The following is a 57,230-nucleotide window of genomic DNA, read 5'->3' on the forward strand; positions in this document are numbered from 1 at the left end:
AAATTGGTAGTAATATTATTTATGAAATAAAGGATAGTAAGGGCAATATTCGCATCATTGCAAAGGATGTAAGTAGACAGCGCCAAAGAAAGATTTTAGTAACGTACATCGATAATCATGATGCAGAGCATGAAATACTTGTATGTGACGGAAAGTTATTGGATGCAAATTTCTTATTTACCTTTACATATAGGGCAGAAGAATATGTTGTTCATAAAACTTCATTTGGAATGGGAAAGTTATTACGAAAAGGCTATGTAATTGCAGATTGGAATATTCGTCTTGAGGAAGATATGTATTACATTGAGATGAATGTATATGATGAAGATTACATGCAGGATCAATACTTACTATTAGGCGTATTTCATGCGATTTTATATGGATAATCAATGAGAAATACCGTCATTCTTCTTGGAAAGAATGACGGTATTTTTTTATGTGATTCTTGTGACTGGACGCCTTTAATCAATCCTCAAAAATAAAAATCTCATCAATCTTACTATGTAGTGCCTTCGCTATATCGTGAGCAAGTTGTAAGGAAGGATTGTATTTACCTTTTTCGAGATGACTAATTGTTTCACGTCGCACACCAACGCTCTTTGCTAAATCTTCTTGTGTCATGTTCAATTTGGCGCGGTATTCTTTTATCCTCGTTACGAACGCCATGGTGCATCTTCCATTTCATCAACAGGTTTATCATAAAAGAACATAGAAAAACCGAACGTAAGAATGAGTGTGCCGAAAATAAGAGCGATATCAATTTCTTGTAGCGCCGGGTTTGGAAATAACATTTCAATGAACATAATGATAGCGGTAGTTAGTAACGTAAAGATAAAAGCATTACGGCACGATTTATTAACGATTTGTTCAAACAGTTCATCGTGTTGAACCGTTCTATACGATGTGAAAAAGGAGAAGAAACAGAACATAGTAAACAATCCTTTTTCATAAAAAAATCCGAGGAAACCGAAGAAACCGAGAAATCCTAAATATTTTATCCAAGTTGTTTTCATGATAGGTCCTCCTTGTGTTGTTAGAAATAAGTCACGTTATGTTATAAATATATCACAATTGGATAGGAATGGTAATAATAGTTTTCCAGTTTGCTTCATAATAATAGTAAAAAGAGGAAATATGCTGCGAAATAAAGAGGATAATATTGTAAAATGGTTGTAAGGAGGGGGAGGAAGAAATGCTAACTTGGATCATGATCGTTGTATTACTTGTAGTGATTACTGTCATTGCGACGGTTTTAATTGGGCGGAATGGTGATGCAAATTATAGCAAAGCGACAAAGGGGAATATTAAACGCTTAACAATGATTTATATTATACTAGCTGTCGTTTTAGTTGTTGGATTAGGGGTGTATATTTATTTTAAAGGTTAAATAAACTGAAAAATGTAAAAATCTTAAAATAGAAGTATGCTATAATATCAATATAGTTATTTGGTAATTAAGGAAAGGATTGGATGGAATGATTGAAATTACGAATGTGTCAAAAAGTTATAATGGGTCTACCTATGCAGTAAAAGACTTAAGTTTATCTGTGCCTAGCGGCGAAATCTTTGGATTTTTAGGACCGAATGGTGCGGGTAAATCAACGACAATTAAGATGATTACTGGTATTCACGGGGTAGACAAAGGGACTATTACGATTAACGGAAAAAATATTATGGAAGAGCCGATGGAAGCGAAGAAGACGTTTGGTTATGTACCAGATAGTCCAGATATGTTTTTACGTTTAAAAGGAATTGAATATTTAAACTTTATGGCTGATATGTATGAAGTGCCGAAAGAAGTACGACAAGAACGAATAGAGTCTTTAGCGAAGAAGTTTGATCTTTATAATGCATTATCTGATCAAATTCAAAGTTATTCGCACGGTATGAGACAAAAAATCGTTATTATTGGTGTGCTCGTACATGAGCCAGATGTATGGATTTTAGATGAACCATTAACTGGGCTTGATCCAAAATCTGCATATATTTTAAAAGAAATGATGAGAGAGCATGCGGATAAAGGAAAGATTGTATTTTTCTCTACACACGTATTAGAAGTAGCGGAAAAAATATGTGACCGGGTTGCTATTATTAATAAGGGGAATTTGCAGTTTAAAGGAAATTTAGATGAAATGAGAGATCATTTTAAATCCAATGAATCACTTGAAAAAATGTTCTTGGAGATGACGGGAAATGAGTAAAATTTGGACGTTAACGAAGGTACTATTAAAGTTAAATTATGCAGATTTTATAACAGATAAGAAGAAGCGATGGGCGTATTTATTTTCATTTGCAGCTATTTTATTTGTTGGCTTTTTAATATTTGGTTCGATGACGCACGGAATGTATGAAGGTCTGAAACAATTAGGGCAAGGGCCGGGAATGATTATTGCAATGGGACTTGCGATTGCTAGTATATGGGTATTTTTAATGAGTATCACGAACATTTTAACTGTATTTTACTATAGTAATGACATTGAAATGTTATTGCCGTTACCATTAAAACCAGCGCAAATTATTTCGGCAAAATTTTTAACGGTATTAATTACACAATACGTAATGAGTTCATTCATTTTATTACCAATCTTCATTACGTACGGTTTAAAAAGTGGCGCATTTATTACATATTACATATATATGATTTTTATTTACTTACTCTTCCCAATCGTGCCGTTAGTATTAGCTTCGTTACTGATGACAATTATTATGAGGTATACAAATATAGCGAAAAATAAAGATCGAGGAAATATATTTATTGGAATCGTAAGTATATTATTTATTGTAGGAATTAACGTATTTATGCAGTGGAGAAATAAAAGTGCGTTTTCTGGAGACGGGGCTGCGGAATACCTTGTAAATAATCAATCTTCTCTTTTAGTACAAATGACAAATTATTTTCCAACTACATATTTTGGAGCAGTGGCATTAGTAGAAAATGCAAATTGGAAAGGTCCTTTATATGTAATAATCTTTGCAGTTATTTCATTTGTCTTCTTTGTGTTGTTTTATTACATTGCAGAGCGTACATATTTAAAAGGAGTTATTGGACTTTCAACGAGTACAGCAAAGAAACAAGTTATTTCGGCGGAAGGTTTACAGAAATCAACAGTGCAAAGTTCTCATTTAAAAGCGTATGTGAAAAAAGAATTTAAAACGTTATTCCGTACACCACAATTTTTCTTAAATTGCATTGTACAAACTCTCGTTATGCCAATTATGTTGTTCTTTATTTTATTTGTGCAAGATGGGAATTTAAAGTTTATTACAGAGTATATTAACAATCCAGAGACAACGGGATTTGCAATTGGTGTTGGCCTTTGTGCATCGTTATTTTTAATGGGTAGTAACGTCATTGCAACAACGTCATTTTCGCGAGATGGAAGCTCTTGGTTTGTGAATCGTTATTTACCAGTAAAGGCTTCGGATATCTTTTTTGCGAAAGCAATCACTGCTTGGTTAATTAATGTGATCATTTTAGCAGTATTCGGTATTACGATGGCAGTTGTAGCTGGGATTTCTCCAGTCTTTATGATACTGTGGTTTTTACTAAGTGCGAACGGGTTGTTATTAATTAATTTAATCGGAACACGCTGGGACGCACAAACTGCAGATATTCATTGGGATACAGAGCAGAAATTATTTAAAAGTCGATATACAACTTTGTGGAATTTTTTGGCTAATATTTTAATAGCTTTAATTATTGTGGGGGGAGTAAGTGTATTATACTTCTTCCTTCAAGTAGGACTTTGGATTATGTTTATCGTTTTATTTGTAATGTTTACAATTGTAAATTATATCTTTATTAAAATGTTAAAATTAGGTGCTGAACGTATACTGTCAAATATTCAATAAGAAGATAGATCCTCTGCATTCATGCAGGGGATCTGTGTATAGATGGAGGAGAAAAAGGTGAAGAAAATAGCAATTGTAACAGGGGCAACTCGTCTGAATGGAATTGGTGCAGCTGTATGCAAGGTGCTTGCTCAAAAGGGGATAGACATTTTTTTCACGTACTGGCCAAAGTATGATAAAGCGATGCCATGGGGAATGAGTGATCAAGAACCCTTTTTGCTGAAAAAGGAAATTGAAAGTTACGATGTTCGATGTGAAATGGCAGAAATAAATTTATCGCAGTCTTATTCGCCAAATCGTTTGTTTTATATGGTATCAGAACGGTTAGGTGATCCATCTATTCTAGTTAATAATGCAGTATATTCTACTCATACGAGGATTGAGGAATTAGATGTAGAGCAGTTGGATAAACATTATACAGTTAATGTTCGGGCTACTATGCTATTAAGTTCATTGTTTATAAAACATTATTCACTTAAAACGGGCGGGAGTATTATTAATCTTACTTCAGGACAGTCAGTAGGCCCAATGCCAGATGAACTAGCATATGCAGCAACGAAAGGGGCAATCGAAGCATTTACAAAGTCAGTAGCACCAGTTGCAATGGAGAAGGGGATTACAGTGAATGCTGTAGATCCAGGACCGACGAATACAGGATGGATTACAGAGGAGCTGAAGCATCATTTAGTATGGAAATTCCCGCAAGGTAAAGTAGGAGAACCGGTGGATGCTGCGCGCTTAATTTCTTTTTTAGTAAGTGAAGAAGCGAAATGGGTTACTGGGCAAGTCATTCACTCGAATGGTGGTTATTCATAAAAATATTATGTTAACAAATGTTGAGAAACAAAAAACGAAAGAAAATTTTATTTTTTTGTATAAATAAAATGTCAAGAAAGATAAAAATTTGATAGAAGAGTATATTGTCATATGAAGATAGTAATTCTTAATGTGACAATATACTCTTTTTCTTTTACTTGCGAGCAGAAAAATGAAGTAGAAGAAACTCGAATATTAAAATGAGTTTATCAGTTTTTGTACGTATTATTATGAAGATTACTGTCGGAAAGATGATAATTCGTATGAAAAGGGATTTTTTAAGGGGGAATCGAATCGTAAAGGGGAGGATAAATTATGTAAAACATAGGGGGATTTATATGAAAATGAAAAAGGTCGCTATCGCATCGATTACAATTGGTACAATGCTTACTATGGCAGCTTGTAGTCCTTCAGTAGATAAAGAAACGGAAAAGAAAGAGCAAGTAACTGCGCAAAATGATGGAGAAGCAAAAACGACAAGTGCAGATGAAGCGTCAAAAACAACGAAAGATACTGAAAAAGAAACAAATACTTCTTCAAATGAAAAAACAGATAAGGATGCAAAAAATACGAAAGAATCATCAGGAACAGAAAGTAACGGCAAAACGTCAACTCAAAACGAAAATGTAAAAACAAAAGAAAAAGAAACGACAGGAAAAACGAATGATCAAACGACTAGCGGGAAAACAGCAGATCCAAGCACAAGTACAAGCACAAACAATAACGGAAAGACAACGAAAGATCCGAAGAAAAGTGTTGCTGTGAAAACGAACGTTAAAGAAGTTGTAGCATTAATTGATAGCTTGGACAAGCAGTTAGCTGCTAATCCAAAATTGGAAACAGTGAATAAGCTTGGCAAACAAATTAATGAAAAGTGGGATGTGATTGAAAAAGAGCTAGAAGCATCACATCCGACGGATTCTAAAACAATCGGTCAAAGTATGTATCCGTTAATTGTAGGAGCGGAGAAAGAAAAAATCGATATTAATAAAATGAAATCATTAACGACGAAAACGAAAAAAGATTTAAATCAGTTATTGACGAAACTTTCATAGTTTCAAAAGCCTACTCGTGTGAGTAGGCTTTTTTTAGGTTGTTGTAATGTGCACAGTATAACTTATTTATTTTCATTTTCATTTTCAATTACGATGCGAAAGGAACTGAATGCTTGTTGACTGATATAATCTTCTTCGCTAACTTTAAAAGGAAATGGAAAAGCGACGAGTTGAAAATTACTTTCCTGATCCACTAAAGGCAATGTGAAATTAAAGATTTGTCTCGTTTCAGGTGCAAGCTTAGTATAAATAACTTTTCTATTGTTAAATATTTCAACTTGTTTCCAATCTTTAAAAGCCACGATTGCGTAAGTCATTTCATCATTTGTTTCATTACCGTTTGATAGAATTAATTGCTTGCCTTCCTTTTCAAAGAAGACAGTTTGTAAATTCTCTTCACGGTTCGTAACAAATAATGGTTCGTAAAGACCATCTTTTAAAATAGCATCTGGATCTATAAGGGAGAGTTTTATTTTTTCGCTTTCTTTCTGAAGAGGATGCATTGAATATCGCATACTTAGAATATCTTCTAAAATAGCTGCTTTATTTAAGTTATTATCTTTTAATTTGTATTCAGGTTTTTTTATTATTAAAAAGGTTAATTCACTTGCATTAGGAGAAGTGTGTAAAGAGATTTTCGTAGTAATTGAACTGTTTGGTTTCATATCAAAAAAATAGTGTAATATTTCATTAGTAGTATCTTCTATTTTAAAAGGTTTTTGTTCGTAATCTTCTAGAACAATTAATCCATATTTTCGGTTTTCATTAATAGTATGTACGAATGATAATGTTACATTAATTTTATTATCCTCACTAGTAATTGTACTACCATTGTTAATATGTTGGCCTTGATTATCCTTCAATCCGTAAGAAATAGTATTGGTTTGTTGCTCTCGTTTATTTTCTATGGAAGGTGGATGAGGTTGTATGATTGAAGTATTGAACAAAATATAAATTGTAAGTAATGAAATAAGTAAAACACCGCTAATAATATATATTTGTTTCATAAATAGCACCTCAATATATGTAAAATATTAGAGAAAAAAGATATGCAAGATGCATATCTTTTTTCTCTTTCTTACCAGAAAGCTTTTGTTTCGTGATTCACATCATTATAACCACTTAATTTATAGGTATGGTTACCGATAGCGTAATCATCTCCATAATAAATGCTTGTGTTGGCCGCTGTAGCACTTACAAAGGATGATTTTTTTGCACTATTACTTTTCGTATTTACTAATGAGCCATCGCCATTGAAAGTTCTTGCTTTTGCATAAACATAGTCTTCGGTCGTAGTTGATTTCGATTTAGCAACTGCATATGGGTTACCAAAAAAGGGAGTATATACGCTAATGTTAGAGTCATTCTTAGGTGCAGCTGCAACAGTCAAACTAGGAACACTAGATGTTTTTGTTGATTGAATTGTATCAAAGTCAACTAAAACGGGCTGCTTGTCTACAGCATCGACCTCTGAAGCACTTGCGTTATTAGTAAAACCAAAACCTAAAACCGCTAACCCTAAAGTTGTCACCGATAAAGATTTTTTCATATTCACTAATTTTCCCACCTTTTTAAATTTTTGAGTTCGAACTCAATTCATACAATATATGAAAATTTCGAAACTCTCAATGGTTTATCCCATACTTAACTTTTCTTTTACTTTCGATTCAACATGTCTTCATTTGCAAAAAAGCGAATATATCTTCTAATGCTTAGCCAGCAAGGGATACAGGTTTAACTTTATGAAATTCGTGTAAATTTAAATCTATTGATGTCAGAATCTCTGTTATTTTTAAGTTCATATGGGAACCTTATTAAGAAAAGGATGGTAACAAAAATGACAATCGATCGAATTTGTACAATTGGACCCGCAAGTAATAATAAAGAAACGTTAGCGCAGTTAATAAAGAATGGTATGAAAATTGTTCGACTGAATTTATCGCATGGCACGCATGAAAGTCATAAAGACATCATTCGTTTAGTGAAATCATTAGATGACTCTATTAAATTTTTGGGTGATGTACAAGGACCTAAAATAAGATTAGGTGAAGTGAAGGGAGGGCAAATTACACTTCAGGCAGGAGATTCTTTTATTTTACATACAGAACCAGTTACAGGGAGTAATACAGAAGCGAGTGTTGATTATGAAGGAATACCGAATGATGTGAAAGTAGGCAGTAGAATTTTAATTAATGATGGAGAAGTTGAATTAATTGTTGAAAAGATAAGTACGGACAAAATAGAAACGAAGGTAAAAACAGGTGGCAATATCTCATCTCATAAAGGAGTTAATTTACCAGATGCGGCTGTTCGTTTACCAGCTATTACAGAGAAAGATAAAAAAGATATTCAGTTTCTTTTAGAGGAGAATGTTGATTTTATCGCGTGTTCTTTCGTAAGAAAACCTAGTCATATAAAAGAAATACGAGAATTTATACAACAGTATAAAGAAACGTCACCTAATGTAATTGCAAAAATAGAAACGATGGAAGCAATCGAGAATTTTCAAGATATATGTAAAGAAGCAGATGGAATTATGATTGCAAGGGGCGATTTAGGAGTAGAGTTACCGTATCAATGCATTCCGCTTTTACAGAAAATGATGATTCAGGAATGTAATCGAACGAATACATATGTCATTACAGCAACACAAATGCTTCAATCTATGGTAGATCATTCTATTCCAACAAGGGCAGAGGTGACTGATGTGTTTCAAGCTGTACTGGACGGGACGAATGCAGTTATGCTTTCAGCTGAAAGTGCATCAGGAGAACATCCAATCGAAAGTGTGAGAACATTACGTCTCGTTTCAGAATTTGCGGAGCATGTTAAAAAAGATGGACCTTTTGCGATGAAAGATGTACTGGAGTTACTGCATAAATCACTGAATGAGTGATGAATAAAAACACGAGGGCGGATATGCATCCGCCCTCGTGTTTTTCATTCATACTATTCTTGCTCTTGCTCATCCAAAATCTTTTCAAACGCAGCAGATACTTTATCAAACTCTTCATCATTTTCAATGTATGAAAACTCATTATCTTCTTCTACTTTTAAAAAGAAAATATCAATGTCTTCCTCAGTTTCTGTTTGGATATCTTCAACAAAGGCAACTGCAATATATTCTGCACCTTCGACATCCATCGCTCCAAGTACTTCTACTTCTTGCTCTTCGTTATTCTCATCACTAAGAGTAAACACTTCGCCAACTTCAATATCAGACATATTCATTCTCCTCCTGTTCGACTCTAAAAATAGAGCACTCAAACTGTATACATACTAACATATCTTTCCATGAAAAACCAAATTCATACATAAGAAAAACGACTAATAGTTCTTTAGTATAAGTATCCAGCTATTAGGAGCATTATTTGTGTGTGCTATATTACTTAATCCATTCAACAATTGTATCCATAGTCTGTCTTGTTTTATCACGTTTTGGATCTTCTTTACGGTAACCAAAGGCAACCATAACTGATACTTCAAGATTATCGCCTTGTATAATGCCTTCTTGACGAAGTAAGGAGTCTACTTTCTCTTTATCGAATCCTTCTATCGGACAAGAATCAATGCCGATTTGAGCTGCGCTCGTCATCATATTACCTAAAGCAATATAAGTTTGTTTAGATGCCCAATCAAATACAGTACGATCGGATTGTAATAAGTTAAAATCTGTTTCCTGGAACTTTTTGAAGAATTCATATCTAATTTTTTGAGTGTCTTCAGGCAATCCAATAATATCGTTCATCATATATTTAATATACTCTGCATCATAATGCATATCTTTAATGTTTCTTGAAAGAACAATGACGAAATGGCTTGCTGTTGCAAGTTGCCCACCAGCGCCCCATGAATACGGTTGTAGTTTTTCTCTTAATTCTTTATTTTGTACGACAATAAATTTCCAAGGTTCATATCCAAAAGAAGAAGGAGATAATCTGCCTGTTTCTAAAATGAATTTAAAATCCTCTTCTGAAATTTTGTGCATAGGATCGAACTCTTTACATGCATGTCTGAAATGAAAAGCCTCCATAATTTTCTCTTTTGTAATTTCGTTTGTATTTGTCATAAAAGTTCCTCTTTTCGTTAATTTATTTTGTAAGTAAATTATATTTTTAAAGTAACATAGATACAAGTACGCACATTTATGTGGTATAGTATCAAAAAAGATACTAATGTTAAGGGAAGGGATTTATTATGGATTGTCCAAACGAAAATAATATAAATTACCCATTTTTAAATAAATATTCTTGTCCAGTTGAAGCGATGGTAGAGGTGATTGGTGGAAAATGGAAAGGTGTTATTTTGTATCATTTATTAGATGGGAAAAAGAGGTTTAATGAATTAAAAAGATTAAAACCTAATATCACACAAAGAATGTTAACACTTCAGCTGAGAGAACTTGAAGCTGATGGCATTATACATCGTGAAGTATACCGTGAAGTGCCACCTAAAGTTGAATATTCGTTAACTGAGCTTGGTGAATCACTACGTCCAGTGATTCTATTAATGATGGAATGGGCAACTCATAATATGGAGAAAGTTTTGGAGAGTAGGAACACGAAAAATAATAGTTAAGAGTTGAAATTGTTATAGAAGAAATAATTGTAGAAATAAAAGGTGTTTTCATACGTGAAAACACCTTTTATTTTTAAATTTTTTTACTTTTTAACTTCAACTGCTGAAGTTGGAAAATTATTTAAGTTTGCAATTTGACCATACCAATCAGCGTGTTTAAAAACAACACCTTTTCCATATCCGTCCGTTGAAGTACGTTCCCATAGCGTTGTTGAATAGCTAGCAGTGGGGGATGCTGTACGTACAGAAACAATTTGATTTTGCCAACTAGCAGACAAGTTTTTATAACCGCTACTTAGAGAAAAATACTCGCTACCTTGATTTGTGTGTTTATAGAAGTCTGTACTACCAGGTCCGCTTCCACCAACACCAAGGGGAGTGATTGAATTATTCAACCTTTGTTTATCTTTTTCAATAAAAGACTCTAAACTTTCTTTGCTCGAAAATCCATAAGATAACCAGTCTCCATTTTGATTTTGTTTCGGTAGAACTAATGTTATTTTTATGTCTTCCTTTGATGGAGCACTCAATTTGTTAAACGAATCAACAGTCTTTTCATCTACAGTTACATATTCGAAAGAGGAAATCGAATAATCCTTTTCGGTACTAGCTGATACTAATCCCACTCCTCCAGTTAACGACGAAACAGTTAATAATGCACCTGCTATCAACTTTTTAAGCATGGATTCATCTCCTTAAAACTTAGATTTTTTACATAACTAAAATGTATGTTAATTTGAATATTTTATAAATATTTAGAAATTTATAAAAATTAAACAGAATATTCTTTTATTATTCTGGAGTAAGGAAAGTAATTAAAAATGAAAAAAGGTTTACTTAAAAAGTAAATCCTTTTTGCTGACCTATTTCAAAACTCTATGGATTAAAGTTTCATTTCATCCATCTATGAATCATAAAATTCTTTTGCATTCATAGAAGCAGCATCTAATAAAAGGAAAATGGCTGCTATAATATGTAGAAGAATTTCTATATAAGGAAAGAAGGCAACTAGAGTAATGATAATACCTATATAATTAGCGTACGTATTCATGGCTCCCTTTTTAGCTAATAAAAAAGTAGTGATATGTAAAGCAATCAATAGTAGTAAAGGTATCTCATATAGGTTAACAAGTCCCCGAAATAAATAATAACAAGGAAGTAATAAAAGGTGAGAGGCCCCTGTGGTCCACTTTAGTTCTTGTATGTAGACTTTCAAAATAAATCCTCTTAAAATAATTAATATCTATATATCACCAAAAATAATAGGTAATTGGATATTATATATTTTTAGTTTTAAGTAGCTTGTAATTATTTTATGTAAACTAATTATTGATTATCTATAAAATAGAAAAACCACCCAAACGAGGGTGGTTCGTATTATAAATAACTACTTAAAGAAGAAAGGGTGACATTCACCTCACTACCTTCCTTCATATTTCTTAGCATAACGGTTTCTGTACTAAGTTCTTCTTCACCAATAATAAGCACATAAGGGATATTCTCTTTATTGGCATAATTAAGGGCGCGTTTTAATTTGCGTCCTGCTAGTTCAAGTTCGACTTTTAAGGAAGTGGTGGAACGTAATTGCTGGGCAATTTGTAAGCATTGTAATTCTGTCCCGAGCGGGATGATAAATAGATCCACTGTAGATGAGATTGTTTCTTTCTGCGATAGTGCTGTATAAATAACGTCTAAACCGAATGAAATACCGACTGTTGGATAGTTCATATTATCACCACGGAATGCTCCGATAATGTTATCGTAACGACCGCCGCTACCGATGCTGGATGTAATCGATCCATCTTTTAAAAAGATTTCATATACGGTGCCAGTATACATTGTGAGTCCTCTTGCTAAAAACGGATTGAATATCGTATTTTCATTTATTCCGAGAGCGATTAAATATTGCTGTAATTGTTGTAATTCGTTTACGCCATCGGCAACGAGTTGGTTATTGAAAGTTTCTTTAAAGTCAGCAATTGTAAGCTTTAGACAAGATAATACAGTATTACATATCGTATCAGCCATTTCTTCAGAAATTCCGCGCTCTAATACATCTTTTCGTACACCATCAATCCCAATCTTTTCAATTTTGTCTAATGATAAAATTACGTCACTTGTTAACTCAGTAGGGATGTTAATGGCCTGAAGAATACCATTTAACAATTTTCGGTTATTATATTGGATCGTTATCTCTAAGTTTAACGTTCGGAACAGCTCAAACGCCATGCTCATGAGTTCCGCTTCAGCCATGACTGATTCTACACCGACAATATCAACGTCGCATTGTATAAATTCACGAAATCTTCCTTGTTTAATTGGCCCATCTCGAAATACTTTCCCAATTTCATAACGTTTAAAAGGGAGGCGGATGTTCTGGTTCATTGCCACGACTTTTGCGAATGGAATAGTTAAATCGTATCGTAAGGCGAGCTCACGTTTTCCTTGATCCTCAAGTGTATATATTTCTTTTAATATTTCATCACCACCGCCGTACTTGTAAGACATAACCTCATACATATTTAACGTCGGCGTTTCTAAAGATTTGCATCCGTATCGTTCAAACGTATCTTCACAAGCTCTTTTAATTTTATTTCGCAGCACTTGCTCCTCTGGTAAATAGTCTTTCGTTCCTTTTACATTTCTCATTTCCATCATAATCACTCCTTTTTCAAATTAAAAAAAGCTATGCAGGTATAAAAATACCCACATAGCTTTATGAACGCTTCGTGGGTCAACAGGAAAAGCCCTGTACCCACGAAGAAAAATTTTTCTTCGGATACACGGCGTTACGTATGATGATGAAGTTGGAAAGAAGTATTAAAATTTCGCATTACAAATCTCTCCTTAACATAAGTTTTTCCAAATTATATCAGATGATTTTTGAATTATCAATATTTTTAGTTTTGAAAAATACGTGAAGTTATGTAGGAGAAATGGAAAAGGGTGTATAATAAAGGAAAACTTAATGATATGAAATAAAGTTTTAAGGAGAACGTTATGAAAAAAGATAAAACAAATGCGATGCGAATATTAGATAAAGAAAAAATTGAATATTCGATGATGTCATATGATCCAGACGATGGGAAAATTGATGGCGTATCAGTAGCCGAGAAAATTGGACGAGAAGTGAGAGAAGTATATAAAACGTTAATCGCTCAAGGGAATAGTAAAAATTATCATGTGTTTATTATTCCGGTAGATGAGGAACTAAATTTAAAAGCTGCCGCAAAAGCAGTAAGTGAAAAGAAAATTGAAATGATTCCCGTTAAAGATATTACGAAAGTGTCAGGATATATTCGCGGTGGGTGTTCGCCAGTCGGAATGAAAAAGCTATTTTCTACATGTATTGATGAAAGTGCTCAATCACTTAATACGATTATTGTAAGTGGAGGGAAAATCGGTATACAAATTGAGCTTAAAGTAGATGACTTGGCGAAAGTGACGAGAGCGCAGTTTGGTGAAATTACGAAATAATGATACATAGGAAAAGAAGTTCTAGTTTTATCCCGCTATTTGCCGGGCAGTAAGACCCTCACCTCAAAATTCAGCGGAAGCAAAGAAATTAGGTGGGGATCAACTGCCCGTAAAAGCCCGATTGGTGAGGGCTGATTAAAGTTTCACTTTATTGAATTTAGATAATAATTTATAGGATAGTTAGTCCATTATGGGGCTGATTGTCCTTTTTTATTTACAAACTGGATAAAGATTGAATGTTTAGTTTGATATAGGCATGTAATCTGAATTGTTTGTTTGGCTTTGGGAGAAGGTAAATCCTCGATGTAAGAACTTGAAATAAACAAGCAGAGTTTATTTCTTAAAGATAGACAAAAAACCGGAGAGTGTTTTAATAAGGGGTCAAGAAATATCCATAAGAAAGCACAAATTGGGGGATGCCAGTATTTTTGAAAAAACACGCTAATAGTATGCAAGATTTTATACAGTTTTTTGGCTAATCCAGTAACAAACAAGAGCACTAAAACCGCGTTAGGATAGGAATGTATAGATTCATAGAACTAAAAAAGAAGTTTCACTTGTGAAAGCAGGGTTCTCCTTTTTCATTGCTACTGATAATGAGACGTTATGTTAACTAATTTTGAATATCGTATACAGACTAAAAACAGAGAAAACTTCCTGTTGTGTAGGGTATTTTTTCTGTTTTTTTGATGATAGTTGTTAACTAATGTCTCACATTTCAAAAAAACAACTTTTTTGTTTGCTTGTCCACAACATTTCACCTCTTTGTGAATTTTATAGTGTTAAAGGAGGTGAAAAGAATGAATGAAGATATTATTTCAATTGGAGCAAATTGTATAGTGAGAATTAGAAACAGATTCTTTCTTTTAGTAGAAATTGAAGTGGAAGTTGGAAATGTAGCCATAGAGGAATTTGTTTTTATTCGAATATCTGAGCAAGAAGCTAGAACATTGTTAGCAGGGGGTATTCAACGTTGTACTATTTCCAATTGTATTCCTAGGTCTAATGATGATTTAGAAGTAGAATTCATTTGTGTTTTAATCGTAGGTGGGGAAGCATTTGCGGTTTTTGATGTAGAAGACGATGTTGATGAAGCTGTACTTGTTCCAATTTCATTAAGAGAAGCCGAGCGTTTAATCTGTAGAGGAGCAAGACGATGTACAGTTATTAATAGATAAGAGTAAGCCTTTTGGGTACTAAAGAGGTTTCATTTTGTGTGGCTTCTTGTAAGAATATGATTATGGAAATATGTATATCCTCCAGAGTACTTAACTGGAGGATGTTTTTTAGACTTCTAGATGTATTAACTACTGATAATAAGACGTTATATTAATTTGGTTTGGATATTGTATACATCGTCTTTTCTTCAACTAAGAGTGCAGATTCATACAGTAAAAATTACTTTTTTAACTATAAAATAAGAAGAAATGAACCTATATTACTACTGATAGAGCTATGTTATAATGAAAATAAGGGTTTTATCCTTATTTTCATTATATAGGAGAGTGTTTAACATGATTATCAAGTTCATTCGTTTACGTTAATTTTAAACACAATTCGTTATGCCTGACTATTTTTTTCAAAATGTGTGGGTTTATTTGGTTGTGTCTTTTTTTATTAACTAAATACGAATGAAATGAGGAGTTAATCATGACTGAACAGATTATTAAAATTAATAAAATTGATATATGTACAGAGAGCTTTGGTAATTCAGCAGATCCAGCAGTCTTACTAATTATGGGAGCCATGTGTTCAATGGTTTATTGGGATGAAGAATTTTGTCAACAATTAGCTGATACGGGCCGATATGTTATTCGTTATGATAATAGAGATGTCGGACGGTCAACTACTTATGAACCGGGGAGTTCCCACTATACTGTGGTAGATATGGCTGATGATGCGATTGGGGTACTCGATGCATATCATATTGACGAAGCACATATTGTTGGAATGTCATTAGGTGGAATGATTGCTCAAATTGTAGCCTTAAGGAACCCTGAGAGAGTTATAAGTATAACTTTGATTGCATCAGGTATTTTTGGTTCTGAAGATAACGACCGAAATTTGCCTCCGATCGATGAAAAGATACTCGCTTACCATACTAATGCGGCCAAACTAAATTGGTCGGATGAAGAATCTGTTGCAAATTACTTGGTTGCAGGATCAGCATTACTTTGTGGTTCAAAGCATAAATTCGATAAGAAGAGGGCTTATAAGCAGGTAGAAAACGAAATAAAACGGGCAAATAATCTACTCAGTATGTTTAATCATTCCCTTCTTAAAGGTGAGGATTCTTATGAGGGGAGATTAAAAGAAATCAATATACCTACTTTGGTTATCCATGGTACAGAAGATACAGTGCTTTCATACGAGCATGGTCTTGCTCTTGTTAATGAAATTCCGCATGCTGTGTTATTACCCTTAGAAGGATCGGGTCACGAGATTCACTGTGACGATTGGAATCATATAATCAATGCTATTTTGAATCATACTTCAGTCCTGTAATCATTATAGAAATCGTATAAAACAAAAAATATTTGGAAAAAGGGTTACAATCGAATCTGTAACCCTTTTTCTCTATTAAAAATCAATTTTAGAACTGTTACTCATTTAAAGAATAGTAATACGCTTATTTATTGGTGTTTACTTCCAATAACGAAAATTATGTAAATAAGCTGTTCACTGGATTCTCGTAGAAAACTGTGGTGATATAAAATTTTTGATTTTGTAGCACTTCAAAATCTTAGCTAGATGCCTTTTTATTAAGTTTAATATCTATGACCTAAATATAATAGAATTTGAAGCTTCTTTTTATTTTAAATAAATTGAGTAATTAGATTATAACGTTAATACGTATGAATGAATATCATAACAATATAATGGAGGTGATGTTATATGGCTCTTACTACAGGACCAATTGAAAACGTAGGAAATCAACCTGCTAACGCAAATAAAGTTAGGGTGAAGATCCTTAACCGTACTGCGGGCCCACTTACTGGAGTAGCTAGAGTTTTTAGACTTGACGGTTCATTAGTATTAATTGAACAGGTAAACTTCAATGTGAATTCTAATGCTTCTACTTTTGCAACTCTAAGTTTAGTTCATCCTACTTTTGGACAAGCATTTGAATATGAAGTTCAAATTGTTCCTAATCAACCTGGTGGACTATATAGTGTTTATGGACTAACAGCTGAAAATGTTATTATTACTGCACAACGTGTTGTGAACGCAGAATTGACACAGTTTCTTTAATTAAAATAGATTGGTGCCTACATGGTATCCAATCTATTTTTGTGCGTATTATTCAGAGAAAGAAAGGTTTTACACAAAAATAAAGACAGTTATGGAAAAGGGAAAAGTCGAGCTATCATCTTGATTTTTATTATTTCTGTCTTAGATTGTATCTGTTTTGTGGCACGGTTTTCTTTGAATGCATTTTATTCAAACTGTTTTTTAAAGTATTTATCAAATATGCATTATTGCATAAATAAATTTAAATTTATAAGTTAATATTAAACTACTTTTAAATTGTAAAGAATATTTTAATAATCTTTATAGGAGAAGGATATTTCTTGTTAAAAGTGAAATTGTTTGGAATGTGAATAAATAAAAAGTTTAGAAGTGATACAGACTGGATAGAGTCTTGTATTAAATAAACAGAAAAGGGGTATGGGTTTCTAAAAGGTTTCGGGAGTTAGAAAGCATTTTTTAGTGAATAGCTTCAAATTATATTTTAAAGGGGAAATGGGTATATGAAGTTTCGAAATACAAAGATTGCTATGATTACACTGTCTTCATTTTTTATTTTAGGTTCTGCATCTCTATCATTCACAGATACTATACACGGTGAAGTAGCTTCTGCATCAGCACAAGAGATTATTGTGAAAAATTATGACGATACATATTATAATAACGCAATAGGAAAAACGGGGTTAGAATTAAAGAAGGAACTGCATAATATTATTGATAATCATACAAAGTTATCATACAGTGCGGTTTGGGAAGCACTAAGAGATACTGATGAAGATCCAAATAATAAAAATAATGTGATACTCTTATATACTGGTCGTTCGCAAGGGAAACTTACGAATGGATCAGGAGTAAATAACTGGAACCGAGAGCATGTTTGGGCAAAATCTCACGGTGACTTTGGAACGACTGCAGGACCTGGAACAGATCTACATCATTTAAGAGCGACGGATGTATCTGTAAATAGTTCACGTGGAAATCTAGATTTTGATAATGGTGGTGTGAATCATTCTGAAGCGACAGAGTGTAAATATGATAGTGATTCTTGGGAACCTCGTGATAGTGTAAAAGGAGATATTGCTAGAATGCTGTTTTATATGGCTGTTCGTTACGAGGGAGACAACGGCGAAATAGATTTAGAACTGAATGAAAAAGTAAATAACAATAAAGATCCATACATGGGGAAACTATCTGTCTTATTAAAATGGAATGAACAAGACCCGGTCGATGATTTAGAGCGAAAGCGTAATGAAGTGATTTTTACAAAATATCAACATAACCGCAATCCTTTTATTGATCATCCTGAATGGGTAAATAAAATCTGGAACTAAGATCTTTAAAGGTATTATATTTTGATAAAAGGGATTGATCATTATGATCAATCCCTTCTTATATTTTTACTAGAATAAATGATTTTTATAGGACTAGTGAGGGAAATAGAATAGATATTTATATGGAACGATAGTACTTATTTATCAAGTTAAGTATTTAGTAAGGTCCCCACTCAATATTCACCCCAACAATAAGAAAAACAAGTCCTATGATAAACCAAATGAGTGCAAGTGGAGCCATGAAACGAATCCATTTTCCATAAGAAATCCCGCTTGCTGCGAGAACGCCCATTAAAACACCGGAAGTTGGATTAAGGCAGTTTACTACACCCTCGCCGAGCATAACAGCCTGTACTGTAACTTGGCGTGTAATGTGCATGAAATCAGCTAATGGAGCTAATATCGGAATAAAAATAACCGATTCTCCTGTCCCGGATGAAATAAGGAAATGTAATGCAGCACTACTTACGTACATACCGATAACGCCAAATACAGGGCTTTGTCCTTCAAGAGACTGTGCGAGCTGGTTAACGATTGTATCAAGTAATTTTCCTTGTTCTAAAATGACTGACATACAGCGAGCCATTCCGACGATTAAAGCACCATATATGAGATTTTGGCAGCCCGCTAGAAAAGTAGAAGCGATATCGTTTGCTTTCATGCCACCTATTATTCCGGCTGTAATTGCTATGAAAATAAAAGTAGCGGTCATTTCTGCGTCCGTCCAATGTAGACGAAAAGCGCCTATTAAAAATGCAATTAATGATAAAGCTGAAACGAGTAAAATTAATTTATGACGTATCGTCCAAGGAACTTCTTTTTTCTCTGCTTCTTTTTCGCTTGAAAGAGCGTTACTTGGAAACCAGTTGTCGCCAAGAATGCTTCCTTTATTCGATTTTTTCAAGCGCTTTACATACCAATTAATATAAAGGATAGTGGCAAGTAAAAAAGATATATAGATAGCTGTGCGTAAACCAATTCCCGAAAACATCGGAAGTTCTGCGATCTTTTGTGAAATGCCTAAAGGTGAGGGGGATAAAATAGTAGCGTTAAAACCAGCATAAGTGCCTAAATAAATAATTGCTACACCGACGATAGCGTCCCATTTTAATGTGCGTGCAACGATGATACCAATGGGGATAAAACCGATAACTGAATTAACGATAATGCCAGTCGTTCCAAGAATAGAAAAAAGTGCGGCGACAATACATATGAAAAGTAATTGCTGATTACGAAATTTGTTAATAACATGATAGATTAAACCGTCAAGAGCACCTGTCTTTTCAAGAATTGCAATGGCTCCACCTGTAAATAAAATTAGAAAGATAATAGGAGCAGCAAGTGTCATTCCTTTTTCAATAGCGGTAAAAAAAGAAACAAATCCTACAGGTGATTGTGGAACAGAATGATAGCTTCCCGGTATTGTCGTTGTAACGGTCCCATTTGTAACTCTTTTAAATTCTCCAGCGGGAACGAAATAAGTAGCAATGGCGCAAAGTAAGGCAATAAAAAATAGTAGTACGTACGCATCAGGCATTTTAAACTTTTGTTTACTAGGTTGTTTTTTTGCCTCAGTTTGTATTTGCATAAAATTCCTCCTTCTTCACCTCATTAATTTTAATATTCTGAATTTAATCCGTGAAATAGATTATAATAAAGGTAGCTTCTTAAGGCAATAGTTTTTGTATCCTTTTCCCGTACATACAAATTATTGCAATATTAGACAGGGAAACGATAATAAGCCAAGAATATGTTATGTAGAAAGAAAAAGGAAAAGAGGGAACAAGATGTGGAAAACTACAGATCTATGTGATGAATTTGAAAAGGAATTACAAATATGTCGCCAGTCTTTTCGGTCTTTTGGGAAGAAAGAACAATTCCACGGGAAAATTGCAACTGTAAAAGTGAAAGATGATAATGTACTAGTGAAGGAAGGATTGCAAACATTACCAGAAGGAACAGTATTAGTTGTTGATGGCGGGGCGTCTAGGAATTGTGCGTTACTTGGTGATAATTTGGCAGCTATTGCGGAAGAAAGAAAGCTAGCAGGAATTATTGTGAATGGGTATGTTCGTGATTCTAGTGAACTAAAGAATATTAATATTGGTATTTTAGCGTTAGGGACAATGCCAAATAGAAGTGTGAAAGAAGGAAAAGGAGAACGAAATATTTCATTGCATTTTGGACAAGTGGATTGGAATCCAAATGAATATGTTTATGCGGATGAAGATGGCGTCATTATTAGTGAAAAGAGTTTACATAGTTAAGAGTTAATAAGTTATTATTCTTAGAAAATAAATCCGATAAAGCATGGACAAAATTCTTTGTCAATAGTAAAATAATACAGAAATTTAAAATTTACAGAATGTATAGGTTTATCGTTTTACGATAACTTAAATGGAAGTAAGTTGTGCCAAGAAAAGTGAATGTTATCACAATGATACGTTCATAAACAAAATTATTTTTCCTATACAAATATAGCCGCGAATAATGCGGGTAGGAGGTGTTGTACATTTTTGTTCGACACTTACAAAAAGAGAGTGTCAATCGCACGCCCTTGAAGGGCCTTTTTTTGTGTAAATGGTAGTAAGGGAGGAAATTTTGGGATGGCAATGTTGAAAAAGTGGCTGCTTACGTCGTTAATGGCAGTGACACTTGTATTTGTTTCTTTTGCGAATACAGTACATATTACGTTTGCTGAAGAAAATACAGCAAAACTTGCAATTATTGGGGAATCACAAAAAGGCATTATGTTATGCCCGAAAGAAGAGCAAATTAAAGATGGGGAAACAGCTTTAAGTTTGCTGCAAAAGGTCATGGGGGACAAGGTAGAATCTGAAACGATGTCGTTTGGAACATATGTAAAAGGAATTGACGGTTTAATGGCCGGGGCTACAAGTGCTTGGCTGTATGATGTAAATGATAAGTCTGCAGAAGTCGGAGCAGATAGTTATAAATTAAAATCTGGAGATGTTGTTGTCTTTCGCTTTGTTTCAGACTGGAGCAATATAAGCCAGGAAACATTGAAAGAAACGTTAGATAAGTTCGGGACGTGTAAAACAGAAGAACCTAACGGTGGCAAAACAGAAGAACCAGAACCAGAAGGTAAAAATGGTAAACCGACAGTCGATCCAAAACCGGAAGATGAAAATGGTAAACCGACAGTCGATCCAAAACCAGAAGGTGAAAATGGTAAACCGACAGTTGATCCAAAACCGGAAGGTGAAAATGGTAAACCGACAGTTGATCCAAAACCAGAAGGTCAAGATGATAAAAAAACAGAACAACCACAGCAAGAGAACATTCAAGTTCCAAGTGCACAATTAAATGAAGCCATTTCTAAAACATCAGACAAGATGTTACAAGATGGAATTGAAAGTGATTGGGTAGCTGTAGCGCTTTCTCGTTCTGGAAAGAATGTGCCAATTGAGGCAAAATTAAATTATGTTAAGTCAGTAACTGAAAAAGTAGAAAAGCGTATTAACCGTTTTTCAGCGACAGATTTAGCTAGAACAATTATTATGATGAATGCAATGAGTGCAGACCCTAAAAATGTAGGTGGACATAATTTAGTTCAAAAATTGTATGAGTCAGATAAAGTGAATTCTGTTACAGGTTATGCATTTGCTTTACTTGCATTTGATACGAAGAAGTATGAGATTCCAGTTGAATCAAAATGGAACAGAGTTGCTCTAGTGGAAGCACTGTTAAATAATCAGCATACAGACGGTGGATGGACTTATAATAGTTCAGGTAGTAAAGATAGTGCTAGTAGCGTTGATGTAACAGGTATGGTTTTATCAGCATTAGCTCCTTATCAAGAGCGATCAGATGTGAAACCAGCTATACAAAAAGCTGTTGCGTATTTATATAACGAACAGCTGCAAAATGGCGGTTTTTCAGCTGATGGACAAGAAAATTCAAATAGTACTGCGCAAGCAATTATTGGATTATCGCTTGTTAAAGATGTAGATCAAAACCGTCTTCATAAGGCAATGCAAAACCTATTATCATATCAACTTTCAAATGGTGAATTTAAATGGTTACCAAGTGATCAAAATGGTAACGGAATGGCTACAGAACAGGCTCTTTTAGCATTACTTCAATTTAAGGAAATGGGAAAATCTATTTATGATTGGTCTAATGTAGACGCTGGTGATGTAATTAAGCCAAAACCGATTGAAGAGCCAGAAAAGGTCGTTGAACCAGAAAATAATGTAGTAGAAAAAGAAGTTACTGAAGAACCGAAAGAACAAAAACAAGTACAACAAGAAACAAAAGATGAAAATCTAAAAGTAGTTGTAGATAACGAACCGGTTAAGAATAAAAAAATCGGAAACGGTAACAGTCTACCAAAAACAGGAGCATCATCTCATAGTGCAGCAACAGAAGTAGGTATGGGGGTATTATGTATTGCTTCTGCATATGTATTATGGAGACGTAAAGCAGCTTAACAAAAAATTAGGAGCAATTATTTGCTCCTAATTTTCGTATGAAAGGTGAGAGATAGGATGAGTAAGGTGAAATGGTTCATTTCTTTACTGCTTTCGCTCGGGCTACTTGCCGGATGTGAAGAGGCAGCTGTAAAGCCTGAAAAGAAGGTAGAACCGAAGCAAGAAGAGGTAGCGAAACAAGAAGAACAAAAAGATGAAGCGAAGCCAGAAGAAAAAGCAGAAGAAAAGCAAGCTGAATCAGAGCAAAAGCAGCAAGAAGAACAGAAAGAGAAACAAGAACAAAAAGTAGAAGAGAAGCCGAAAGAGGAAAAGCCGCAGGCACAACCAGAGGTAAAGAAAGAAGAGAAACAACAGGAACAACCGAAAGAGCAACCTGCTGTAAATAAGCAACCAGAGCAGCAACAAGTACAAGAAGAGAAACAACAACCGAAAGCACCAGAAGTAAAAGAAGAAGCAAAGGTTGTGAATCAGCCGAAAGAAACACCGAAGCAGGAGCAAAAGAAAAAGCCAGAAGAGAACAATAGTGTACCAGCTCCACCAACACCGGTACCACCACCAAACCCAGTGCCACCACCAGTACCACCAGTACCGAAAGCAAAACAAGTAACAATCTCGGTAAAAGGAAATAACGGATATATAATGGGTGCGAAAAAGATGGATGTACAAGAAGGCGATACAGTGTATAAAGTATTGCAACGTACAGGATTAGATGTTGATGCAAGCGGATCTAGAGATAGTATTTATGTAAAAGGTATTAATGATTTATATGAAAAAGATATTGCGGATACTAGTGGATGGAAATATCGTGTGAACGGTGCTTTTCCAAACCATAGTGCTGGTGTAGCTACGGTAAAACCAGGAGATACAATTGAGTGGGTATACGTATTACAATAAGAAAGGCATTCGGTAAAGGGCTATGAAAATAAGTTTTTCTTCTTTACATCCTTTTGTGAATTTTTTCTATTATATCGGGGTGATGATACTATGTATGATGTGTCTTCATCCTCTTTTTTTAATTGGAGCAATAGTATTAATTATTATGTTAAATGTGATGCAAGGAAATAGCGAAAAGATAAGAAAGATGCTACCGAGCACAATTGTTTTCTTTTTTATGGTAATTTTATTTAATTCGTTATTAACGCATAGAGGTCGAACTACGTTATTTTGGTTAGGTGATGACCGTATTAAGCTTGAGGCGATTATGTTTGGAATAGTAATGGGGTTATTACTAGTTGCAGTTATGTTTACGTTTGCGTCATACAATGATATTATTTCCAGTCATAAATTTTTATATTTGTTTTCAAGAATTTCACCGAAAGTTGCATTGTTAACGATGATTACAGTGAGATTTGTTCCTTTGTTTATAAGGCGATTAAAGAAAATCACACTCGTTCAAAAGACGAAAGGTGTGCAGGTAGATTCAGGTTCGATAATTGAACGCGTCAAAAATGGTATGCAATTGCTGCAAGTATTATTAATTTGTTCATTAGAAGATGCACTGCAAACGGCAGATTCTATGCAAGCTCGTGGATTTGGTGTAACGAAGCGTACGACGTATATTCGCTATAGAATGGAAAGGCGCGATTGGTATACGCTCAGTTATTTAATCATTTTATTTATAGCGGCTATTATATGTAGTAATTATGGCGGGGGGAAATTGATTATTTATCCGAAAGTCGAATCGATTCTATTTCAGCAATACGATGGGATGATGTTTGTCGTATTTACGATGTTTATTAGTTTACCAATCATAATGGAAGGGAGAGAATGGATATGGTGGCGCATGCAGAAATAAACAATTTATCATTTGTATATGCTGATGAAAATGAAAAAGCGTTACAGCATATTTCTCTTTCTGTTCAAAAAGGTGAGTTTATTGCACTTGCTGGAGGATCGGGATCTGGGAAGACGACTTTATTAAAACATTTTAAAAAGGAGTTACTTCCAATTGGTACGCGTTCTGGAGAGATATTTTATGAGGGTGTTTTAATAGAGGAAGTAGCTGATTTGTTATCTGCCCAAGAAATTGGGATGGTATTTCAAAACCCAGAAAATCAGATCGTTATGGATACAGTGATTCAAGAATTAGCATTTTCTTTAGAAAATATCGGATTACCATCACATATTATTCAAAAAAGAATAGCAGAGCTTATTAGCTTTTTAGGATTTCAAGATTTATTGCATCAATCTGTTCACACGTTATCTGGTGGGCAAAAGCAACTTGTTAATTTAGCTGCGGTATTAGTTATGCAGCCGAAATTGCTATTATTAGATGAACCGACAGCGCAGTTAGATCCAATCGCTGCAAAAGAGTTTTTAGGATTATTAAAACGGATTAATGAAGAACTTGGAATTACGATTATTTTAAGTGAACATCGTTTAGATGAAGTTATCCCGCTTGCAACACGCGTTGTTTGTATGGATAATGGCCGTATTATGTATGATGGTAGTCCTAAAATTGTTATTACGGATATGTGGGGAGTAGAAACATTCCGTCCATTTATTCCGCAAATTCCAAGGCTATTTTTAGAGTGGAATGTGAGAGATATTCCGTTTACAGTGCGAGAGGCGCAAATGAAAATGAATGATTTTGCAGCGATATCATATGTAAATGAGCCAATAGCACAAAGTGAAAAGCAAGAGGTAATTTTAAGCGCAGAGCATATTTCGTTCCAATATGAAAAAAATAGTCCGCTTATTTTACGTGATTTATCAGTTTCGATTGAAAAAGGAAAATGGGTAGCACTCGTTGGGAAGAATGGTACAGGTAAGTCTACACTGTTAACGATTTTAGCAGGATTACAAAAAGCGAGAAGAGGGAAAGTAAAGTGGAACGGAAAAGTAATACATAAAATTGATTCGAAAGAACGTTTTAAAAGTATTGGGTATGTATCGCAGCATCCGTATTACCATTTTACATTTGATACAGTATGGGACGAGGTTTATGAACGTGCGCGTGAATTATATGGAGAACAAGGAAGAAAAATTGCAGAAGAGATGTTGAAAAAGTTTTGGTTACATGCGCTTAAAGAACGCCATCCGCATGATTGTAGCGGAGGAGAGCAACAATTACTTGCGCTATGTACAACGTTATTATCAAAGCCAACGCTATTATTACTGGATGAACCGACAAAGGGGTTAGATCCATGGAAGAAAGAAAGAGTAGGAGAGCTATTTAGGAAGCTACAAAAAGAAGGAACAACAATTGTAATGGCGACGCATGACATTGAATTTGCAGCGAAATACGTTGATCAATGTATGATGTTATTTGATGGAACAGTCATTATGAATGATGCACCGAAAGAATTTTTTAGCGGCAACTTCTTTTATACAACATCTATTAATCGATTCATTCGAAAAGAATTGCCATATGCATTAACGTGGGAGGATGTGTACGAAGCGTGTCCAAAAGATATGTTGCATTCATAATATGTATCTTTGCAGTAATAATCGGCACATTACTCTTTACGACACTTGTCATGGACGGTTATTACATGTTAAGTAGTTTGTTTATATTAGCGGTTATTATGTTACCTTTCTATATCCGTTTTGAAAGAAAGGCGTTTGTTTCACGTGAAATTGTTCTCGTTGCTGTATTAGCGGCAATTGCAGCAGTAAGCCGGGTGCCATTTTCTATTTTACCAAGTGTACAACCAACTTCTTTTGTCATTATCGTTTCTGCAATTGTCTTTGGAAGTGAAACTGGTTTTATGATTGGTGCTACAGCAGCAATCGTATCTAATATTTTTTTAGGACAAGGTCCGTGGACACCGTGGCAAATGTTTTCGTGGGGCATGATTGGTTTTATAGCAGGTCTACTTCGTAATACATTTTTTATGAAAAAGCTATGGGGAAGACTTCTTTACGGAGTAATTGTTGGTTTTTTATTTGGCTGGATTATGAATTTCTGGGGCCTTCTCGGTTTTATACGAGAAGCAACGTGGGAAACTGTCATTTCGTATTATATCGCAAGTTTTTACTTTGATTTGAGCCATGCGATTTCGAATGTTATTTTCTTATTACTATTTAGTACTTCATGGATTACGATTCTTACAAGATTTAAAAAGAAATACGGTATATTAGATGAGCATAACGTGACATAGAAAAGCATACTCATATAAGGTAGGGTCGCGACTTACATATTCGTTTGCCTCTTTCATGCTTCTTACATATTGTAAGGAGCATTTTTTTGTCAAAAAATCGATTTAATATACATCCGTTATTATATAAAATTATTTGTATAATGGTAGGTGAGAACTTTTTTCAAAAGGGAGGTGTATAGTTAATGAAGTTAGTTATTCCGAAGCAACATGGTGCATGGGCCATGCTTGTTATTCCTTTTTTATTAAGTGTCATACTTGGGAAACCTACTATTTATCATATTCCATTGTTTTTAGCGTGGTTCTTTATCTATTTAGCCACGTATCCATTTCTTACGTACATAAAGCAAAGACGAAAAAAAGAGTTTTTACAAGCTGCTATTGTTTATTTCAGCATTGCGTTCCTATTTGGGATGATTTCTTTATTATATGAGTGGCGAATTCTTTTATTCGTAATAGTAATGATTCCATTATTTATAGTGAATATGTATTACGCCCGTCAAAAAAATGAAAGAGCATTGCTAAATGATATTTGTGCAATCATTGTGTTTTGTATCGGTGGGTTAATTAGTTATTACTTTTCAATGAAGCAAATCGATCATACAGCTATATTCATTGCACTTATTTCATTTTTATACTTTTTAGGTAGTACGTTCTATGTGAAAACGATGATTCGTGAAAAAAATAACCCGAAGTATCGTCTTATATCTTGGGGATATCATATCGTATTAACGATAATCATATTTGTGATTAATCCGTGGTGTTCTCTTATTTTTATACCAAGTGTCATTCGAGCGATTATGTTGTATGGCAAAAAAATTTCTATTATAAAAGTAGGAATTTTAGAAATTGCTAATTCTGTATATTTTTTAATCATAACGGCAATAATTATGAAGTATGCCATTTGAAAAAACTTCCCATCAATTGATGGGAAGTTTTTAATCTTTTTCTAAAATATGAACGGTGTACTCGCAACGTTGAATAGCTTGTTCAACAGCATAAAGTGATTGTTCAATACGAGCGCGATTAAAATCTTTTTCAACTGTTTCGAGCGCTTCTTCTAAACAATTTTTAGCTTCTTGTAATGATTGAAAAGAATCTTGTACATATCCGCGAGCATTTTGATGCATTTCATAATCCTCCTTGCGTGTTCGTATATGGGTAGTATGAACAGTAAGGAAGAAAATATAATTTGTTATATTTATTTGACAATTAAAGTGGAATTACGTATAGTAAGAATTAAGTGAATATTTTCTTATCCAGAGAGGTGGAGGGACTGGCCCGATGAAACCCAGCAACCGCGATGCAGGTGCTAATTCCAGCAGAACATATTTGTTCTGGGAGATAAGACGAAGATATATACGTAACTTCTTCTTATCGGAGAGGTTTTTTTATTGCAAAAAAACCGATTACGAAAATTTATATTAAGAAGAAAGGGGTTGCGCATTACTGTGACACTCGAAAAATACGTAAAACTGCGTAGTACAGTTTATGAATATATGATAGAGCAAGATAAGCCGATATCATTGTTAGATATTCAAGAACATATCGTTTCGCATCATGAAGGAAAATTCACGAAAAAGATGTTGCATCAATTTTATTTATCAAGATTATTAGACGAACTAAAACTGGATGGGAAAATTACATTAGCTGATGAATATCTCTATGCTGAAAAAGGGGTATTGTATAAGGCGAGAAAAGGGAGCTAAGCTCTCTTTTTTTCTTAAAATAACGGAGTATGTAGAGTAAAAGACTGCTAAAGCAGCCTGATACAGGGAATGGTGTTGAGTGTGTAGTGTCAAAAATTGAATGTGCCTGAAAGAGGCAATTCATATCGGCTGCAAATGAAAAGAGACACCTTCGCCGAATAGGTGTCAGTCGTTTTGTCATATAGACTTGCTATTTGACAGTTATTAGAATAACATACAGGATTTTTGAAGTCAAAAGGGAATTAAAGGAAGGCGTACAATTATGTACGCTTACTTATTAGAAGATATAACGAAATGGATCCCAAAGTACATTGTAGATAAGGGATATGAATATTATGAAGATGGACATGTAGAAGATGTTGAAATACATGATAAAAAAGTGTTTGCTTTCGTTACTGGAAATGCAGGAAATTATGAAGTAGTTATCAATCTCGAAGATTTTTCAGAAAGTAGCTGCGAATGTCCATATGAGAATCTTTGTAAGCATATGGCGGCAGTTGTTTATGATATTCAAGGTGCTGGTGAGAGTGCAGTTAAAGAGAAACTGAAAGATTTAGAAAAAGAAGAATTACTTATATTATTGAATCGATTATTGCAAAGTTCGAAAAACGTACAAATTTTAGAGAAGTTATTAAAGAAGGGGAAACTTTAACGTATAGAGGGAGTTGTTATGTAGTGAACGTACTAATTGTATACGCTCATCCTAATCCTTCAAGTTTTAACGCGGCGATTTTAAATCATGTGCAAAAAGGACTACCGGAAACAAATCATTCAGTTACGCTGCTTGATTTATACAAAGAACAATTTGATCCAGTCCTCGTATTTAATGAAGAGAAGAAAAGACGTGATTTAGTAAATGAAGAAGAAACAGCTCGGTACAGAACGTTAGTAGAAGAAGCAGATACACTTCTATTCATCTATCCAATATGGTGGTGGGGGATGCCAGCAATTTTAAAAGGATTTATCGATCGTATTTTCGTAGCTGGATTTGCTTATAAATATGAAGGGGCTCTGCCGAAAGGCTTATTGAAAGGTAAGAAGGCGTGGGTGATTAATACGCTAGATTCACCGTTATGGTACGTCGCACTATTATATCGATCAGCAGATTGGATTATGATGAAGAGAGGTGTTTTACGTTTTTGTGGCATTCGCGATATAAAACGTTCAGTGTTTCAATCTGTGAAAACGAGTAAAGTATCAAAGCGTGAAAAATGGTTATTACAAATAGAAGAAAAGGCTCGTACATTATGAATGAAGTCGACCGTATTATAAACTGTGTTCAGTATGACGGCGAACTTTTTCGGAAGTATGTTACGTGTTTACTTCAATTGAAAAAATGTAGTAAAACATTTCAGCAAATTCAAATAGAGTTAAGAAATGACTACTTGATAAGAGGAATTTGTGAAAGAGAAGTTGATGAGGTAGTACGGGGAAGTAAAGAATATGAAATGCATTTTCTTCCTAAAGCGTTACAGTGGAATTTTTTGAGGGAAAATCCACATCTAATTGAAAAAGTGTGTGAAGATTTTTTTGCATTTGAGTCATTACATCTTACGGAGATAGAGTGGGAGAAGGTTATAAATTGCGTGGGAAATAAGTGATTTATTATGTAAAAAAGCTAGTATAAAACTAGCTTTTTGTTTAAATAAATAAGAAGCATAGACTAATGATAAAACCCGCATATAGTAAGTTCACAACACAAAATCCCATAATGTCACGAGCACCTAAACCAGCTATCGCTAATGCTGGTAATGCCCAGAAAGGTTGAATTAAATTCGTCCAAGCATCGCCCCATGCAATTGCCATTGCTGTTTTTGCAGCAGGTACACCAAGTTCAGCGCCAGCTGGAATCATAATTGGTGCTTGCACAGCCCATTGACCGCCGCCAGATGGAACGAAAATGTTAACAATGCCAGCACTTAAAAATGTAAAGAGCGGAAAAGTCGTTTCATTTGAAATGCTAATAAAGAAATTAGAAATAGCTCCTCCAAGTGAAAGTCCTTCACTATTTGCTCCAATCATCATGCCCATAATTCCTGCGTAAAACGGAAATTGAAGTAAAATGCCAGAAGCACTTTTCGTAGATTCTGAAAAAGCGCGAATATACTGAATCGGAGTACGGTGGAAAATAAGACCTGCAATTAATAACATAAAAATCACGATATCGAGAGTAAGGTTAAAACCTTTCGTATAAAAGTAATTGAAAATATAAATGAGACCTAACAATCCAACGCAAAGTGTAATAATAATGCTATTTTCCATCTTTTCAGCGAATGTATTTTTTTCTACTTCTTGAGCAGCGGCTTCTTCATGGAACACGCTAGGATCTACAGTTATCGTATGTTTTTCATCTGGATGCATCGCCTTATTAATGAGAGGCATCGTAATGAGAAAAATAATAACTGGAACGAGAGCGTATGGTGAGAATAACGTTTCTGTTATTGGAATCGCCTCTTTAATACTTCCAGCAGTCGTTTTAATTAACGTTTCACCGCCTGTTGCTAACGTAAGAGGGATAGAGGCAGAAAGACCCGCATGCCAAATGAGAAATCCAGAGTAAGAAGAGGCGATTGCTAGTCTATAATCTAATCCGTCCAGCTGCCTTGCCACTTCTTTTGCGTATAAAACAGATACAACAATTCCAAAGCCCCAGTTTATGTATGCACCAAGTAAACTTACAATTGAAATGGCAATAATGCCTTGTCCATTCGTTTTTGGTAGTCTGGCAGCTTTCGTTAATCCCTTTTTAATAAGAGGAGCATTTGCTAAAGCAGATCCAGTCACGAGTACAAGTGCCATTTGCATAGAAAAGGCGAGGAGTCCCCAAATTCCATTACCCCAGTGATTAATCATTTCTACAGGGGTTTGGTGAGTCGCAAACATACCAAAGAAGATAACAAAAACAGTTAGTAAACATGATAAAATAAACGGTTCTGGCAAGAAGCGTTGCACTAAGGCGACGCAACCATTTGTAAAGGAACGAAACAAAATAGATCACCCTCCTTATGTATATGTATTACAATTATTCGAGGTTGTTTAGGAGATAACCTCCAACATAAAGAAAATTCAGATATTTGTAGGGTGGTAATTTATTGATAGGTTGATATAGAGCCTTGTATCAGATTCTGCTTTTAATATACTAGAAGAAAACGGTTGGAAATGGGGTAGCACTTATAGGGATAGTATAGAGAAAGGTTACTAGCTGGCTTCAAAGCAACTGTTGCAAAGGGAGAGGAGATTCAATACAATAGTGTTGCATTACATGAGAAATATGTTTAAGCACAAACCTAGCTAAAAATGTTTATACAAATACACTTAAAATTGATGGGGGAATTATGATCAAAAGTTTTTATCTTTTAAAGCCTAAAATGTTTACGGCAGATATGTATTATAAAGTTTTTGTTACAGGTGACTGTATATATTTTATAAAGATTGGCGGACAGTTTCATAGTCGACATGCTTATAAAAAACAATTACCTGGTATTTGAGAGCTATTGTTTTTGTTTTGGTTCAAAAAAATTGAGAAAAAACAATTAAACTTAGAAACTGAAATAGATACAAAAATACATACTGGCAATATACATGAACTCTTGCAATTAAAGAATAACTTTTCAATTGAAATAAATACAATTGAAGAGGTACTATTAAATAAACGAGGAACGTTTCATACAGGTTTTAATGATAATGGAACAATTTCCTTTATGTTAAAAAATGGTCAAAAAATAAAGTTCATCATCCCGGAAGAAACTTTATTTTCATCTATAGAAGAAATTTTCGACCAATATGAACAGACAATCTTTGTAAGGGAAGTGTTTTAACGAATTCTCCAAAAGGTGTGGATGTATTAGTTAAACACTTAATTAAACATGTAAACTGCTTATATAAATTTTGATAGGCGTGTTATAAGCAGTTATTCTTTCAGCATCTTCTAATATGTAGGAGTATAAATAAAATATCCCATCATTTAGAAAAGCTTCCACTACTGTGGAAGCTTTTCTAAATGATGGGCAATATCAACATACATATTTGAGTAAGTCGAATGTATTTCATTACTTGGCGTTGCGTTAGAAGAGAAATGAACGATTACCATATTTGCTTTCGGATCGATGTAAAGTGTTTGTCCGTAACTACCTAACACTTCAAAAGCACCTTGTTCATTGTGCGGAATCCACCATTGATTATGATAAGAAATGGAAGCTCCAGGGCCAATTGCAAGTTCACCTTCTTGGACATTTTTTACACTTTCTGTAATAGAAGAAGGGAGAATTTGTTTTCCGTTATATTCTCCATTGTTTAATAGTAATTGCCCAAATCTCGCCATATCTCTAGCAGTTGCATTTAATCCAGCACTAGCTTGTTCTACTTTTGTTTCATCTGTAACGTAATACGCGTTTTCTCCCATACCAATTTGAGACCAAATTCGTTCACTTACATTTTCAGCTAGTGATTTACCAGTAATAGTTCTAATAATCCAAGCGAGCGTTTCTGTTGATCCGTTATTGTAAGAAAAGGAAGAACCAGGCGGTGCAGTTTCTTCGGCTTCTCGTAACATATCATAAATTTTCATCGGACCGTCGTAATTTTTGCCGCGGGGTAAAATATTGCTAGCTAAATATAATTGTGCATCTTGATTTTCTAGCCCAGGCTGCTCATATCCGTGGGTCGGGTATTCTGCTGAAACTTGCATGTCCATTAATTGCTGAAGTGTGGCATTACCGAACGGTGTGTTTTTTAATTCTTTTATGTAAGTGTCAGCTGTTTTTTCTAAGTCAATACGATTCTCTTCAGCGAGAGATTGTATAATTGCCCCGGTAAAGACTTTTGCTAATGATGCCATACCATGAGGTTCATTCTGTTTATACCCATTGAAATATCGTTCGTAAACAAGTTGTCCATTATGTACAACGACAAAAGCATCTGTTTTGTTATCGTCTAAAAGTTTTTTTAGAGGAGTTGTATTTCCGAATCTACGCTCCACAGCAAAATCGTCTAAGTTTTGCAATGCGGAAGGGAAGTGAGCAATTTGGTCAGGATTGTTTTTTACGTTATTAACTAAAGTGAATTCTTTCATATGGGTATATGACCAACGTAAGTAAGGGTCATTTAACCAGTTTTCTTTTGTCACATTATGTTTTGATGGGGTCGTTTTATTTTGTTTGAAGTAAGTAAACCCAAGCCCTGTAATTACAAATATGAATGTTAGTATAAGTAAGAGTAGGGGAGATTTTTTTAGTTTCATATATGGCCCTCCTTTTTATTTCTACTATAAGTATACGCTCGTCTTGAAAGAAATACAAAATAAGGAAAGTAAACGGGGAAGTTTACTTTCCTTATTAACGTTAAGCGGAAATTTTTCCGTCTGTAGGTTGTTTCTTGAATTTTTGTTTTCGTCCGTGTAATCCATAATATAAAAGTAAAGTGAACGCAACGATAATAGCTGCGATAAAATACATATTATGATAACTGGATTTCGCTGCGACAATACCTAAAATGAAAGAACCAAAGCCAATACCACTATCAAAGAATGAGAAATACGTAGCTGTCGCAGAACCACGTCTATGGTTTGGAGCGGCAGAAATCGCAATCGTTTGGAAACTCGGAATTAATGTTCCGTAACCTAAACCAATTAGCATACCTGCGCCAAGGAACCAAAATGAAGTTTGTGCTTGGCTTAATATGAACATTCCGATTGTGAAAATAATGATAGCAGGGTAAACGAGTACATTTTCACCGAAGCGATCAAAAATCTTTCCTGTAAATGGACGAGAAATGACAACAACAAGTGCGTATAAAATAAAGAAGTAACTTGCAATTTCACTTAAACCGAGTTCTTTCGCATAAATAGGAATAAAGGATAAAATACCACTATAAGAAAAGGCTAAAACAAATCCTGTAAGTGCAATTGGAATAGAAGATGGTTCGATTAAGTCTTTCCATTTCATTTTTTCACGTTTTTGTTTGCTAACAGGTGCTTCGTGTGGAATATCTACAAGTAGTCCTAATAAAAATGCAAGTAATGAAAATACGGAACAAACGATAAATAACACAGTAAACGAAAAATGAGAAATAATTGTTAAACCTAAAAAAGGACCAATTACCATCGGCAGACTCATAAATACGCCGAAATATGCAAGTGCTTCGCCTCGTCGATGAGCTGGCGCAACATCAGTTACGATCGTACCAGTAGCTGTCGTTGCCATCCCGAACCCAATACCGTGTAAGAAGCGAAGGGCAAGTAATAAGAATAAACTTTGCGCACCGAAATACATAACAGTAGCGGCTAAAAATAATGAAAGTGAAATAAATAATATTTTCTTTCTTCCTAAATCATCGAGCCATTTTCCTGTGAATGGTCTACATAAAACAGAAGAAATAAGAAACACAGTTGCAACTAAACCAATTTCCTCAGGTTTTCCTTTTAGGCCGTCTATTACATAGACAGGCAGAGTAGTCATAAGCATGTAAAATGTTAAGAAGAGAAATAGACTACTAAAACAAGTTCCGAGGAAATCCTTCGTCCAAAGTTTCTCACTTTGCATCGTCATCCCTCCAATTTAATCTAAATTTTTAATAATTTGTTGTAAAACTTGAAATGCTTGATGTAAATCATCTTCATTAATACCTTCTAGCGTTTTTTCTTCGAAAGTATCAACTTCTTCTTGCCATATTGGAATCATCTTTATCGCTGTTTCGGATAAAGAAATGAGCTTCTCACGGCGATCTTTACCTTCTGTACGAATAATCCATCCCATCGTTTCCATACGTGTTAATGTACGAGTCATCGTTGGTGATTCAACATTTAAATACTGGCACAATTCTGTTTGCGTACAAGAACCAGTTTGATTAATGCGGAAAATAACAGCCCATTGCGCACTAAATAACCCTGTTGGAGATACACGTTCATTAAATTTCTTCGTAAACTTTCGAGAAGTCTGGCTGACGATGTGAAAAAAATGTTGTTTTTCGTCCATGTATTTTGATCCTTTCAAATTAGTTACCTAGCTAACTATATACTTTTTTATAATAATTGTCTAGTAATAGACATGTTGATTTATGTAAAAAATTCTTATAGGTTTTATGTTGCGAACGTACATTCTACGTGCTATTCTTTAATTAAGTAAAGAATTTTCTTTCTATTAAATAGAATGGGGGAACTTGTGATGATTAAGCCTGCAACAATGGAGTTTGTTTCACTATCGAACGGAGAAACGATTGCATATCAGGAAGTTGGAAGGCGAAATACAGATATTCTTGTACTCATTCACGGGAACATGACATCGTCACAACATTGGGATTTAGTTATTGAAAAGTTGCAAGATCAATACCATATTTACGCTCTTGATTTAAGAGGATTTGGACAATCAACGTATAATCAATCGATAGATTCATTACAAGACTTTGCAGAAGATGTAAAATTATTTATCGACGAGTTAAAGCTAGAGAAATTCTCATTAATGGGCTGGTCAATGGGCGGTGGCGTTGCGATGCAATTTACAGCGAATCACCCAACTTTTGTAGAAAAGTTAATTTTAGTAGAATCAGTAGGAATGAAAGGTTACCCAATCTTTAAAAAAGATACGAATGGGCAGCCGATTGTATCAAGTTTAGTAAAGACGAAAGAAGAAATTGCACAAGATCCAGTACAAATCGCTCCAGTATTAGACGCGATAAAAAATATGAACAAACTATATTACCGTACAGTATGGAATCTATTAATATATACGCATAACCAACCTGAACCGGACCGTTATGAAAAGTATTTAGGTGATATGTTAACGCAACGTAATTTCGTAGATGTGAATTATGCGCTCATTACATTTAATATTTCAGATGAACATAATGGGGTTGTAGAGGGAAGTAAGCAAATTCATCGTATTAAAGCGCCAACACTCGTCATACAAGGCGATAGAGATTATGTCGTACCCCAAGTAGTCGGTGAGGAATTAGCGAAACATTTGCCAAATGCAGAGTTGAAGGTATTAGAAGATTGCGGACACTCGCCGTTTATTGATTGTTTAGATGTATTTATAAAACATGTAGAGAATTGGTTAGAACAGAAATAATCCCCGAAATGAAAGGTATTGCATATACTATAACATTGTAGGTAAAAGGGGAGATTATCAATGCATCAACCATTTTTCATCGCTTATTCGCCATATAATCATTACGCATATACAAAAATGATGATAAACCCGCTGTATATGCAAGTTTCGCCAGCTGTAGTTCCTTTACAAATGCAATATCCGCAGCCACCAATCGCTAACGCACAGCAATACTTATATGAAACTGCTTTTTATAAACATCCATACTTTAAGCAATTTCATAACAATGTGAAAGCGCAAGTTTGGGAAGGATAAGATAACAAGCTAAAAGGTTCATTCTTTTAGCTTGTTTTTTATTGTGAATATCCGTACACGCATTTGCAGAAACAGTTTATAATGAAAAGTGGAAGCGTGAGAAGGAGAGGGAAAGGGATGTCAATGCGTTTTACTTTTTGGATTATGGTTGGGATTGTAGCAATCTCAGGTTTATCACAAGGAATGCTCTTACCTGCCATTGCAATGATTTTTGAACAAGAAGGGGTTAGTTCAAGTATTAATGGTATTCATGCGACGGCATTGTACATTGGGATATTAGTCATTTCGCCGTTTCTTGAAAAACCGATGCAAAGGTTTGGAATGAAGCCGATTATTGTTATAGGTGGGTTTCTCGTTATTATTTCATTATTCTTTTTTACACAAACATTTTCGTTTTGGGTATGGTTTATCCTTAGATTTCTAGTTGGAGTCGGAGATCATATGCTTCATGTCGGAACACAAACGTGGATCACGACAACATCAGACCCAAGTAAAATAGGGAGACAAGTATCGATATACGGTGTATTCTTTGGAATTGGTTTTGCCGTTGGCCCGTATTTAGCAAGCACTGTGCAGTACGGTCTTGCAACGCCATTTATTATATCTACTGTACTTTGTTTAATAGGTTGGCTTTTACTACTTCCAACAAAAAATGCATTCCCAGCGCAAGATGAAAGAGAAGCGAAGAGTGAATCATCATTTTCTCGTTATAAACAAGTTGTTGGATTAGGATGGATTGCACTGCTAGGACCACTTGCATATGGCGTACTTGAAGCAATGCTAAACAGTAACTTACCAGTATATGCACTTCGTAAAGGGTGGTCTGTTTCAGATGTATCCTTCTTATTACCAGCATTTGCAGTTGGGGGTATTATTACACAAATTCCGCTCGGTATATTGAGTGATAAATACGGAAGGGACCGTATATTAACGTGGACGTTTAGCATAAGTACGGGCATTTTTCTACTTGCCGCCGTATTTGATCAATATTACTGGATCGTCTTTGCCTGCATGCTTTTAGCGGGTATGGTTATTGGATCGTGCTTCTCTTTAGGGCTTGGATTTATGACTGATTTATTACCGAGACATTTACTACCGGCAGGTAATATATTATCCGGAATCGCTTTTAGTTTAGGAAGTATTATGGGACCTGTATTAGGCGGCGTATTTATAGAAAAAATACAGTATACAAGCTTTTTTATTGCGGTTATGATTATAATGGGAATTCTCGCAATGTTATATATGGTCTACATGAAAAATCAATTTGCATCAAGAAAAATAGAAAGTAGGTTAGGGCATGACAAAACAACCTAATAAAAAGAAATTTGAAGTACTTGAAAATGAAACAATTACAGACTGCTTAGCACGTATGGAACAAGAAGGCTACGCTCCGTCTCGTCGTATGGAAGAGCCAATCTTTCATGAAGTAAAGAAAGACGGCAAAACAGTAGTTGAGCCGTGCGGTAGGAAGATTGTTTTTGAAGGGAAATTGAAGTAATCCAATAACAAATTTTCTTTATAGTATAGAGCCATCCAATAGTTGGATGGCTTGTTTTTTTATTAATCAATGAAGGAATTGAATAGAATGAATCTCTCGTTCATTTCTCCTAATGGGCTTCTTTATATGGGACAAAAGATTGCTACTTTTTTCGTATATTGATAAAATAAGTTCTTGGGTCTTACTTATTGTTATCGGTATAATGTTTGTCGCTTGAATGAAAGAAATTAGTTGCAAAAATTTCGCACTATGTAAAGGGGTACAGCAACGATCCCTTTTTTGGAGGCACCTTAAACATAAAGCGAGAGAAGAGGCTATATGAACGATTCTCCTATCTTGTTTAAATATTAAACGAGTTATTGCAATTGGAATAGGTATATCAAACTAGTCGACATCCTGATGGATTATGTTTTTCTAGTAATCTATTACTTCTGATGGAATCGATAGATTGCTAGAAAGCGGAAAACAATTATTAGTATATTCCGAAGCAGGTGTAACAGAGTGTCCTTCCATAATTAAGGGTAAAACCAAAATACGTTTTTTTAAAGAATGATTTGTTAGAACAGGTTATAAGGAATAAAACAGAAAAGAGGATCACATGTTAGATACTTTACAGAGAAGTAAAAAGTTTTTTTTAGTATGTCTTATTTTTTTAGTGCTTTTAACCGCTTGTGGTAATACTGATGTTAAGACATCTAAAGCTTCGTTACCACCGGCTGAATCCAATATAGATACATCATTAAAAGCACCGAATTGGGTAGATAAAAGTCCTATCCAACAGTCTCCTAATTTTACGGAAGATAAAAAAGTACAATCGGTTGTGAATTTAATAGCTACGGGTGATAATTTATATCATGACGCAGTAATTAAAGATGGCAAACAAAAAGACGGTTCATATGATTATAATTATATTTATGAAAATATCAAAAAGGCTGTTAAATCAAGTGATCTTGCTATAGTGAACCAGGAGACTCCGATTGCCGGAAATAATTTAAAAGTACAAGGATATCCGACTTTCAATACACCTGAAGAAGTAGGCCAATCTTTAGTGGACACTGGATTCAATATAGTGACGCAAGCGACAAATCACGCTATGGATATGGGTATTAAAGGTGTTGCGAATACAAGAGAATACTGGAAAAAATATCCGGATGTTATCCCAGTAGGTATTAATGAGAGTAAAAACGAGCGTAATGAAATAAAAACGATTACAAAAAATGGTATTCGTTTTGCGTTACTAAATTATACATATGGTACGAATGGAATTAAAATTCCAGCTGATAAGTCTTGGGCTTTAAATTTAATTGATAAAAAAGCGATACAAAATGATGTGGAAAAGGCAAAGAGTAGCTCTGATATGGTGATTGTTATGGTGCATTGGGGAGTAGAATATACCTCAACACCTTCAAAGCAACAAAAAGAAGTTGCTCAATATTTAACAGATTTAGGTGTAGATGTAGTAATTGGAAATCATCCACATGTAATTCAACCAATTGAGTGGAAACAAAATAAAGATGGACATGAAACGCTAATCTATTATTCTCTTGGAAATCTTATTTCTGCGCAAGAAAAATTAGAAACATTGGTTGGAGGATTATCTTATGTACAATTTGTTAAGTATGAAGATAAAACTTTTGGTATACGACAAGCGGCAATCGTACCGACAGTAACCGACTATGCTGATGGTAAGAAACAATTTAAAATTCAATTTTTAAAAGATTATTCGGATGAAAATTCTAAAAAACATGGAATTAAAAAATTTGTCGGCCCGGTTTCTTTGAAGGATTTCAAGGAGATTCCTAGAGACGTGTTGGGAAATTGGTATAAAGACTAATAAACAAAAAGGGAATGAGATACAATTAAAAAATTTATAATTTTAGCATTGGTATTAGCAATGGGATGGAGTCTTGCTGCTTGTAGTGGAAAGCAAACATCTCAGGCAACTACTAATAATAACGATAAAAATAAAAATGAAATACATGCGAAGAAAAAAGATGTTTTACCTATCTCTGATGTTAATGATTGGAGAATTATCCTTGTAAATAGAGAGCATATGTTATCAAAGGAACTAGGAATTGAATTAACAAGTATCACCCAAAATGCGAAGCCAAATATGAAAATAGATAGTAGAATTGCAACTTCCTATCAGGATATGGTAGCAGCTGCAAAAAAAGAGGGAATCAATCTTTATTTAAGATCAGGTTATCGAGCTATAAAATTACAACAAACTTATTATGATGCTTCAGTTAAAAGCTATAAATCTCAGGGCTTGTCGGATAAAGAGGCTAGTGCTAAGGCATTGGAATATCTTCAGTATCCTGGTGCAAGTGAACATCATACTGGATTAGCGTTAGACATTATTTCAGTTGAATGGCAGAATACTGTAGAAGATTTAAATGCAAAATTTGAAACTACCGATGCATTCAAATGGTTAGATAAGAACGCTGCAGAATATGGATTTACTCTCCGCTATCCAAAAGATAAAGAGAATATTACTGGCATTAAGTATGAGCCATGGCACTATCGTTATGTAGGGAAAGAAGTTGCTGTTTATCTAAAAGAAAAAGGGTTAACTTTAGAAGAATATAACGAAAAAATTAAGTCTGGTAAGTAAAAATATGCTTTAATTTTATTAAACATTATGCACTGCTACAAGAAAAGGTGAATCTGAGGATGTGTTAACCTTCCACCTAGTATTGTAAAAACTGAGTATGATAATTTGAGCACGTATGAACCAGTTATCGTGTAAAAAGATGTATGTATTATGAAATTAAAGTTAAGGATCTGATATTCATATCAGATCCTTTTTCTATTGTTCTTTTAAGAGCGACTGAGCCAAAATATTGGAATGAATATAGAAACAAAACAGCCTAAGGAATAGTAAAACGAGTCAGGGAGCCTACTCGTACGCTTCATTGGGATTATCCAGAAATAGTTGTTGATGAAATAAGAAAGAACTGGTCTTACTCTCAAGCAAGGATTTAATACGAATGAATTGGATAAAAGGTAGTAATAAATACATAGTCATATTGATTAAAGTTTCACTTTATTGAAGAAAAATGCGAAAGCCATTCATAAAATATGGAAATGTTAAAATCCCTTTGATAAAATAGCAATATGTAAAAATAATTATTTGTTAATTCTTAATGTAATGAATATTCATGTTTAAATATACGAATTTAACTACATAGTTATTGTGCTAAAGGGGGAGAAAGATGTTAGATGAATTGTACAATGCTTTTTTAAATGCGTCTGGTTTTACAGAAAGTGCGAGGAAACGAGATCGGTATGATGATTTACATGATTATTTAAAAGATAAAGAAAGAGAGTTAAAGCAATTCATTCAAGATGCTGAATCAGCGAAGAGAGATTATGAGAGTAAAAGTAATGGTTTAGAAGCTAATAAAATTCCGGCAGTTGAATTTGAACAAAAACGTCATGAAAAGGATGAAGAATTACATACATTAGTATCCTATTTTAAAAGTGCATTAAGCGATGTTGGATCTGCAAAAAGTACAGCTTATGCAAAGTATTTGGAATATAAAGCGAAAGCAGAATCGGAGAAAGCGTCAGCATACGCTGCAGCGACCAAGGCTTTTGAAGAAAAGAAAAAGGAATTTGAAAAACTTATCCATTAAGCATACAAAGAATGGAGGGAACCAACATGAGTGGTAAAGAGGTTGAAATTATAGGAAGTAACACTGCAAGTGCCATTTCTTACGCACAAAACATTGAAAATGGTATGAAGGATTCTTTAAACCAAGCGAAAGACTTAAAAGCATATGTCACAGGTGCGAAATGGAATGGAAAAACGAGAGATGCATTTTTAAGTTATCTTGATTTGATCATTCAATATAATTCAGAAATGGTAGAGGCATTTGAAGGACATACGAAAGCTTTGAAAGAGTTAGATAAAAGCATTCAAACGTACGGAGATAAATCGGAAGTAAGGGCGATAAAACAACTGTGATGGAGAAACGAGGGATAAAAGAATGGGGAAAGAAATGAGTTTTGCACCTGCTGAATTATATGTTCTCGCAGGTGCAGCTGGGGTTACCGATATATTTGGATTGCCAAACCGTGACGCAATTATTTTACTTGATGCAGAATGTGTCACGAAAGCAACTACGAGTTTAAAAGAAAAAGGCCTACTTACAAGTGAAAATGGAATTACCCCTGCAGCTTTTCAAATAATTGAACTATTAAAGGAATATGAAAATTGTCATGAATACACGAGAATGAATAATGTATTAATTGGCTTTTTAAAAGAGGATAAAGACCGAGTGGCTGTATTAACAGAAATAGAACCAAATAAAAAATACGAGATCGACTACATACCAAAGCCGGACGTATATTTTTCATTATTAACACGCATTCCTTTCTTATTGAGAGAACCGAGGGAAATAGAAGATACATTTTTCTCAAAGAGAATGACAGAGGCAGAACAAAAAACATTTGAGGAAAAAGATTTATCAAATAAAGACGTTATAGCGATAGAAACGTATACGAGGCCTCGAAGTAATAGAGGAGGAAAATGGGAATGTTTCTTATATTTTACTGAAGGAGAAGATTTCGTTCAAATCGATGTAGATCGTAATCAATATGACTGGGTGAGCCTCTATGCGATTAATAAGAAATTGTATGACGTGTTAAAAATGCCATATAAAAAGTTAATTGACCCGAGACAATTCTCGTTAGGAGGTATTCAATAATGCAAGTATCAATGGGAGATAGTGGTTCTGGTGGTGGAGAAGAAGTATTAGTTAATTTTCAAGAACTACTTGATATAGTAATGAAGTTAGAAAATATATATAAAATCCATGTAGACGTCATTGGAACGAATATTGAGAGTTTATTAAGCTGTGATTTTTATCAAAAAGGTGAAGCGATGAGAGTAATTGAAAAATATCCTGATATATTACACAAAACACTAGAATTGGCTGAACACTATTCTAGGTCAGCGACAGTTGTAGGAAATGTATGTGTAGAAATGCTTGAAAAGGACGAACAATTACGTGAAATATTAAGTAAGTTGTAGAAATCACCATACGGCTGGGGGGATGAAAACGAGATGGATGTGAAATATAGACCTGAACCATGGCAAAACATGGGGGATGGTATGAATCGAATTACAAAAGATGCACTCATAAAATTACAGCGCGCAAATGAATCATTAAAAAAAATTGATGGAAGAATACGAGATTTAGACTCAGATGGCAGTATACATTTTAACCCAAAAGATCAATCGCAAAAAATCGGGGAATTACTTGATAGCTATTCGACATTACAAAAATATTGCGGAGAAGCAGGGCGATTGGTCTCTGAACATATAGATAAACCTTTTTTAGTAGAAATGGATAAATTCGCTCAAAAAATGAGAGATACATCTATTCTCAGTTTCGAAACAGATAACCGAATTGGCTCTACAACAACGACAGTATTACCAGATGCGCACGCGGGATACGGAAGTGTACCGCAAACAATACAGACGAAAAAAGATAAAATAACAGTAGAAGATATTTTTAAAGATTCACCTGCATTTGATAACGTACTGAGAGAGGAATACAAAGAACTAAAAAAACAAAACCCAGATGCAAAATTAAATTATGAAGAATACAAGAAAGTAGTCCCATCCACACGAGGATTTGAATACAAATCGATAGAAGATGAACAGAAAAAACTAGAAATGGTGCGAGACATAGGAATAGGCCTAGGAATCATCATCACAACAATCCTTTGCCCACCACTCGGGGCCGCTGCCGCAGTAGTATACGGAGGTGTACAAATAAAAAGCGGGATCGACGGAGAAGACTGGGGAACACACCGGAAATTGAGCCAAGAAGAACGCACAGCAAACATCATTTTTGGCGGATTAGATGCAATCCCAGTTGTTGGAGCAGTAGGAAAAGGAGTAAAAGCATTCAAAGGCACGAGTGAATTAGCTGATTTAGCCAAAATATTAAAATTCAAAGACGGAATGCCTGGTTTTAATCCAAATTTGGGTAAAAATGTGGTACAATCGCTTAAGGAAAATAAGACTTTAAAGAATGCACTAGATGCTATGAAAAATACTCCTATTCCAGTAGCAGTTAGGACGGTGGATACTGGAATAGGAATGAAGCTTCCTTATATAGAATCTTCAACTGTTGGAGAAGTAGCTGGAAAGTTTTCAAAGGCAAGTACGGCAGCTAAGGATGACGCTTATCAATTTGCTAAGGGTAGTGGTGGTAGTAACGCAAACCCAAACAAAATTAAACTAACCCCGGAAAGAGAAAAATACTATCGAATAAAAATAGATGAAGCCAAAGCACGGGGGGATTATAAGGAAGCAGATAACATTAGGTATAATCGTCATTGTGAAGAAACAAAAGAGCCTTTAGAACGTAAAGAGTGGGATGTTAAGCGTGAAAATTTAAAGAAAAGTCAAGAGCGTGGAAGAGAAGAAGAAATAAAAGGAAGAAAAGCTTTGGGAGAACACCTAAATCGTACATTAGAGGACAATAACTCTGGCAAGGTTGTTACGTATACATCCAGTGAAGGGCATCTTACGCGTCCAGATAGTATAGGTCGTAATGCTAAGGATGAAATCGATTTAGTTCATGATCACAAACACAAAATAAGTGACAAAGAACACGTTATTCATAATGACAGCCAAATGCGAGCTGAAAGAGAGATGCTCGAAGATAAAAATGGAAGTCATATTGTGACAATATCAAGCGATAAACCCGATTTGAATGGGATTCCTCCTCATCCAAGACCAAGTGGGCCTTTAGCGAAAGAGAGTGACATTTTCTATACTGATCCAAATAGTGGTAAAGTGACACATAAGTGGGAAGCGCACCCAGATATCCCTGGTGGAGGTATATGGATAAAAATATAGATAAGTATGTAACTTTACTTTTTAGTATTAAGGGGGATTTAAATGAAACCTAATTATTTTACAATTGCAATGTATCCTACAGTATCGATTAATCAGGAAGAGATACTAGGTCGTCTTTTGAGCGTGTTTGATTCGAATGAAAAATTTGCTCCTACTCATTGGGGTAACAGTGAAACTGTACGGGTAGAATATAATCGTGAGGAAATTCTTGAAAAGGTGATTTTGGAACGTAAAGTATCAGAAGTACATTTGTATCGTGATAAAGCAGTGCACTATAGAGGAAGCTTTAAAGTTAACTGGAGTCATAGGTCATATCTTGAGTTTGAGTTTCATAAATCAATACCTAAAAGTTTATGGTCTGCTTTTTTTGAGTTATCCGATCAAATCGCAGAAATTGTAAAACCACGTTTTGGGGTGTCGCAAATCTTTTGGAAAGCGTCTTATCCATGGAATACAGAACGTGAACGGTTACATATGTGGATGAATATGTCTGCCTTACCTATACCGGTAAGGTTTCTTCCTAACGGTCCTTTGGGGGTAGGCGCTAAAACATATTTGAGTGGTCATATTTTAGACATGTTTGATAAGGAATTATTACTAAATAGCCCAGCTGTCGTATCAGAGCTGGATTGGGGTGGGATTTGTATAGACCTTTTACAAAATCCATTAGAAGCCGATATAGATATGTTACTTGATAGTTGGTTACATGTAATGAAATACTTAGAACCAGCTCAAGTAATGGCCATGCCAAGTTTTCATGAAAGTCGAATGGTTGTAACTTATTCTCCAAATGTTGCTTGGAAGGAGTATCTGGAAAGTTAAATGAAAGGAATTTGTAATCATGGATGAGAAAAATAATGATAGAATAAGAGTCATGGAAATATTAAATAGATCTCAATACAATGATGAAATTATAGATGGGCTAGATATGAGCAATTTAGATCTTACTTTTTCAGATTTGTCAGAGGTGATGGCAGAGGGTATCATGGCAAAACAAGTCCATTTAAGAGCTTCTTCACTAATGAGAGCATCTTTTTTTGATTGTGATTTTGAGTTTGCTGATTTCAGGAGCTGTAATTTAGAGGAAATACATATTGCAGATTGTAGATTTGGTGAAGCTAATTTCTCTAAAGCCAATATGAAATATGCAAAGGTAAATATAAGTAGTTGTTTTGAAACATGTTTTGATGAAGTTGATTTTTCATATGGAGAATTAGTTGGAACGATATTAAATCATGCTACTTTTCGACGAGCAAATTTATATAAAATAGATGCAAAACAGGCCGACTGTTCGGGAACGGATTTCAGCAACGCGAATCTTACAGAAGGTAACTTTGAAAAAGCATATTTAGAAGATGCTAATTTATCAGAAGTAAACGCTAGAAATGCAGATTTTACAAACGCAGATTTAACAGGAGCGACCCTTTTAAATGGTGATTTTACTGACGCGAATTTTACCGGTGCTAAACTTGACAATGTAGTTTGGACAGGAGCAAAGGTAGAAGGAGCCAAGTTTGACGAAAATGTGAAGGAACAAATCTTAAAAATGATTTAAATATGATGGGAAGTATATACATTTAAGCACTCGAAAACCTATGATTGGTAGCGAGTGCTTTTTTCTTAGAGATATTAGAGATTGCTAAATTAGTGAAAATCAATATAGATTATTTTTAAGGATTGTTAGATAGATTAAGTCGGGAATATTATATAATTGAAAATACAGTAGCAAAAGGTGTGGACTCCGTAACCCCATTCGCTAAAGGTGTAGAAATCATGCCAGATGGAAGTGTCGTTAGATCTGGAACGAACTATAGCGGGAAATTCCAAGAAGCCCATGATGCCTCAAAGGCGAGTATTCAGAGTAGGATCTCGAATTTGGAGAGTGGTGGGGTTAAGGGTACGGGTGAAACGGTTAAGAAGATAGGTGATATTAATGATCCTATTAGAACATATCGTGGTGCTGATTTAGGTAAGCTAGAGGCTAAATATACTGCGGATCCTCGCTTAACTGTTGAGATGCCCTATGTTGGTAAAGGGCAAAAAAACACCAATGCAGAGGGTTGGTTACGCGATAAAGATTTTTATTGGAAAGAGATGTTAGAGAAGTACCCAGAAGCGTTTAATAGGTCAAATAGACAAAAAATAGAATTAGGATTCGCACCTATAAACAATCCAACGTTTAGAAAACATTTTCCCCAATATGATTTAAAAGAATTATATAATGACACTTTAATACATCATCACATTGGTGGTGGTGGTCAAGCTGTGGCTGTACCCTCAAAGCTACATCCAGGTTTAGGAGGGATTCATAATGCTGAGAAAAGCGCAGGAGTTTGGGGAAATGACCAAAAATATGCTGAACTATTAGAAAAATTCTTAGAAAAGTAAGGGTGATTATTTTGGTAATGAAGGATGCTATGAGCAAATATTTTAATTTAAGAAAAGAATATTTTGATAAAGGGTTAGATTTTTTATTTAAAACGCCATATAACGAAGAAGTTGATTCATTTATATATCAGGGTGAAATGGATGATGAAGAAGAAATTTCATGGAAACCTATTGAAAAAAATAATAAGAATGATTTAACGAAGATTGAGGAAAGATTTGAAATTAAACTGCACACTTCAATTGATGATTATTTTAATTCTTATTGGTTTGCTGATTTAGATGGATTTATTGGTAATCATTATATTAGGCTAGAACCTGTATTACCAAATATTGAATTGGATTCCTTCGAAAGTAATTTAGAAGGGTATAAAAACAATCATAATAAGGTTGATAAGACTCCAATAGGTGTAGAGGGGAACGGTTTGATAGTTGTTTTAGATAATGTAAGTGGTAAGGTTGAATTGGAGGATTTTGAACGAGGTTCATTTGAAGAGATTTCGGATAGTTTAGATGAGTTAATTGCTAGTTTAAAGTTACAAAAATAATATACTAAGAACATTTATATGAAAAAATGTCTGATATGAAGTGTAGCCCAAGTGTTAGATATAATTGGACTGCAGTTTTTTATAGAAAGATGTAATATAAAATCAAGCGAAGACCTACAAAATTTATGCTACTAAAAAAACATATGAACTGAAAGCACTTGATTGTCAATTAAAGGCAACAAGTGCTTTTTTGCGTTTTAGCGTAGAAATAATGTGGTAGGATGACGCTTATCAACTTGCTAAGGGTAGTGGAGGTTCAGGAGTTAGTAAGGAAGGTAGTGTGGCTAAGGGTACGGGTGAAGCTACACCTAAAAAGAAAAGTGTACCGGATTGGCTTAAAGAGCGATGGGAAGCAGGGAATAATTTTAATAAGGAAAATCGTCCTCGTTACCCTTATAATGAGGTAGAGTTGGAAGCAAAAGAAGTAGGGGGTAAAAAATACGTAGTTGACTCATATGCGCACAATAAGGAAATAGTATCTAGAAAATTCACTCAACTTAGTGAAGTGCAAGAAAAGACAGCTAAGAGTTATTTAAATGAAATTACAAAAAAATATCCTTCAGGTTCTAAAATATCAAATGGTCCTTTTAATCCTAACGCTCTCAAAGGGGGGCGGCTTAAAGGTGAGTTAATATTAGAAGTACCAGTTCAAAATAAACCAATTCCGCAAACGATTCTTGATGAAGCAACAAAAAATAGGATTATTATTAGGGATATTAAAGGGAAGGTGTATAATTGACTATGAAAATTTATTATTGTGACGAATGGTCGGACATTAAAAAGAAGCCTTGGAATATTTTAGATGACCGTGATGCATACACATACCATCAAAAACATGAACCATATACGGCGGTATTAACTGAAGATGAAAACCTTAAGTATATTGTAAATGTTACAAATGAATGGGTTTTGGTGGGATTTTATGATGACTTGATTCGTAAGTATTTAAATTATGATTTTGAAGTTGTGAGTGACAGTAAGATATTTTTAAGAACAGCTACGTATTGGGAATATGATGATGAAACTGATACAGAAGTAAGTAGCTTGATTTTGGGATTCCGAGAAAATGGCTATATAGCAATGGAAAAAAGGGATTTAAAGACCGGCTTAGTCGAGGAGCGTGAGATTAGCGATACCCTTGAAAGAAACTGGGATGTATTTCCTGAATTTGGTCATTATATTCATTTGTGTAGAGAGGAAAGATAATGTTTTTAGGAGCACTCTATAGTGCCAAAGCTATCTATAAGAAAGGTGTTATATATCACTAACACATAAGGCAAGCGAACTAAAGATAATTAAAGTATTGAATTAGAAAAAAGAAAAACGATATATTTGAAAATAGAGACTCCATGAAGGTAATACCATCATGGAGTACTGTGTGCAATGATAGAATAGAAAACGAAGTACGAGCTTAGGCGAGATGACATTTTACATGGCGATGAATATAAACACATGGAATGTACATTAAACTAACGAACTCGTAAAAACTCGTAAGTTTTAACGTAGTAGTTGTCATGGCATGTAAAAGGTGTCGTACTGTTAATACAAAACTTACAGATCTTATAAATCTTACAAATTTATGCTACTTAAAAACATATGAACTTAAAGCACTTGATTGTCTATTTGAGGCAACAAGTGCTTTTTTGTGTTTTAGAGTAGAAATAATGTGGTACAATCGCCTAGGGAAAATAAGACTTTAAAGAATGCACTAGATGCTATGAAAAATACTCCTATTCCAGTAGCGGTTAGGATGGTGGATACTGGAATAGGAGTGAAGCTTCCTTCAACTGTTGGAGAAGTAACTGGAAAGTTTTCAAAGGCAAGTACGGTAACTAAGGATGACGTTTATCAACTTGCTCATGGGCATAGTAAATTAGAAGGAAGTAATAAAACTAGCGGAGTGGGTAATAATAGCTCGCGTACTGACGAAATTGGAATCAAATTTAAACGTAATCGGAAACATAATGAAGATGAGTTTATATGACAATTAAAAAACCAAGAAGATGGACTGGGAAAATTGACAGTTTATGAGTTTATTTAGAATCGGAACTAATTTTTAAAATATGGGAGATCAAAACAAGCAAATTCAGCTCAAAGATTAACACGAAAACAAGCTGTGCAAGATAAAATTGATGAATTTATGGAAGAAGGTTTTTCATTTAGGGAAGCAGAAGAGCAAGCTTTAAAGTGGATAAAGGATAAAGCTACATTACATGACCCAGATCAAATTGCGGGTGGAAATCCATTAAAAATAACTGGCATGGGTGATTCTAGAATTAATTCATCAATAGGTTCGCAGTGGAAAAGCAGGATTGGTAATGTGGATAAGGAAATTAGACGAGTTGCTGACACCTTATCAGAGGAAGAAAAAAATTTGACATATCTTAATGTTAGATTGAAATCGGAGTAGGGGGATACTATGGAAAATATAAATGATTTTATATCTTTCGAAAAACCATCAACAGAGGTTATTGAAAAGTATACAGGGAAAGTTCCAGATCAAATAATAGATTTATGGAAATGTTATGGGTTTGGGAGTATGTTAAATGGATACTTAAGAGCAATAAACCCAGAAAAATATTTAGATATATTAAAGGAAAGTTATATCCGTTATGAAGAAGCTATCCCAATTTTTACAACAGGTATGGGAGATATTCTTGTGTGGGAAAATAACTATTTATTATTACTTAAGTATCGAAAAGGTACGGTAGATGTAGTAGCTGGAAAATTCAAGTTTTTCTTTAAAAATACGAAAGATGATTATTTTTTAGAGAAAGGATTGGATTGGAAGCATTATCAGCAGGCATTAAATAAATACGGAAAGCTTGAAATAGATGAATGTTTTGGTTACACACCTTTACTTGCACTAGGTGGACCAGAAAAAGTAGAAAACTTACAAAAAGTCAAACTTATCGAGCATGTTTATTTAATTACTCAATTTATGGGGCCGATAGAATAATGAAAGAAGAAACTGGAAGGTGGATTAATCCTCTTTCAGTTTTTTTATTTAAAAGGCTATTAATGTAAATGAAGCTTTAAAAGATACGATTGAGTTAATGTTATAATATAGAAATGTGGTAACGAGAAACTTGGGTTAAATTTATAAAAAGTAATTTTTTATGAATTAAGGCTAACATAAATTCCTAGTATTATATAATTGAAAATACATTAGCAAAAGGTGCGGACTCCATATCCCCAATCTTTAAAGATGTAGAAATACTGCCAGATGGAAGTGTCGTTAGAACTGGAACGAACTATAGCGGGAAATTCCAAGAAGCCCATGATGCCTCAAAGGCGAGTATTCAGAATAGGATCTCGAATTTGGAGAGTGGAGGGGTTAAGGGTACGGGTGAGACTCCTAAGATAACTGAGATAAAAGAGAAAGATCTTGGGAAGCACATTATTAAAGGGAAAAATGGAAGGAAAGAACTTGCGCCAAACGTGCGTTATATTACTGAGAATGGTTATAAATATACAACAGATGAGCTTGGTAGAATAGTAGATGTTGAGGCAGGAGAATTAATACTTCAAAAAGGAAAACGAAACACAGGAATGCAAGTGGCTGCAGGAAGAGAAGATAGATTGCCGGATGATGATGGTGGGCATTTGATAGGGACGCAATTCCATGGATCCGGTGACATTGATAATTTAGTCGCTCAAAATAAACAGATTAATCGTTCGGGTGGAGAATGGTATAATATGGAGAAAGAATGGGTTAATGCATTAGGTGGGAAGCCTCCTAAAAAAGTATCAGTAAAAATTGAACCAGTATACTTAGGTTCATCACTAAGACCAAACTCATTTAAAATAAATACCAAATTGAAGGCCAACGTAAGGTAATACGTGAAATACTTAATAAAACAGGAGGTTGATGTAAAAGTGTTCGAATTAGAATTAAATAAAATCTATCAAAATATAGCGCAAAAAATAAATGATACAATTCCCGTAGAATGGGATATCTTTTATTTTAATGCAGAGATTTATAACCAAGAGGGTGGGGTATTATTCTTTTTCAATACCCCAGATAGATCGGATGAATATATATATTCCCATGATATACCAGATGTATTTAATGTGAGTGAAAAAGAATATGATAAGACATATGATGAATTATTTCATTTAAGTGTAGAGTTACAGGAAATATTTATAAAAAATAATCAGGAACCTTGGTATTCTTTTGATATGATTGTGACATCTGAGGGGAAAGTAAAAATTTATTATGGGTATACTAAATGGTATCAATCTACTTTTGGATCGAATGACCGAGTGGATTATTTTGAATATAAATATTTAGGGAAGAAACCTAGTAATGAAAATGAGCGAAGAAAATTCGAAGAGATGAAAGAATATGAAGAGAAAAATAAATCTTAAAATATTTTTTTGTTAAATTAAGGAATGTATTATTAGCGAGTAAATATGTAAAATATCCAAATTAACTAGCTTTAGTTGGACTATTGAAAAAAGAATAGTGACGGATTAATGTTACTTATAGAACATATGAAGTTAAAGCACTTGATTGTCTACTTGAGGCAACAAGTGCTTTTTTGCGTACAAATTTAACAGATCACTATAATTTTATTATGTAAACTTTTTACATAGTTTTCTATACAACTAAAGAGAAGAAAAATGTTCACTATTACTTTCATTTCTGTTATAAAAATTCTACAATAGAAGACAGAACGTATATTTGGTATAATCAAAATATACTATATGAAATGATGTACATGAGTTTGAAATTCATGTAACGAGGTAAGCGCTACATAACAATGACTAATATTTAAAGTTTTCGTACCTATAGAATTCAATTCATGTTATATAAATCAATTGTTAGAAAGGAACAGGTGTAATGAATCAAATTTCATTTGAAGATTTATTTGAAGAAGAAAAAGAAAAGGTGGAGGTAGCTGAGGTATGTAAGGTACCAGCCTCTTTATCACCATTACAAAAAGATATTTTAGAATTAATTGATTCTGAAGAAATAAGTGCGCTTGAGCTATGTGAACGATTAATACGATCTGGTAAAATACCCGATGAAAGATTCACTACGAATAAGCCTAAAGCATATGGACAAGTATGTTTACTATTAGAAGGTTTTGTTACAGAAGGAAAACTTATTTTTATCAAAGATGATGAGAAAAGAGATAGGGTATATAAATTGAAAGAAGAAGTTTGAGATGTATAGTGGGAGATGAATGATTGGTTCCCTTTAACTTGCAGCTCCGTTAGTCTAGTAATGTCCACAAAAAAGGTGTCAATCTCTCCTACATTGACACCTTCATACTTTTAACACCTTACATACTTACGCTTAAAACCAAGTCTTCCTCTATCAAGTTCTTTCTGAATACTTTCAGAAGCATTTAACAAACTGCTTTTTTTATTATCACGTTTGACTTCAACTATACCAACTTCTTTTGCAATCTCGACTGCTTTTTCATGTAGTGGTACATATGAAATTGCCGCGGTGTTTAGGAAATTATTCATAGCGGATTTTGTTCGTTCTGGAGAATGATGAATTGTATCTTTCACCATTTCAAGCATATCGGAAATTTTACTTTCGGAAAACTCATTGTCTTTGCGATTTCCTAAAAGCCAACAGTAGCAACTCCAGCCGGCAGACATTTTAAGCTCGTCCCCACTTGCAATCCATTTATCAGCAACATCTTGTGCGATATTTGACTCCGATAAAGTTACTGCCACTACATAATCAGATAGCATATAAAAATATGCCCCGTCTATCCAGCGATCAAAATCAGACTCACTCATAGCTTTTGGATCGGCAATAATGCCTGCAAAGTACATAGCATCGTAGTTACCTGTGGCATAAAGCTCTTCAGCTAACTCTTGATTTAATTTTATTTTTTTAGCGATTGGTTTCATAGCACCTGTAGCTACTCCGAATACTGGCTCATGCGCACCGTTAGATATGTATATTTTTTTCGTTCGTTCCTTACCTAGAGCTTCAAGTTCTTGCATAACTGTTTTAAAATCCATAGTTGTGCAACTTCCTTTCATCATGTAAAAGCCTTTTTAAGCTTTTCATATTTCATATGTTAATACTAATTGTATTCAAGAGGTATGTCTACTTTCTAAAAGTATCGAAACCGGTTAGTAATTTTGAAGCTTTTGATTTTGTGACTGCTACAAGCTATCTATAGTTAGAAGCAAAGTATAGTAGAATAAAAAATACATTTGTATAGTTTTTCCAGTGAATATTTGGTATGATGGTGAGTGGGAAAAATATACAAGTTGTTAGTGGTTCATAAAAGGGGGATTGAATTGAAAAGAACACCTGAATTCGTATTAGGTTTAATTGGTGGCATTTTGGGAATTATTATTTCCATAATATTAATAGTTGTAGCGTTTAATATTATGGAAGGTGTTGATTACGAACTTTTAGCTTATTACTCTATTATTTTAACGGTTCAAATAGGATTGTTCATTTTATCGTGTTTAGTAAACAAGGTTAATAATAAAGTTTATGGGGTTTGTATGATTGTGATTCCTATAGTTATGTTGTTTATGTCATTATTCTTTTTACTTATTCCGACAATTTTACAAATTATATCTGGTTCATTTGCATTTAGGACATTAAAGTTAGAATCGAATGTAAGCTAAATATAATTATTAACGTCTGAATATTCGGTTTTTTAAACATTTTCGTTTGCAGTTCAAATTAACATAAAGTACAAAGTTGTACGCTTTAGGAGGAGAAATAGATGATTATTTGGTCTGGTTGGGGTTTTTTAGTCGCAATTATTGTAATTATTAATACTCTTTTGGGTAAGGCTATCTTTGGATCTATAACGGGGGATGCTACATATTTTCAAGACCATAGTTGGCCAATGGCGGTAATGTTTATTATATCAGGGGTTATGTCTTGGTATTTAGGTAAATATATTAATAAGCCAGGTGGGAAAGTTTATATAGATACCGAAACTGGTGAAAAAGTTATGTTTAACAAAAAGCACTCATTATTTTTTATAAAAATGGAATATTGGGGACCGATTCTAGGAGTTATTGCGATTGTAACTTTAATTACAAGATAAAAAAAGAGGATGGGTATAGCAAGAGTAATCTATTCAAGTAGAAGGAGAAATCAGTCATGAATGCAAAGAAACTACTAGGGGTAGCAGTTCCGGTCATGTTGTTATTTGGTTGTGGAGTTTCTGAGAAAACGAACACTTCTAAACAGGAGAAAACGGAAGAGTCTAAAGTAAAAGAATCGAAGTCTAATAGTAAGAAAGAAAAAGTTTCAAAGGAAGACTATCCTAATAAAGTGTATAAATTAGGAGTAGAGTTTGATAAGTTGTTTGCGGAGCATAACAATATTACAAGAGAGGTTTTTGACGGTAAGAAAAAGAAATCAGATATAGTAGATAGTGTGAAAGAATTAAATAAAGTGTTAGATAAATTTGAGTCGATAGATCCCCCTGCAGAGTATGTAAACCAACAAAAAGATTTTGAAAAAGCAATTAGTTATTTTAGAGAGTCTTTTTCTTTAATAAATGAAGTATTTACCAGAAAAGAAAAAAGAGAAAAAGGTGATAAGACTGATAAAGAGTTAATAGAGAAATCTGAAAAGCTAGTGAAAGAAGGAGATATTTACTGGCTTAAGGCATTCAAAGATCTTGAAGGAGATATTAAAATCGGTGACGGTACAGTATCAATGAAAGATTTGAAAGAGTTAGATAAGAAAGCTGGAATTAATACAGATAACGTTATGAAGAATGTGAAAGATGGTACGGAATTAATCGGTAATTGGGGATTCCAAGGAACAGACGGTTTCAATATGTCACTCATTTTAAAAGGTGATAAGACATTTGAAACGTAAGGTAAAGGTGAGTATCCAAATAAAAAGAATTATATTGAAGGAACTTGGGAATATGATAAGGAAGCTTTTACAATCTATTTACATCTCAATAAACGTTTAGTAGACGGTGTAGAAGATACAATTCAAAAAAAGAAAATAGCATATAAAGTTCAAGATTATGATGGGGAAAACTTGCGATTATTTAATGAGACGTCATTTAATACAATTAAGTATGTGAAGCAAAGTTAAAGTTATGTAGGACTAGGTTTAAATGGCCTGGTCCTTCATTAAATTGCGAGTATGTAAATAATATGTTATCTTTCGTTCTGTTTACTTAGTATCATGTTATTCTTTAATAGAGTAATAAATGGAGTTTTGCATTAAATATATGAGGTTGGTTACAAATGATAAAGAAATTTACTAGATTAGTATTAATAGTGGTTATCCCAATCAGTCTTATTACAGGTTGTGGGGCTGCTGAAAAAACTGAAGCACAAAAGCCGAAAGCGGTACAAACGGAGAAAAAGGACTATATGGATTACTCATATGGTAGCAAAGGTATATTAGTAAGTGGCAAAGCGAAAGAACGGCAACAATACGAGATTGGATATATGGATGATAATAAGTTAATTGGGATTGACGAAAATATTGAAGACTGCATTATTTTAGATAATAAAGATGAAGCAGGTCTCATTTGGAAGCAAATAGAGCGAGGATCTATTATTGAAGTGCAATACGGTAAGGATCGCAATGATATCGTAGGCGTGCAATTCGTAGGAGATCGTGAGTCATATGAAATTAGTGATAAGTTTGATCGGAATACGATAAATGAGATTGTTGAAAACGTTAAAGGGAATTTGTAATAGATGTATTTCGATAGTATAGGATCTCTTATTATGAAATTGTATACCAGTTATTTGTCTAAGTTTAAATTGATTATTTTGACGGTATTTGTAATTAGTTGTAAAATAATGTTTGTTGACGAATTTTATAAAAAGTATGTTAGATGAAATTCATCTGTAGGGATGACATATAAATATTTTCTTAATGAGTATAAAATGAAATAATTAAAATATGTAAATAAAAAGAAAATATAATAGAAGTACATAGTAGATTCATATTTTTAAAAAT

At 34.2% G+C, this 57,230-nt stretch carries 64 protein-coding genes, 4 pseudogenes and 1 riboswitch (1 of these 69 cut by a window edge); of the genes and pseudogenes, 52 read left to right on the top strand and 16 right to left on the bottom strand.

Features of this window, described 5'->3' with window-relative positions; all coding sequences use genetic code 11:
• Positions 1-386, top strand: the 3' portion of a protein-coding gene (locus ACTFRY_RS07825) for a tubby C-terminal domain-like protein (RefSeq protein ID WP_000955121.1). 580 nt of this gene lie to the left of the window's left edge; the window shows 386 of its 966 coding nt (coding positions 581-966); the start codon falls outside the window, past its left edge; the stop codon is at positions 384-386.
• Between the two features lie 79 nt (positions 387-465).
• On the opposite strand, the gene ACTFRY_RS07830 is transcribed toward ACTFRY_RS07825, so the two are convergent.
• Positions 466-666 (bottom strand): helix-turn-helix transcriptional regulator, encoded by a 201-nt coding sequence (locus tag ACTFRY_RS07830; RefSeq protein WP_000896322.1) that lies wholly within the window; start codon positions 664-666, stop codon positions 466-468.
• Positions 654-1,013: a DUF3796 domain-containing protein gene (locus ACTFRY_RS07835; protein WP_000859205.1), complete on the bottom strand. Its 360-nt coding sequence runs from the start codon at positions 1,011-1,013 to the stop codon at positions 654-656. Before ACTFRY_RS07835 ends, ACTFRY_RS07830 begins: the two co-directional genes overlap by 13 nt.
• Positions 1,014-1,192: 179 nt before the next feature.
• On the opposite strand from ACTFRY_RS07835, the gene ACTFRY_RS07840 reads away from it, so the two are divergent.
• The 5 genes from ACTFRY_RS07840 to ACTFRY_RS07860 all read left to right on the top strand — a co-directional run bounded on the left by ACTFRY_RS07840 (position 1,193) and on the right by ACTFRY_RS07860 (position 5,723).
• Positions 1,193-1,387, top strand: a complete 195-nt coding sequence (locus ACTFRY_RS07840) for a hypothetical protein (RefSeq protein ID WP_000958863.1) — start codon at positions 1,193-1,195, stop codon at positions 1,385-1,387.
• A gap of 88 nt (positions 1,388-1,475) precedes the next feature.
• Complete coding sequence (locus ACTFRY_RS07845) at positions 1,476-2,201, top strand: ABC transporter ATP-binding protein (protein ID WP_000570204.1); 726 nt, start codon at positions 1,476-1,478, stop codon at positions 2,199-2,201.
• On the top strand, positions 2,194-3,852 hold the full coding sequence (locus ACTFRY_RS07850) for a putative ABC transporter permease subunit (RefSeq protein WP_098617226.1): 1,659 nt from the start codon (positions 2,194-2,196) through the stop codon (positions 3,850-3,852). The genes ACTFRY_RS07845 and ACTFRY_RS07850 overlap by 8 nt, the downstream gene beginning before the upstream one ends.
• A gap of 57 nt (positions 3,853-3,909) precedes the next feature.
• Positions 3,910-4,668: an SDR family oxidoreductase gene (locus ACTFRY_RS07855; protein ID WP_000716965.1), complete on the top strand. Its 759-nt coding sequence runs from the start codon at positions 3,910-3,912 to the stop codon at positions 4,666-4,668.
• A 338-nt stretch (positions 4,669-5,006) separates the two neighbouring features.
• Positions 5,007-5,723: a hypothetical protein gene (locus tag ACTFRY_RS07860; protein ID WP_000782565.1), complete on the top strand. Its 717-nt coding sequence runs from the start codon at positions 5,007-5,009 to the stop codon at positions 5,721-5,723.
• Positions 5,724-5,785: 62 nt separating this feature from the next.
• On the opposite strand, the gene ACTFRY_RS07865 is transcribed toward ACTFRY_RS07860, so the two are convergent.
• Positions 5,786-6,730, bottom strand: coding sequence for a hypothetical protein (locus ACTFRY_RS07865; protein WP_086423505.1), 945 nt, complete (start codon positions 6,728-6,730; stop codon positions 5,786-5,788).
• A gap of 71 nt (positions 6,731-6,801) precedes the next feature.
• On the bottom strand, positions 6,802-7,278 hold the full coding sequence (locus tag ACTFRY_RS07870) for a hypothetical protein (protein ID WP_061663342.1): 477 nt from the start codon (positions 7,276-7,278) through the stop codon (positions 6,802-6,804).
• Positions 7,279-7,560: 282 nt separating this feature from the next.
• Here ACTFRY_RS07870 and ACTFRY_RS07875 point away from each other — a divergent pair, with 282 nt between their 5' ends.
• On the top strand, positions 7,561-8,619 hold the full coding sequence (locus ACTFRY_RS07875; RefSeq protein WP_061663344.1) for a pyruvate kinase: 1,059 nt from the start codon (positions 7,561-7,563) through the stop codon (positions 8,617-8,619).
• Positions 8,620-8,672: 53 nt separating this feature from the next.
• Here the strand turns inward: ACTFRY_RS07875 and ACTFRY_RS07880 are convergent, their stop codons facing one another.
• On the bottom strand, positions 8,673-8,954 hold the full coding sequence (locus tag ACTFRY_RS07880) for a DUF1292 domain-containing protein (RefSeq protein ID WP_002005464.1): 282 nt from the start codon (positions 8,952-8,954) through the stop codon (positions 8,673-8,675).
• Positions 8,955-9,108: 154 nt separating this feature from the next.
• Positions 9,109-9,792: an NAD(P)H-dependent oxidoreductase gene (locus tag ACTFRY_RS07885; RefSeq protein WP_000185718.1), complete on the bottom strand. Its 684-nt coding sequence runs from the start codon at positions 9,790-9,792 to the stop codon at positions 9,109-9,111.
• Between the two features lie 128 nt (positions 9,793-9,920).
• On the opposite strand from ACTFRY_RS07885, the gene ACTFRY_RS07890 reads away from it, so the two are divergent.
• A complete protein-coding gene (locus ACTFRY_RS07890; protein ID WP_000340574.1) occupies positions 9,921-10,301 on the top strand; it encodes a winged helix-turn-helix transcriptional regulator in 381 nt (126 codons plus the stop codon).
• Between the two features lie 83 nt (positions 10,302-10,384).
• Here the strand turns inward: ACTFRY_RS07890 and ACTFRY_RS07895 are convergent, their stop codons facing one another.
• The 3 genes from ACTFRY_RS07895 to ACTFRY_RS07905 all read right to left on the bottom strand — a co-directional run bounded on the left by ACTFRY_RS07895 (position 10,385) and on the right by ACTFRY_RS07905 (position 12,956).
• On the bottom strand, positions 10,385-10,984 hold the full coding sequence (locus ACTFRY_RS07895) for a hypothetical protein (RefSeq protein WP_000914243.1): 600 nt from the start codon (positions 10,982-10,984) through the stop codon (positions 10,385-10,387).
• A 221-nt stretch (positions 10,985-11,205) separates the two neighbouring features.
• The gene (locus ACTFRY_RS07900) at positions 11,206-11,517 is read right to left on the bottom strand and encodes a hypothetical protein (RefSeq protein ID WP_016118314.1); all 312 of its coding nucleotides are present in this window, start codon (positions 11,515-11,517) and stop codon (positions 11,206-11,208) included.
• Positions 11,518-11,678: 161 nt separating this feature from the next.
• Positions 11,679-12,956, bottom strand: coding sequence for a histidine--tRNA ligase (locus tag ACTFRY_RS07905; protein WP_000425998.1), 1,278 nt, complete (start codon positions 12,954-12,956; stop codon positions 11,679-11,681).
• Between the two features lie 345 nt (positions 12,957-13,301).
• On the opposite strand from ACTFRY_RS07905, the gene ybaK reads away from it, so the two are divergent.
• From ybaK to ACTFRY_RS07930, 5 genes are all read left to right on the top strand, one after another.
• A complete protein-coding gene (ybaK, locus tag ACTFRY_RS07910; RefSeq protein WP_000710862.1) occupies positions 13,302-13,778 on the top strand; it encodes a Cys-tRNA(Pro) deacylase in 477 nt (158 codons plus the stop codon).
• 800 nt (positions 13,779-14,578) lie between these two features.
• Complete coding sequence (locus ACTFRY_RS07915; RefSeq protein ID WP_016118312.1) at positions 14,579-14,956, top strand: hypothetical protein; 378 nt, start codon at positions 14,579-14,581, stop codon at positions 14,954-14,956.
• 472 nt (positions 14,957-15,428) lie between these two features.
• Positions 15,429-16,283, top strand: a complete 855-nt coding sequence (locus ACTFRY_RS07920) for an alpha/beta fold hydrolase (RefSeq protein WP_016118311.1) — start codon at positions 15,429-15,431, stop codon at positions 16,281-16,283.
• A 390-nt stretch (positions 16,284-16,673) separates the two neighbouring features.
• Positions 16,674-17,030 carry a hypothetical protein gene (locus tag ACTFRY_RS07925; protein WP_001229417.1) on the top strand — a complete coding sequence of 119 codons (357 nt, stop codon included), beginning with the start codon at positions 16,674-16,676 and terminating at the stop codon, positions 17,028-17,030.
• 500 nt (positions 17,031-17,530) lie between these two features.
• Positions 17,531-18,358, top strand: a complete 828-nt coding sequence (locus ACTFRY_RS07930; protein ID WP_000672182.1) for an endonuclease I family protein — start codon at positions 17,531-17,533, stop codon at positions 18,356-18,358.
• 157 nt (positions 18,359-18,515) lie between these two features.
• Here the strand turns inward: ACTFRY_RS07930 and ACTFRY_RS07935 are convergent, their stop codons facing one another.
• Positions 18,516-19,946: a YfcC family protein gene (locus ACTFRY_RS07935; RefSeq protein ID WP_440032278.1), complete on the bottom strand. Its 1,431-nt coding sequence runs from the start codon at positions 19,944-19,946 to the stop codon at positions 18,516-18,518.
• Between the two features lie 199 nt (positions 19,947-20,145).
• Here ACTFRY_RS07935 and rraA point away from each other — a divergent pair, with 199 nt between their 5' ends.
• The 7 genes from rraA to ACTFRY_RS07970 all read left to right on the top strand — a co-directional run bounded on the left by rraA (position 20,146) and on the right by ACTFRY_RS07970 (position 27,820).
• Positions 20,146-20,625, top strand: a complete 480-nt coding sequence (rraA, locus tag ACTFRY_RS07940; RefSeq protein ID WP_000266033.1) for a ribonuclease E activity regulator RraA — start codon at positions 20,146-20,148, stop codon at positions 20,623-20,625.
• 339 nt (positions 20,626-20,964) lie between these two features.
• Positions 20,965-22,812, top strand: coding sequence for a DUF4430 domain-containing protein (locus tag ACTFRY_RS07945; RefSeq protein ID WP_001241058.1), 1,848 nt, complete (start codon positions 20,965-20,967; stop codon positions 22,810-22,812).
• 57 nt (positions 22,813-22,869) lie between these two features.
• Positions 22,870-23,706 (top strand): DUF4430 domain-containing protein, encoded by an 837-nt coding sequence (locus ACTFRY_RS07950; RefSeq protein WP_086391526.1) that lies wholly within the window; start codon positions 22,870-22,872, stop codon positions 23,704-23,706.
• 22 nt (positions 23,707-23,728) lie between these two features.
• Complete coding sequence (locus ACTFRY_RS07955; RefSeq protein WP_016118307.1) at positions 23,729-24,607, top strand: energy-coupling factor transporter transmembrane component T; 879 nt, start codon at positions 23,729-23,731, stop codon at positions 24,605-24,607.
• A complete protein-coding gene (locus ACTFRY_RS07960; protein WP_033694169.1) occupies positions 24,580-26,241 on the top strand; it encodes an ABC transporter ATP-binding protein in 1,662 nt (553 codons plus the stop codon). The genes ACTFRY_RS07955 and ACTFRY_RS07960 overlap by 28 nt, the downstream gene beginning before the upstream one ends.
• Positions 26,214-26,915, top strand: coding sequence for an ECF transporter S component (locus ACTFRY_RS07965; protein WP_000044901.1), 702 nt, complete (start codon positions 26,214-26,216; stop codon positions 26,913-26,915). The genes ACTFRY_RS07960 and ACTFRY_RS07965 overlap by 28 nt, the downstream gene beginning before the upstream one ends.
• 182 nt (positions 26,916-27,097) lie before the next feature.
• The gene (locus ACTFRY_RS07970; RefSeq protein ID WP_098616826.1) at positions 27,098-27,820 is read left to right on the top strand and encodes a YwiC-like family protein; all 723 of its coding nucleotides are present in this window, start codon (positions 27,098-27,100) and stop codon (positions 27,818-27,820) included.
• A 30-nt stretch (positions 27,821-27,850) separates the two neighbouring features.
• Here ACTFRY_RS07970 and ACTFRY_RS07975 read toward each other — a convergent pair whose 3' ends face one another.
• Positions 27,851-28,042: a hypothetical protein gene (locus ACTFRY_RS07975; RefSeq protein ID WP_000554032.1), complete on the bottom strand. Its 192-nt coding sequence runs from the start codon at positions 28,040-28,042 to the stop codon at positions 27,851-27,853.
• A 122-nt stretch (positions 28,043-28,164) separates the two neighbouring features.
• Positions 28,165-28,263: riboswitch (SAM riboswitch) on the top strand.
• A gap of 100 nt (positions 28,264-28,363) precedes the next feature.
• Between ACTFRY_RS07975 and ACTFRY_RS07980 the strand changes: the two genes are divergently transcribed.
• From ACTFRY_RS07980 to ACTFRY_RS07995, 4 genes are all read left to right on the top strand, one after another.
• On the top strand, positions 28,364-28,621 hold the full coding sequence (locus ACTFRY_RS07980; protein WP_000171476.1) for a hypothetical protein: 258 nt from the start codon (positions 28,364-28,366) through the stop codon (positions 28,619-28,621).
• A 262-nt stretch (positions 28,622-28,883) separates the two neighbouring features.
• Entirely contained in the window at positions 28,884-29,273 is a 390-nt protein-coding gene (locus ACTFRY_RS07985) for an SWIM zinc finger family protein (protein ID WP_000271497.1), read from the top strand.
• A 23-nt stretch (positions 29,274-29,296) separates the two neighbouring features.
• Positions 29,297-29,872, top strand: a complete 576-nt coding sequence (locus ACTFRY_RS07990; RefSeq protein ID WP_001101652.1) for an NAD(P)H-dependent oxidoreductase — start codon at positions 29,297-29,299, stop codon at positions 29,870-29,872.
• A complete protein-coding gene (locus ACTFRY_RS07995; protein ID WP_001006482.1) occupies positions 29,869-30,222 on the top strand; it encodes a hypothetical protein in 354 nt (117 codons plus the stop codon). The genes ACTFRY_RS07990 and ACTFRY_RS07995 overlap by 4 nt, the downstream gene beginning before the upstream one ends.
• A 40-nt stretch (positions 30,223-30,262) precedes the next feature.
• Here the strand turns inward: ACTFRY_RS07995 and ACTFRY_RS08000 are convergent, their stop codons facing one another.
• Entirely contained in the window at positions 30,263-31,609 is a 1,347-nt protein-coding gene (locus ACTFRY_RS08000) for a short-chain fatty acid transporter (RefSeq protein ID WP_000490011.1), read from the bottom strand.
• Between the two features lie 512 nt (positions 31,610-32,121).
• Between ACTFRY_RS08000 and ACTFRY_RS08005 the strand changes: the two genes are divergently transcribed.
• Positions 32,122-32,439: a hypothetical protein gene (locus ACTFRY_RS08005; RefSeq protein WP_000498517.1), complete on the top strand. Its 318-nt coding sequence runs from the start codon at positions 32,122-32,124 to the stop codon at positions 32,437-32,439.
• A 161-nt stretch (positions 32,440-32,600) separates the two neighbouring features.
• Here ACTFRY_RS08005 and ACTFRY_RS08010 read toward each other — a convergent pair whose 3' ends face one another.
• The 3 genes from ACTFRY_RS08010 to ACTFRY_RS08020 form a co-directional block, all read right to left on the bottom strand.
• Entirely contained in the window at positions 32,601-33,860 is a 1,260-nt protein-coding gene (locus tag ACTFRY_RS08010; RefSeq protein ID WP_000768755.1) for a serine hydrolase domain-containing protein, read from the bottom strand.
• 100 nt (positions 33,861-33,960) lie between these two features.
• Positions 33,961-35,160, bottom strand: coding sequence for an MFS transporter (locus tag ACTFRY_RS08015; RefSeq protein ID WP_001190318.1), 1,200 nt, complete (start codon positions 35,158-35,160; stop codon positions 33,961-33,963).
• Between the two features lie 15 nt (positions 35,161-35,175).
• Entirely contained in the window at positions 35,176-35,592 is a 417-nt protein-coding gene (locus ACTFRY_RS08020; RefSeq protein ID WP_000343675.1) for a MarR family winged helix-turn-helix transcriptional regulator, read from the bottom strand.
• A gap of 189 nt (positions 35,593-35,781) precedes the next feature.
• Between ACTFRY_RS08020 and phaZ the strand changes: the two genes are divergently transcribed.
• From phaZ to ACTFRY_RS08135, 23 genes and pseudogenes are all read left to right on the top strand, one after another.
• Positions 35,782-36,684, top strand: a complete 903-nt coding sequence (phaZ, locus tag ACTFRY_RS08025; protein WP_098616825.1) for an intracellular short-chain-length polyhydroxyalkanoate depolymerase — start codon at positions 35,782-35,784, stop codon at positions 36,682-36,684.
• A 60-nt stretch (positions 36,685-36,744) separates the two neighbouring features.
• Complete coding sequence (locus ACTFRY_RS08030; RefSeq protein ID WP_000554161.1) at positions 36,745-36,978, top strand: hypothetical protein; 234 nt, start codon at positions 36,745-36,747, stop codon at positions 36,976-36,978.
• Between the two features lie 117 nt (positions 36,979-37,095).
• Positions 37,096-38,292: an MFS transporter gene (locus ACTFRY_RS08035; protein WP_000062803.1), complete on the top strand. Its 1,197-nt coding sequence runs from the start codon at positions 37,096-37,098 to the stop codon at positions 38,290-38,292.
• Complete coding sequence (locus ACTFRY_RS08040) at positions 38,276-38,476, top strand: NETI motif-containing protein (protein ID WP_000166303.1); 201 nt, start codon at positions 38,276-38,278, stop codon at positions 38,474-38,476. The genes ACTFRY_RS08035 and ACTFRY_RS08040 overlap by 17 nt, the downstream gene beginning before the upstream one ends.
• Before the next feature lie 598 nt (positions 38,477-39,074).
• A complete protein-coding gene (locus ACTFRY_RS08045) occupies positions 39,075-40,310 on the top strand; it encodes a CapA family protein (RefSeq protein ID WP_000887599.1) in 1,236 nt (411 codons plus the stop codon).
• Between the two features lie 48 nt (positions 40,311-40,358).
• Positions 40,359-41,090, top strand: a complete 732-nt coding sequence (locus tag ACTFRY_RS08050; RefSeq protein ID WP_000241986.1) for a M15 family metallopeptidase — start codon at positions 40,359-40,361, stop codon at positions 41,088-41,090.
• Between the two features lie 601 nt (positions 41,091-41,691).
• Complete coding sequence (locus tag ACTFRY_RS08055; protein WP_000883455.1) at positions 41,692-42,114, top strand: hypothetical protein; 423 nt, start codon at positions 41,692-41,694, stop codon at positions 42,112-42,114.
• A 26-nt stretch (positions 42,115-42,140) separates the two neighbouring features.
• Complete coding sequence (locus ACTFRY_RS08060; RefSeq protein ID WP_000014535.1) at positions 42,141-42,446, top strand: WXG100 family type VII secretion target; 306 nt, start codon at positions 42,141-42,143, stop codon at positions 42,444-42,446.
• A 22-nt stretch (positions 42,447-42,468) separates the two neighbouring features.
• Entirely contained in the window at positions 42,469-43,188 is a 720-nt protein-coding gene (locus ACTFRY_RS08065; RefSeq protein ID WP_000514119.1) for a DUF5081 family protein, read from the top strand.
• The gene (locus tag ACTFRY_RS08070; RefSeq protein ID WP_001198201.1) at positions 43,188-43,514 is read left to right on the top strand and encodes a hypothetical protein; all 327 of its coding nucleotides are present in this window, start codon (positions 43,188-43,190) and stop codon (positions 43,512-43,514) included. Before ACTFRY_RS08065 ends, ACTFRY_RS08070 begins: the two co-directional genes overlap by 1 nt.
• A gap of 33 nt (positions 43,515-43,547) precedes the next feature.
• A pseudogene (locus ACTFRY_RS08075) lies at positions 43,548-44,708 on the top strand (hypothetical protein); the annotation flags it as partial.
• A gap of 690 nt (positions 44,709-45,398) precedes the next feature.
• Entirely contained in the window at positions 45,399-46,178 is a 780-nt protein-coding gene (locus tag ACTFRY_RS08080) for a hypothetical protein (protein ID WP_000804110.1), read from the top strand.
• Positions 46,179-46,197: 19 nt separating this feature from the next.
• Positions 46,198-46,911 carry a pentapeptide repeat-containing protein gene (locus ACTFRY_RS08085; protein WP_000343658.1) on the top strand — a complete coding sequence of 238 codons (714 nt, stop codon included), beginning with the start codon at positions 46,198-46,200 and terminating at the stop codon, positions 46,909-46,911.
• 122 nt (positions 46,912-47,033) lie between these two features.
• Positions 47,034-47,744, top strand: a complete 711-nt coding sequence (locus tag ACTFRY_RS08090; protein WP_141541482.1) for a hypothetical protein — start codon at positions 47,034-47,036, stop codon at positions 47,742-47,744.
• 29 nt (positions 47,745-47,773) lie between these two features.
• Positions 47,774-48,289: a SecY-interacting protein Syd gene (locus ACTFRY_RS08095; protein WP_002101116.1), complete on the top strand. Its 516-nt coding sequence runs from the start codon at positions 47,774-47,776 to the stop codon at positions 48,287-48,289.
• Positions 48,290-48,569: 280 nt separating this feature from the next.
• Positions 48,570-49,028: a hypothetical protein gene (locus tag ACTFRY_RS08100; RefSeq protein WP_001051895.1), complete on the top strand. Its 459-nt coding sequence runs from the start codon at positions 48,570-48,572 to the stop codon at positions 49,026-49,028.
• Between the two features lie 2 nt (positions 49,029-49,030).
• Complete coding sequence (locus tag ACTFRY_RS08105; RefSeq protein WP_000708799.1) at positions 49,031-49,495, top strand: hypothetical protein; 465 nt, start codon at positions 49,031-49,033, stop codon at positions 49,493-49,495.
• Between the two features lie 460 nt (positions 49,496-49,955).
• Positions 49,956-50,273, top strand: a complete 318-nt coding sequence (locus ACTFRY_RS08110; protein WP_000250842.1) for a hypothetical protein — start codon at positions 49,956-49,958, stop codon at positions 50,271-50,273.
• Between the two features lie 93 nt (positions 50,274-50,366).
• A pseudogene (locus ACTFRY_RS08115) lies at positions 50,367-50,699 on the top strand (polymorphic toxin type 15 domain-containing protein); the annotation flags it as partial.
• 9 nt (positions 50,700-50,708) lie between these two features.
• On the top strand, positions 50,709-51,248 hold the full coding sequence (locus ACTFRY_RS08120; RefSeq protein ID WP_000427865.1) for a T6SS immunity protein Tdi1 domain-containing protein: 540 nt from the start codon (positions 50,709-50,711) through the stop codon (positions 51,246-51,248).
• 260 nt (positions 51,249-51,508) lie between these two features.
• A pseudogene (locus ACTFRY_RS08125) lies at positions 51,509-52,161 on the top strand (DNA/RNA non-specific endonuclease).
• 7 nt (positions 52,162-52,168) lie between these two features.
• Entirely contained in the window at positions 52,169-52,660 is a 492-nt protein-coding gene (locus tag ACTFRY_RS08130) for an immunity protein YezG family protein (RefSeq protein WP_000462361.1), read from the top strand.
• 475 nt (positions 52,661-53,135) lie between these two features.
• Entirely contained in the window at positions 53,136-53,462 is a 327-nt protein-coding gene (locus ACTFRY_RS08135) for a DUF3895 domain-containing protein (RefSeq protein ID WP_001071910.1), read from the top strand.
• A gap of 110 nt (positions 53,463-53,572) precedes the next feature.
• Here the strand turns inward: ACTFRY_RS08135 and ACTFRY_RS08140 are convergent, their stop codons facing one another.
• Positions 53,573-54,280, bottom strand: a complete 708-nt coding sequence (locus tag ACTFRY_RS08140) for a DNA alkylation repair protein (RefSeq protein ID WP_025966672.1) — start codon at positions 54,278-54,280, stop codon at positions 53,573-53,575.
• Positions 54,281-54,565: 285 nt separating this feature from the next.
• Here ACTFRY_RS08140 and ACTFRY_RS08145 point away from each other — a divergent pair, with 285 nt between their 5' ends.
• From ACTFRY_RS08145 to ACTFRY_RS08160, 4 genes and pseudogenes are all read left to right on the top strand, one after another.
• Complete coding sequence (locus ACTFRY_RS08145) at positions 54,566-54,904, top strand: DUF4064 domain-containing protein (RefSeq protein WP_000831724.1); 339 nt, start codon at positions 54,566-54,568, stop codon at positions 54,902-54,904.
• 101 nt (positions 54,905-55,005) lie between these two features.
• Positions 55,006-55,335 (top strand): hypothetical protein, encoded by a 330-nt coding sequence (locus ACTFRY_RS08150; RefSeq protein WP_440032285.1) that lies wholly within the window; start codon positions 55,006-55,008, stop codon positions 55,333-55,335.
• A 56-nt stretch (positions 55,336-55,391) separates the two neighbouring features.
• Positions 55,392-56,348: pseudogene (locus ACTFRY_RS08155) on the top strand (DUF3994 domain-containing protein).
• Positions 56,349-56,503: 155 nt separating this feature from the next.
• Positions 56,504-56,962 carry a hypothetical protein gene (locus ACTFRY_RS08160; RefSeq protein ID WP_000591634.1) on the top strand — a complete coding sequence of 153 codons (459 nt, stop codon included), beginning with the start codon at positions 56,504-56,506 and terminating at the stop codon, positions 56,960-56,962.
• Positions 56,963-57,230 lie beyond the last annotated feature (268 nt).

This window comes from Bacillus cereus group sp. MYBK195-1, from assembly GCF_051916605.1.
Classification (GTDB): domain Bacteria; phylum Bacillota; class Bacilli; order Bacillales; family Bacillaceae_G; genus Bacillus_A; species Bacillus_A cereus.

Excerpts from the sequence above, each read along its gene's own strand:
- ACTFRY_RS07830 (WP_000896322.1), bottom strand. The coding sequence starts at position 666 with ATGGCGTTCGTAACGAGGATAAAAGAATACCGCGCCAAATTGAACATG.
- ACTFRY_RS07835 (WP_000859205.1), bottom strand. The coding sequence starts at position 1,013 with ATGAAAACAACTTGGATAAAATATTTAGGATTTCTCGGTTTCTTCGGT.
- ACTFRY_RS07840 (WP_000958863.1), top strand. The coding sequence starts at position 1,193 with ATGCTAACTTGGATCATGATCGTTGTATTACTTGTAGTGATTACTGTC.
- ACTFRY_RS07845 (WP_000570204.1), top strand. The coding sequence starts at position 1,476 with ATGATTGAAATTACGAATGTGTCAAAAAGTTATAATGGGTCTACCTAT.
- ACTFRY_RS07850 (WP_098617226.1), top strand. The coding sequence starts at position 2,194 with ATGAGTAAAATTTGGACGTTAACGAAGGTACTATTAAAGTTAAATTAT.
- ACTFRY_RS07860 (WP_000782565.1), top strand. The coding sequence starts at position 5,007 with ATGAAAATGAAAAAGGTCGCTATCGCATCGATTACAATTGGTACAATG.
- ACTFRY_RS07865 (WP_086423505.1), bottom strand. The coding sequence starts at position 6,730 with ATGAAACAAATATATATTATTAGCGGTGTTTTACTTATTTCATTACTT.
- ACTFRY_RS07875 (WP_061663344.1), top strand. The coding sequence starts at position 7,561 with ATGACAATCGATCGAATTTGTACAATTGGACCCGCAAGTAATAATAAA.
- ACTFRY_RS07880 (WP_002005464.1), bottom strand. The coding sequence starts at position 8,954 with ATGAATATGTCTGATATTGAAGTTGGCGAAGTGTTTACTCTTAGTGAT.
- ACTFRY_RS07885 (WP_000185718.1), bottom strand. The coding sequence starts at position 9,792 with ATGACAAATACAAACGAAATTACAAAAGAGAAAATTATGGAGGCTTTT.
- ACTFRY_RS07890 (WP_000340574.1), top strand. The coding sequence starts at position 9,921 with ATGGATTGTCCAAACGAAAATAATATAAATTACCCATTTTTAAATAAA.
- ACTFRY_RS07895 (WP_000914243.1), bottom strand. The coding sequence starts at position 10,984 with ATGCTTAAAAAGTTGATAGCAGGTGCATTATTAACTGTTTCGTCGTTA.
- ACTFRY_RS07905 (WP_000425998.1), bottom strand. The coding sequence starts at position 12,956 with ATGGAAATGAGAAATGTAAAAGGAACGAAAGACTATTTACCAGAGGAG.
- ybaK (WP_000710862.1), top strand. The coding sequence starts at position 13,302 with ATGAAAAAAGATAAAACAAATGCGATGCGAATATTAGATAAAGAAAAA.
- ACTFRY_RS07915 (WP_016118312.1), top strand. The coding sequence starts at position 14,579 with ATGAATGAAGATATTATTTCAATTGGAGCAAATTGTATAGTGAGAATT.
- ACTFRY_RS07920 (WP_016118311.1), top strand. The coding sequence starts at position 15,429 with ATGACTGAACAGATTATTAAAATTAATAAAATTGATATATGTACAGAG.
- ACTFRY_RS07925 (WP_001229417.1), top strand. The coding sequence starts at position 16,674 with ATGGCTCTTACTACAGGACCAATTGAAAACGTAGGAAATCAACCTGCT.
- ACTFRY_RS07930 (WP_000672182.1), top strand. The coding sequence starts at position 17,531 with ATGAAGTTTCGAAATACAAAGATTGCTATGATTACACTGTCTTCATTT.
- ACTFRY_RS07935 (WP_440032278.1), bottom strand. The coding sequence starts at position 19,946 with ATGCAAATACAAACTGAGGCAAAAAAACAACCTAGTAAACAAAAGTTT.
- rraA (WP_000266033.1), top strand. The coding sequence starts at position 20,146 with ATGTGGAAAACTACAGATCTATGTGATGAATTTGAAAAGGAATTACAA.
- ACTFRY_RS07945 (WP_001241058.1), top strand. The coding sequence starts at position 20,965 with ATGGCAATGTTGAAAAAGTGGCTGCTTACGTCGTTAATGGCAGTGACA.
- ACTFRY_RS07950 (WP_086391526.1), top strand. The coding sequence starts at position 22,870 with ATGAGTAAGGTGAAATGGTTCATTTCTTTACTGCTTTCGCTCGGGCTA.
- ACTFRY_RS07955 (WP_016118307.1), top strand. The coding sequence starts at position 23,729 with ATGAAAATAAGTTTTTCTTCTTTACATCCTTTTGTGAATTTTTTCTAT.
- ACTFRY_RS07960 (WP_033694169.1), top strand. The coding sequence starts at position 24,580 with ATGGATATGGTGGCGCATGCAGAAATAAACAATTTATCATTTGTATAT.
- ACTFRY_RS07970 (WP_098616826.1), top strand. The coding sequence starts at position 27,098 with ATGAAGTTAGTTATTCCGAAGCAACATGGTGCATGGGCCATGCTTGTT.
- ACTFRY_RS07975 (WP_000554032.1), bottom strand. The coding sequence starts at position 28,042 with ATGCATCAAAATGCTCGCGGATATGTACAAGATTCTTTTCAATCATTA.
- ACTFRY_RS07985 (WP_000271497.1), top strand. The coding sequence starts at position 28,884 with ATGTACGCTTACTTATTAGAAGATATAACGAAATGGATCCCAAAGTAC.
- ACTFRY_RS07995 (WP_001006482.1), top strand. The coding sequence starts at position 29,869 with ATGAATGAAGTCGACCGTATTATAAACTGTGTTCAGTATGACGGCGAA.
- ACTFRY_RS08010 (WP_000768755.1), bottom strand. The coding sequence starts at position 33,860 with ATGAAACTAAAAAAATCTCCCCTACTCTTACTTATACTAACATTCATA.
- ACTFRY_RS08015 (WP_001190318.1), bottom strand. The coding sequence starts at position 35,160 with ATGCAAAGTGAGAAACTTTGGACGAAGGATTTCCTCGGAACTTGTTTT.
- ACTFRY_RS08020 (WP_000343675.1), bottom strand. The coding sequence starts at position 35,592 with ATGGACGAAAAACAACATTTTTTTCACATCGTCAGCCAGACTTCTCGA.
- phaZ (WP_098616825.1), top strand. The coding sequence starts at position 35,782 with ATGATTAAGCCTGCAACAATGGAGTTTGTTTCACTATCGAACGGAGAA.
- ACTFRY_RS08030 (WP_000554161.1), top strand. The coding sequence starts at position 36,745 with ATGCATCAACCATTTTTCATCGCTTATTCGCCATATAATCATTACGCA.
- ACTFRY_RS08035 (WP_000062803.1), top strand. The coding sequence starts at position 37,096 with ATGTCAATGCGTTTTACTTTTTGGATTATGGTTGGGATTGTAGCAATC.
- ACTFRY_RS08040 (WP_000166303.1), top strand. The coding sequence starts at position 38,276 with ATGACAAAACAACCTAATAAAAAGAAATTTGAAGTACTTGAAAATGAA.
- ACTFRY_RS08045 (WP_000887599.1), top strand. The coding sequence starts at position 39,075 with ATGTTAGATACTTTACAGAGAAGTAAAAAGTTTTTTTTAGTATGTCTT.
- ACTFRY_RS08055 (WP_000883455.1), top strand. The coding sequence starts at position 41,692 with ATGTTAGATGAATTGTACAATGCTTTTTTAAATGCGTCTGGTTTTACA.
- ACTFRY_RS08060 (WP_000014535.1), top strand. The coding sequence starts at position 42,141 with ATGAGTGGTAAAGAGGTTGAAATTATAGGAAGTAACACTGCAAGTGCC.
- ACTFRY_RS08065 (WP_000514119.1), top strand. The coding sequence starts at position 42,469 with ATGGGGAAAGAAATGAGTTTTGCACCTGCTGAATTATATGTTCTCGCA.
- ACTFRY_RS08070 (WP_001198201.1), top strand. The coding sequence starts at position 43,188 with ATGCAAGTATCAATGGGAGATAGTGGTTCTGGTGGTGGAGAAGAAGTA.
- ACTFRY_RS08080 (WP_000804110.1), top strand. The coding sequence starts at position 45,399 with ATGAAACCTAATTATTTTACAATTGCAATGTATCCTACAGTATCGATT.
- ACTFRY_RS08085 (WP_000343658.1), top strand. The coding sequence starts at position 46,198 with ATGGATGAGAAAAATAATGATAGAATAAGAGTCATGGAAATATTAAAT.
- ACTFRY_RS08095 (WP_002101116.1), top strand. The coding sequence starts at position 47,774 with ATGAGCAAATATTTTAATTTAAGAAAAGAATATTTTGATAAAGGGTTA.
- ACTFRY_RS08105 (WP_000708799.1), top strand. The coding sequence starts at position 49,031 with ATGAAAATTTATTATTGTGACGAATGGTCGGACATTAAAAAGAAGCCT.
- ACTFRY_RS08120 (WP_000427865.1), top strand. The coding sequence starts at position 50,709 with ATGGAAAATATAAATGATTTTATATCTTTCGAAAAACCATCAACAGAG.
- ACTFRY_RS08135 (WP_001071910.1), top strand. The coding sequence starts at position 53,136 with ATGAATCAAATTTCATTTGAAGATTTATTTGAAGAAGAAAAAGAAAAG.
- ACTFRY_RS08140 (WP_025966672.1), bottom strand. The coding sequence starts at position 54,280 with ATGGATTTTAAAACAGTTATGCAAGAACTTGAAGCTCTAGGTAAGGAA.
- ACTFRY_RS08150 (WP_440032285.1), top strand. The coding sequence starts at position 55,006 with ATGATTATTTGGTCTGGTTGGGGTTTTTTAGTCGCAATTATTGTAATT.
- ACTFRY_RS08160 (WP_000591634.1), top strand. The coding sequence starts at position 56,504 with ATGATAAAGAAATTTACTAGATTAGTATTAATAGTGGTTATCCCAATC.